54 protein-coding genes, 2 tRNA genes and 1 pseudogene (2 of these 57 running past the window's edge) are annotated in these 55,033 nt (G+C 70.8%); 26 read left to right on the top strand and 31 right to left on the bottom strand.

All coding sequences use genetic code 11. The annotated features are described in order from the left end of the window. Positions 1-207 carry the end of an FAD-dependent oxidoreductase gene (locus tag AB0H64_RS10935; RefSeq protein ID WP_357622685.1) on the top strand. 975 nt of this gene lie to the left of the window's left edge, so only the last 207 of its 1,182 coding nucleotides appear in the window; the start codon falls outside the window, past its left edge; its stop codon occupies positions 205-207. Positions 208-434: 227 nt separating this feature from the next. On the opposite strand, the gene AB0H64_RS10930 is transcribed toward AB0H64_RS10935, so the two are convergent. From AB0H64_RS10930 to topA, 11 genes are all read right to left on the bottom strand, one after another. After that, positions 435-953 (bottom strand): hypothetical protein, encoded by a 519-nt coding sequence (locus AB0H64_RS10930; RefSeq protein WP_357622683.1) that lies wholly within the window; start codon positions 951-953, stop codon positions 435-437. Positions 954-1,681: 728 nt separating this feature from the next. Beyond that, positions 1,682-1,755 (bottom strand) — tRNA-Thr (locus AB0H64_RS10925). A 75-nt stretch (positions 1,756-1,830) separates the two neighbouring features. Beyond that, entirely contained in the window at positions 1,831-3,279 is a 1,449-nt protein-coding gene (locus AB0H64_RS10920; RefSeq protein ID WP_357622682.1) for an alpha/beta hydrolase, read from the bottom strand. A gap of 91 nt (positions 3,280-3,370) precedes the next feature. After that, entirely contained in the window at positions 3,371-4,216 is an 846-nt protein-coding gene (gene ricT, locus AB0H64_RS10915; protein WP_357622981.1) for a regulatory iron-sulfur-containing complex subunit RicT, read from the bottom strand. 94 nt (positions 4,217-4,310) lie between these two features. Then, positions 4,311-5,351 (bottom strand): permease-like cell division protein FtsX, encoded by a 1,041-nt coding sequence (locus AB0H64_RS10910; protein ID WP_357622680.1) that lies wholly within the window; start codon positions 5,349-5,351, stop codon positions 4,311-4,313. Next, the gene (locus AB0H64_RS10905) at positions 5,348-5,890 is read right to left on the bottom strand and encodes a SigE family RNA polymerase sigma factor (RefSeq protein ID WP_357622679.1); all 543 of its coding nucleotides are present in this window, start codon (positions 5,888-5,890) and stop codon (positions 5,348-5,350) included. Before AB0H64_RS10905 ends, AB0H64_RS10910 begins: the two co-directional genes overlap by 4 nt. A gap of 206 nt (positions 5,891-6,096) precedes the next feature. Beyond that, positions 6,097-7,284, bottom strand: a complete 1,188-nt coding sequence (locus AB0H64_RS10900) for a DNA polymerase III subunit delta' (protein WP_357622677.1) — start codon at positions 7,282-7,284, stop codon at positions 6,097-6,099. A 9-nt stretch (positions 7,285-7,293) separates the two neighbouring features. Further along, positions 7,294-9,339, bottom strand: a complete 2,046-nt coding sequence (gene tmk, locus AB0H64_RS10895; protein WP_357622675.1) for a dTMP kinase — start codon at positions 9,337-9,339, stop codon at positions 7,294-7,296. A gap of 181 nt (positions 9,340-9,520) precedes the next feature. Beyond that, on the bottom strand, positions 9,521-10,090 hold the full coding sequence (locus AB0H64_RS10890; protein WP_357622674.1) for a helix-turn-helix transcriptional regulator: 570 nt from the start codon (positions 10,088-10,090) through the stop codon (positions 9,521-9,523). A gap of 69 nt (positions 10,091-10,159) precedes the next feature. Then, on the bottom strand, positions 10,160-11,461 hold the full coding sequence (locus tag AB0H64_RS10885; protein WP_357622672.1) for a metallophosphoesterase: 1,302 nt from the start codon (positions 11,459-11,461) through the stop codon (positions 10,160-10,162). Between the two features lie 72 nt (positions 11,462-11,533). Continuing rightward, positions 11,534-14,317, bottom strand: a complete 2,784-nt coding sequence (gene topA, locus AB0H64_RS10880; protein WP_357622670.1) for a type I DNA topoisomerase — start codon at positions 14,315-14,317, stop codon at positions 11,534-11,536. 191 nt (positions 14,318-14,508) lie between these two features. Between topA and AB0H64_RS10875 the strand changes: the two genes are divergently transcribed. Further along, entirely contained in the window at positions 14,509-14,694 is a 186-nt protein-coding gene (locus AB0H64_RS10875; RefSeq protein ID WP_310707981.1) for a DUF5703 family protein, read from the top strand. Between the two features lie 411 nt (positions 14,695-15,105). On the opposite strand, the gene AB0H64_RS10870 is transcribed toward AB0H64_RS10875, so the two are convergent. After that, positions 15,106-17,148, bottom strand: coding sequence for a chaplin family protein (locus AB0H64_RS10870; protein ID WP_357622668.1), 2,043 nt, complete (start codon positions 17,146-17,148; stop codon positions 15,106-15,108). A 512-nt stretch (positions 17,149-17,660) separates the two neighbouring features. Beyond that, positions 17,661-18,374, bottom strand: coding sequence for a hypothetical protein (locus tag AB0H64_RS10865; protein ID WP_357622667.1), 714 nt, complete (start codon positions 18,372-18,374; stop codon positions 17,661-17,663). A gap of 584 nt (positions 18,375-18,958) precedes the next feature. Here AB0H64_RS10865 and AB0H64_RS10860 point away from each other — a divergent pair. Continuing rightward, positions 18,959-19,044: transfer RNA gene (locus tag AB0H64_RS10860), tRNA-Leu, on the top strand. A gap of 600 nt (positions 19,045-19,644) precedes the next feature. Here the strand turns inward: AB0H64_RS10860 and AB0H64_RS10855 are convergent. Continuing rightward, positions 19,645-19,863: a hypothetical protein gene (locus AB0H64_RS10855; RefSeq protein ID WP_357622665.1), complete on the bottom strand. Its 219-nt coding sequence runs from the start codon at positions 19,861-19,863 to the stop codon at positions 19,645-19,647. A 275-nt stretch (positions 19,864-20,138) separates the two neighbouring features. Here AB0H64_RS10855 and AB0H64_RS10850 point away from each other — a divergent pair, with 275 nt between their 5' ends. Then, positions 20,139-20,633 (top strand): hypothetical protein, encoded by a 495-nt coding sequence (locus AB0H64_RS10850; RefSeq protein ID WP_357622663.1) that lies wholly within the window; start codon positions 20,139-20,141, stop codon positions 20,631-20,633. Positions 20,634-21,316: 683 nt separating this feature from the next. Here the strand turns inward: AB0H64_RS10850 and AB0H64_RS10845 are convergent. Further along, complete coding sequence (locus AB0H64_RS10845; RefSeq protein ID WP_357622662.1) at positions 21,317-21,859, bottom strand: SMI1/KNR4 family protein; 543 nt, start codon at positions 21,857-21,859, stop codon at positions 21,317-21,319. A 777-nt stretch (positions 21,860-22,636) separates the two neighbouring features. On the opposite strand from AB0H64_RS10845, the gene AB0H64_RS10840 reads away from it, so the two are divergent. Next, on the top strand, positions 22,637-22,828 hold the full coding sequence (locus tag AB0H64_RS10840) for a chaplin (protein WP_357622979.1): 192 nt from the start codon (positions 22,637-22,639) through the stop codon (positions 22,826-22,828). Here AB0H64_RS10840 and AB0H64_RS10835 read toward each other — a convergent pair. Continuing rightward, positions 22,825-23,355, bottom strand: coding sequence for a hypothetical protein (locus tag AB0H64_RS10835; RefSeq protein WP_357622660.1), 531 nt, complete (start codon positions 23,353-23,355; stop codon positions 22,825-22,827). The two genes, AB0H64_RS10840 and AB0H64_RS10835, sit on opposite strands and share 4 nt — an antisense overlap. A 55-nt stretch (positions 23,356-23,410) precedes the next feature. Next, complete coding sequence (locus tag AB0H64_RS10830) at positions 23,411-24,034, bottom strand: TetR/AcrR family transcriptional regulator (protein ID WP_357622658.1); 624 nt, start codon at positions 24,032-24,034, stop codon at positions 23,411-23,413. A gap of 37 nt (positions 24,035-24,071) precedes the next feature. Between AB0H64_RS10830 and AB0H64_RS10825 the strand changes: the two genes are divergently transcribed. Beyond that, a complete protein-coding gene (locus AB0H64_RS10825; protein WP_357622656.1) occupies positions 24,072-24,452 on the top strand; it encodes a hypothetical protein in 381 nt (126 codons plus the stop codon). 51 nt (positions 24,453-24,503) lie between these two features. Here the strand turns inward: AB0H64_RS10825 and AB0H64_RS10820 are convergent, their stop codons facing one another. Both AB0H64_RS10820 and AB0H64_RS10815 read right to left on the bottom strand, forming a co-directional pair. After that, positions 24,504-25,265, bottom strand: coding sequence for an alpha/beta hydrolase (locus AB0H64_RS10820; RefSeq protein ID WP_357622654.1), 762 nt, complete (start codon positions 25,263-25,265; stop codon positions 24,504-24,506). Then, positions 25,262-25,846, bottom strand: a complete 585-nt coding sequence (locus AB0H64_RS10815; protein ID WP_357622653.1) for a TetR/AcrR family transcriptional regulator — start codon at positions 25,844-25,846, stop codon at positions 25,262-25,264. The genes AB0H64_RS10820 and AB0H64_RS10815 overlap by 4 nt, the downstream gene beginning before the upstream one ends. A gap of 184 nt (positions 25,847-26,030) precedes the next feature. Here AB0H64_RS10815 and AB0H64_RS10810 point away from each other — a divergent pair, with 184 nt between their 5' ends. After that, positions 26,031-26,522 (top strand): DUF6653 family protein, encoded by a 492-nt coding sequence (locus AB0H64_RS10810; protein ID WP_357622651.1) that lies wholly within the window; start codon positions 26,031-26,033, stop codon positions 26,520-26,522. A 133-nt stretch (positions 26,523-26,655) separates the two neighbouring features. Here the strand turns inward: AB0H64_RS10810 and AB0H64_RS10805 are convergent, their stop codons facing one another. Continuing rightward, positions 26,656-27,108, bottom strand: a complete 453-nt coding sequence (locus tag AB0H64_RS10805) for a VOC family protein (protein WP_357622649.1) — start codon at positions 27,106-27,108, stop codon at positions 26,656-26,658. A 186-nt stretch (positions 27,109-27,294) separates the two neighbouring features. On the opposite strand from AB0H64_RS10805, the gene AB0H64_RS10800 reads away from it, so the two are divergent. Together AB0H64_RS10800 and AB0H64_RS10795 are read left to right on the top strand one after the other, a co-directional pair. After that, positions 27,295-27,417, top strand: coding sequence for a hypothetical protein (locus tag AB0H64_RS10800; protein WP_357622647.1), 123 nt, complete (start codon positions 27,295-27,297; stop codon positions 27,415-27,417). Continuing rightward, positions 27,414-28,403: a BtrH N-terminal domain-containing protein gene (locus AB0H64_RS10795; protein ID WP_357622645.1), complete on the top strand. Its 990-nt coding sequence runs from the start codon at positions 27,414-27,416 to the stop codon at positions 28,401-28,403. The genes AB0H64_RS10800 and AB0H64_RS10795 overlap by 4 nt, the downstream gene beginning before the upstream one ends. A 10-nt stretch (positions 28,404-28,413) precedes the next feature. Here the strand turns inward: AB0H64_RS10795 and AB0H64_RS10790 are convergent, their stop codons facing one another. Further along, entirely contained in the window at positions 28,414-29,184 is a 771-nt protein-coding gene (locus tag AB0H64_RS10790) for an SDR family oxidoreductase (RefSeq protein WP_357622643.1), read from the bottom strand. A 92-nt stretch (positions 29,185-29,276) separates the two neighbouring features. Continuing rightward, entirely contained in the window at positions 29,277-30,155 is an 879-nt protein-coding gene (locus AB0H64_RS10785; protein ID WP_357622642.1) for an AraC family transcriptional regulator, read from the bottom strand. 99 nt (positions 30,156-30,254) lie between these two features. Between AB0H64_RS10785 and AB0H64_RS10780 the strand changes: the two genes are divergently transcribed. Further along, on the top strand, positions 30,255-31,046 hold the full coding sequence (locus tag AB0H64_RS10780) for a phytanoyl-CoA dioxygenase family protein (protein ID WP_357622641.1): 792 nt from the start codon (positions 30,255-30,257) through the stop codon (positions 31,044-31,046). 35 nt (positions 31,047-31,081) lie between these two features. Here the strand turns inward: AB0H64_RS10780 and AB0H64_RS10775 are convergent, their stop codons facing one another. Continuing rightward, entirely contained in the window at positions 31,082-32,908 is a 1,827-nt protein-coding gene (locus AB0H64_RS10775; RefSeq protein WP_357622639.1) for a protein-arginine deiminase family protein, read from the bottom strand. 70 nt (positions 32,909-32,978) lie between these two features. Between AB0H64_RS10775 and AB0H64_RS10770 the strand changes: the two genes are divergently transcribed. After that, entirely contained in the window at positions 32,979-33,596 is a 618-nt protein-coding gene (locus tag AB0H64_RS10770; protein ID WP_357622637.1) for a TetR family transcriptional regulator C-terminal domain-containing protein, read from the top strand. Between the two features lie 25 nt (positions 33,597-33,621). Here the strand turns inward: AB0H64_RS10770 and AB0H64_RS10765 are convergent, their stop codons facing one another. Further along, a complete protein-coding gene (locus AB0H64_RS10765; protein ID WP_357622635.1) occupies positions 33,622-36,396 on the bottom strand; it encodes a BTAD domain-containing putative transcriptional regulator in 2,775 nt (924 codons plus the stop codon). 106 nt (positions 36,397-36,502) lie between these two features. Here AB0H64_RS10765 and AB0H64_RS10760 point away from each other — a divergent pair, with 106 nt between their 5' ends. Next, positions 36,503-36,955, top strand: a complete 453-nt coding sequence (locus AB0H64_RS10760; RefSeq protein ID WP_357622633.1) for a carboxymuconolactone decarboxylase family protein — start codon at positions 36,503-36,505, stop codon at positions 36,953-36,955. A 58-nt stretch (positions 36,956-37,013) separates the two neighbouring features. Continuing rightward, positions 37,014-37,304, top strand: coding sequence for a hypothetical protein (locus AB0H64_RS10755; RefSeq protein WP_357622632.1), 291 nt, complete (start codon positions 37,014-37,016; stop codon positions 37,302-37,304). A 28-nt stretch (positions 37,305-37,332) separates the two neighbouring features. On the opposite strand, the gene AB0H64_RS10750 is transcribed toward AB0H64_RS10755, so the two are convergent. The 3 genes from AB0H64_RS10750 to AB0H64_RS10740 all read right to left on the bottom strand — a co-directional run bounded on the left by AB0H64_RS10750 (position 37,333) and on the right by AB0H64_RS10740 (position 38,949). After that, positions 37,333-37,536 carry a hypothetical protein gene (locus tag AB0H64_RS10750; protein WP_357622630.1) on the bottom strand — a complete coding sequence of 68 codons (204 nt, stop codon included), beginning with the start codon at positions 37,534-37,536 and terminating at the stop codon, positions 37,333-37,335. A 63-nt stretch (positions 37,537-37,599) separates the two neighbouring features. Further along, on the bottom strand, positions 37,600-38,199 hold the full coding sequence (locus tag AB0H64_RS10745) for a dihydrofolate reductase family protein (RefSeq protein ID WP_357622628.1): 600 nt from the start codon (positions 38,197-38,199) through the stop codon (positions 37,600-37,602). A 126-nt stretch (positions 38,200-38,325) separates the two neighbouring features. Continuing rightward, positions 38,326-38,949, bottom strand: coding sequence for a helix-turn-helix domain-containing protein (locus tag AB0H64_RS10740; RefSeq protein ID WP_357622626.1), 624 nt, complete (start codon positions 38,947-38,949; stop codon positions 38,326-38,328). A 118-nt stretch (positions 38,950-39,067) separates the two neighbouring features. On the opposite strand from AB0H64_RS10740, the gene AB0H64_RS10735 reads away from it, so the two are divergent. The 3 genes and pseudogenes from AB0H64_RS10735 to AB0H64_RS10725 form a co-directional block, all read left to right on the top strand. Further along, positions 39,068-39,265, top strand: coding sequence for a ferredoxin (locus tag AB0H64_RS10735; RefSeq protein WP_357622625.1), 198 nt, complete (start codon positions 39,068-39,070; stop codon positions 39,263-39,265). Beyond that, positions 39,262-40,461, top strand: a complete 1,200-nt coding sequence (locus AB0H64_RS10730; RefSeq protein WP_357622624.1) for an FAD-dependent oxidoreductase — start codon at positions 39,262-39,264, stop codon at positions 40,459-40,461. The genes AB0H64_RS10735 and AB0H64_RS10730 overlap by 4 nt, the downstream gene beginning before the upstream one ends. 95 nt (positions 40,462-40,556) lie before the next feature. Continuing rightward, positions 40,557-40,718, top strand: a pseudogene (locus AB0H64_RS10725) (LacI family DNA-binding transcriptional regulator); the annotation flags it as partial. 38 nt (positions 40,719-40,756) lie between these two features. On the opposite strand, the gene AB0H64_RS10720 reads toward AB0H64_RS10725, so the two are convergent. Next, positions 40,757-41,683 (bottom strand): hypothetical protein, encoded by a 927-nt coding sequence (locus tag AB0H64_RS10720; protein WP_357622622.1) that lies wholly within the window; start codon positions 41,681-41,683, stop codon positions 40,757-40,759. Positions 41,684-41,811: 128 nt separating this feature from the next. Between AB0H64_RS10720 and AB0H64_RS10715 the strand changes: the two genes are divergently transcribed. Continuing rightward, positions 41,812-42,324, top strand: coding sequence for a SigE family RNA polymerase sigma factor (locus tag AB0H64_RS10715; protein WP_357622621.1), 513 nt, complete (start codon positions 41,812-41,814; stop codon positions 42,322-42,324). Continuing rightward, positions 42,311-43,051 (top strand): hypothetical protein, encoded by a 741-nt coding sequence (locus AB0H64_RS10710; RefSeq protein WP_357622620.1) that lies wholly within the window; start codon positions 42,311-42,313, stop codon positions 43,049-43,051. Before AB0H64_RS10715 ends, AB0H64_RS10710 begins: the two co-directional genes overlap by 14 nt. An 81-nt stretch (positions 43,052-43,132) precedes the next feature. On the opposite strand, the gene AB0H64_RS10705 is transcribed toward AB0H64_RS10710, so the two are convergent. Next, complete coding sequence (locus AB0H64_RS10705; protein ID WP_357622618.1) at positions 43,133-43,912, bottom strand: IclR family transcriptional regulator; 780 nt, start codon at positions 43,910-43,912, stop codon at positions 43,133-43,135. Between the two features lie 103 nt (positions 43,913-44,015). Between AB0H64_RS10705 and AB0H64_RS10700 the strand changes: the two genes are divergently transcribed. The 6 genes from AB0H64_RS10700 to AB0H64_RS10675 are packed head-to-tail and all read left to right on the top strand — an operon-like array spanning position 44,016 to position 50,526. After that, positions 44,016-44,948, top strand: a complete 933-nt coding sequence (locus AB0H64_RS10700; RefSeq protein WP_357622616.1) for a 5-dehydro-4-deoxyglucarate dehydratase — start codon at positions 44,016-44,018, stop codon at positions 44,946-44,948. Positions 44,949-44,993: 45 nt separating this feature from the next. Next, positions 44,994-46,568, top strand: coding sequence for an ABC transporter substrate-binding protein (locus AB0H64_RS10695; RefSeq protein ID WP_357622614.1), 1,575 nt, complete (start codon positions 44,994-44,996; stop codon positions 46,566-46,568). 11 nt (positions 46,569-46,579) lie between these two features. Next, positions 46,580-47,506 carry an ABC transporter permease gene (locus AB0H64_RS10690; protein WP_355438463.1) on the top strand — a complete coding sequence of 309 codons (927 nt, stop codon included), beginning with the start codon at positions 46,580-46,582 and terminating at the stop codon, positions 47,504-47,506. 14 nt (positions 47,507-47,520) lie between these two features. Continuing rightward, complete coding sequence (locus AB0H64_RS10685; RefSeq protein ID WP_357622612.1) at positions 47,521-48,483, top strand: ABC transporter permease; 963 nt, start codon at positions 47,521-47,523, stop codon at positions 48,481-48,483. Continuing rightward, positions 48,480-49,499: an ABC transporter ATP-binding protein gene (locus AB0H64_RS10680; RefSeq protein WP_357622610.1), complete on the top strand. Its 1,020-nt coding sequence runs from the start codon at positions 48,480-48,482 to the stop codon at positions 49,497-49,499. The genes AB0H64_RS10685 and AB0H64_RS10680 overlap by 4 nt, the downstream gene beginning before the upstream one ends. Further along, positions 49,492-50,526: an oligopeptide/dipeptide ABC transporter ATP-binding protein gene (locus AB0H64_RS10675; RefSeq protein WP_357622608.1), complete on the top strand. Its 1,035-nt coding sequence runs from the start codon at positions 49,492-49,494 to the stop codon at positions 50,524-50,526. Before AB0H64_RS10680 ends, AB0H64_RS10675 begins: the two co-directional genes overlap by 8 nt. A 34-nt stretch (positions 50,527-50,560) precedes the next feature. On the opposite strand, the gene glpK (AB0H64_RS10670) is transcribed toward AB0H64_RS10675, so the two are convergent. Together glpK (AB0H64_RS10670) and AB0H64_RS10665 are read right to left on the bottom strand one after the other, a co-directional pair. Beyond that, positions 50,561-52,069 carry a glycerol kinase GlpK gene (gene glpK / locus AB0H64_RS10670; protein WP_357622606.1) on the bottom strand — a complete coding sequence of 503 codons (1,509 nt, stop codon included), beginning with the start codon at positions 52,067-52,069 and terminating at the stop codon, positions 50,561-50,563. 31 nt (positions 52,070-52,100) lie between these two features. After that, positions 52,101-52,868 (bottom strand): IclR family transcriptional regulator, encoded by a 768-nt coding sequence (locus AB0H64_RS10665; RefSeq protein ID WP_310707925.1) that lies wholly within the window; start codon positions 52,866-52,868, stop codon positions 52,101-52,103. Between the two features lie 303 nt (positions 52,869-53,171). On the opposite strand from AB0H64_RS10665, the gene AB0H64_RS10660 reads away from it, so the two are divergent. Both AB0H64_RS10660 and glpK (AB0H64_RS10655) read left to right on the top strand, forming a co-directional pair. Further along, entirely contained in the window at positions 53,172-53,999 is an 828-nt protein-coding gene (locus AB0H64_RS10660) for an MIP/aquaporin family protein (protein ID WP_357622604.1), read from the top strand. A 34-nt stretch (positions 54,000-54,033) separates the two neighbouring features. After that, a protein-coding gene (glpK, locus tag AB0H64_RS10655; protein WP_357622603.1) for a glycerol kinase GlpK crosses the window boundary here: on the top strand, positions 54,034-55,033 show its 5' portion. 518 nt of this gene lie beyond the right edge of the window; the window shows 1,000 of its 1,518 coding nt (coding positions 1-1,000); its start codon is at positions 54,034-54,036; its stop codon lies beyond the right edge, outside the window.

Below are 55,033 nucleotides of genomic sequence, written 5' to 3'. Positions count from 1 at the left end.
CGCCGCGATGGAATCATCCAGCGCGTGACCTCCGACGATCAGGTCACGTCCACCGTCTTCACGGGCCGGACCGCCGCCCGCATCAAGGAGATGATCTGCGCCGGCGCGGCCTGGAGCGTCTCCCACCCGACCATGATGATGCCGAGCCGCCGCCGTCACGTCGCGGCCACCGGCGCAGCGAAGACCCGACCCCTCGCCCGGTCATGAATTCGGGCGTCGTCGACACACCGCACGGGCGAACGCCTGCGGACTCACGTGGAGTCGCGTACCAAGCTCAAGGGAGTCAGAGGCGCGTTGTCATCTCCGGCCACCCGAGCCGGAACCGCATCCTGGATGCCGTCGGGACGTAAGACGACGGTCTCCGTAGTCTCCTGCTCGGGCACAGAGATCCGCCCGAGGCCGCACGGTTTGCGGTGAAACACGGAACTTGTCCTTCAGTCGTCCAGGCATCTGTAGCCGTTGGCATCCCAGCAGTCGTCGGCTGCCGAGGCCAGGATGACCACGTCGGTCCCGCCCTCGAGGGATACCTCGACGACCCGCTCCCCGAATCTCTTGCTCAGGTCATATGCCTCGCACGGCTCAGCGCAGTCCCGACTGTGCTCGGAGGCCGGCCTGCTGCGCCACCCCGCCTTCACGAAGGCGGCCACGACGTCCTTCGGCTTCATATCCTCAATATCGACGGATACGTACGAGCCGTACGTGGAGGAGTCGCAGTCGTTCATGTCCTGCATGTCCCCGGCCAGACCCGCCCGGGAGAGAACGGGGCTCAATGCCTCCCGGGCAAGGGCGTTCTCATAATCCGCCCGTTTGTGACACAACTGCCCACCGGCGGCCACTCCCAAGAGTCCGCATCCTGCGGAGAAGACAACGGTCAGGACGATGAGAACCAGGACCAGCCAGCGGTTTCGCACCTTCTCCCGCGCCGGATGCGACTTGATCACCGCGCCGGTCAACCACGGACCCCCATAATTGACATTTTCTCCCGCAAGTCAGGCCACAGTGGCCATCAACCAGAGAAGCACATCCTCATGGTCGGATGGCGAGCGCACTGTAGAGATTCAGTGCAGAAGCAGGCTTTGAAGAGCCAAGCGTCCACGGTGTATATCCGCTATACCTGGTCCATATGACGGCCTGCGATGCTCATGAGGAACACGCCCGAATCGCTGCCTTGCGGGAGCGCTTCGCGGCCTTGGGCGCCGGCGATCCTGACAGTTGGGCCGTCTCTGAGGTGTCCGAGAACATCCCCCAGCTTGCTCGCTTTCTCGCGCTGCGCCACATCTGACCGACACTGATCAACGGCTGGGCGGACCCCGGTGCTCTGGAGAGCATCCCTGCTGCTGACCGACTGCTCGCAGCCGGGGCCGATCACACCGATCTCGTACGGATCGCTCGATCCGTCGCCTACGCGACGGCCTTCGCCCTGCTCCACAGCATCACAGCGCACGGCTACGACCACGGAGCACCCGACACTCCCGGATGGCGCCTGATGGAAACCACTCCAGCGGGCGAACTCACCGGCAGGTCACTGCAGGCATTGCATGAGGATCTGCTCTCCATGGACCCGTCGGGCCAGGAAGGCGGGGATCTCTCCGGGTAGGGCATGGCCTCGTTGCTGTACGAAGCTACTGCGCGACCACGCAAAAGGCCCTTCCGGATCTTCCGGAAGGGCCTTCGAGCTGGGAGCCGCCTTGGGGATTCGAACCCCAGACCCCTTCATTACGAGTGAAGTGCTCTGGCCGACTGAGCTAAGGCGGCGTGCCGTGCAGCGTGAAGAAGTCTACAGGAGCGCGAGGGGTATTCGCTCCCGCCCGCCACGCGATCTTCCGACCGCTACGGGCATGTGGTGCCGTCCTTCGGGGGCGCGCCGGTGATCAGGTAGTGGTCCACGGCCGTGTCCACACACGTGTCCCCGCTGAAGTAGGCCGTGTGCCCGTCCCCTTCGTACGTGAGCAGGACCCCCGACTGCAGCTCGCCGGCCAGGGACCGGGCCCAGGCGTACGGGGTGGCCGGGTCGCGTTCGGTGCCGACGACCAGGATCGGTGGCGCGCCCTTGGCCGCGAGCGGGTGGTTCTGGAAGGTGGGGTGAGCCGGCCAGTACGCGCAGGGCAGGGAGCTCCAGGCGATGTACGGGCCGAAGCGGGGCGCCGTGCGGGCCAGGCCGGCGGCGGCCTTCGCGTAGGAGGCGACGTCCTTGGGGTACGCGCCGTCGAGGCAGTTGACGGCCATGTTGGCCTCGGTCTGGTTCGAGTAGCCGTCGGGTCCCCTGCCGAGGAGCAGGTCGGCGTTCTGGAGCAGCATCGTGCCGTCACCCTTCATCGCCTGGGTGAGCGTCTCGGTCAGCGTGGGCCAGTTGCCGCGGTTGTAGAGCGGCGTCAGCGCGCCGAGCATGGCCAGCGTCTCGGTGACCTCGCGGTCGCCTCCGGGCAGAGGCCGCCTGTCCGTACGGCGGAGCAGCGCCGTGAGCTCGTCGAGGGCGCCGCCCGCGTCGCGGCTCCGGAACGGGCAATCGCCGCGGGAGAGGCAGTCGTCCACGTACGCCCGGAACGCGATCTCGAACCCGGCCGCCTGGTCGGTGTTGAACCGGAACCTCGACAGGGCCGGGTCCACCGCTCCGTCGAGGACCAGCGCCCGCACCCGCTCCGGGAACAGGTCCGCGTACACCGCCCCCAGGAACGTGCCGTAGGACTTGCCGAGGTACGTCAGCTTCTCGTCGCCCAGCGCCTCGCGCAGCGACTCCATGTCGCGGGCCGCGTCGACCGTGCCCACATGCTGGAGCAGCTTGCCCGCCCCGGCCTGGCAGCCCTCGGCGAACTCCCGTGACCCGCGCTCCAGGGCAGCCTCCTCCGCCGCGTCGTCCGGGGTGGCGTCCAGCGCCAGGAACGCGTCGAGGCGGTCGTCGTCCAGGCACTCGATCGGCGCGGACGCCCCCACGCCGCGCGGGTCGAACCCGACGATGTCGAATCGCGCCCGTACGTCGGCACTCACCACGGACTGCGCCGCCCTGGCGTAGTCCACCCCGGATCCGCCGGGTCCGCCCGGGTTGAGCACCAGCGACCCGATACGGTCGCCGGTGGCGGGCAGCCGGATGACGCTGAGCTGGATCCGCTCCCCGCCCGGGTCGGCGTGGTCGAGCGGCACCGCGAGCTTCGCGCACTGGAACCCGTCACCGCAGCCGGACCAGGCCAGGCCGCCTCTCCCGAGACCAGACCGCTCCTCCCGGGTGCAGCCGGTGGCCAGGAGCGCGACCGCGGCGAGGACGGCCAGGGCACGGGACCACATGGGTGGCGATCTTACGCCTCCGGACCGGCCGAGCCGCCGGGTGGCGTACCGCCCCCGGGCCGGATGCTCACCGAGCGCGGCCCCGGTGCCGTCACGGCTCCTGCGGGGGCGTGCCCGGCTCAGGACCGTACATCTTGTCGTGCTGCTGGCGGGGGGAGCAGACCGAGGCGGAGGGACAGGCGCAGCGGCGGCCCCCGTCGTCGAGGCGGACCGTCACCGTGTCGGACGGGACGTTGTGTCCCACCACGCTTCCCTCGCCCTGCGGGGTGCTGACCCGGCTGCCGACCCGGGGCATCCGCTGGCGGGTCTCCATGTACAGCGGGTGCTCGTACTTCAGGCAGCACATGAGCCGGCCGCACGCCCCCGCGATGCGCAACGGGTTGACCGGGAGATCCTGGTCCTTGGCCATGCGCACCGACACCGGCTCGAAGTCCTTGAGGAACGTGGCGCAGCACAGGTCACGGCCGCAGGGGCCGATGCCGCCCTGCAGACGCGCCTCGTCGCGCGGGCCTATCTGCCGCAGCTCCACCCTGGCCCGCAGGTTGCGGGCCAGGTCGCGGACGAGCGCGCGGAAGTCGACCCGGTGCGGGGCCGAGAAGTAGACCGTGAAGACGTTGTCCTCGTCGAGGTAGTCGACGCCCACGACCTTCATCGGCAGCGCGTGCCGCTTGATCAGCCGCTTGGCCACGCTGCGTGTCTCGGCCCGGCGTCGCTTGTTGGTCTCGTCGCGGGTGAGCTGCTCCTCCCCCGCGATGCCCGCGCACACGGGCAATCCGTCGATGTCCTCGCTCACGTACTGCGGTGCCCACACGCACTCGGCCACCTCGGGACCCGCGTCGGTGGGCACCAGCACCTTGTCGCCCACCTTGGGGGTGTGCCCACCCGGATCGAGGTAGTAGAGCCTCCCGTAGCGTGTGAAGCTCACGGCCATGATCATGCCCATGGGCTGCAGCTCGCCTCCTGACGGCCTCGGGGGTCTTACGGCCTTCCGCTGCCACACTACGTGGGCGGGCCCGCTCCTGGTGAGGGTGTCAGCCGCAGATGTCCACGAACTCTCGCATGATCCCGTGGTCCGCCATGAGCACGAATTGGGCCTTCGAGCACCTCGCATCGATCACCTGAGCGACGCCCGGCAGGGTCCGCAGGGTGGCGGCCATCTTGGCGGAATCGGTGCCGGTTCTCAGGGAGACGCGGAACGATATGGGCATGTCCGTGATCTTCGTGGCGTTGACAAGGGTCTTGTTGCCGGCATAGGCGCGCTTGAAGTTCGCGTATGCCTGCGCCTGATCCTCGAAGATGGCCTTCTGGACCTCGGGCATAGCCCTGATCTCGCGCGCCAGCTTTTCCGTGTCCCCGGCGGTGATGCCCTTGGCATGCTGCGAGGTCTTACGGTTCGCCTCATATCTCTTGCAGGAGGGCTCGGAGGATGAGCCGGTGCAGAGGAACACCGAGATGTCCACCCACTCCTTGCGGCTGGGCAGGGAGATGGCTGCGTCCGTCACGGTCCGGTCGGAGACCATCGCCACGCCAGGCAACTTCTGGGCCGCGGCAGACACCGGCTGTGGCTTCGCACCCGAGTCGAGCGTGATCCGGAAGGTCTCCGGCACGTCGTCCGCCTTCACCTTGGCGACGATGTCTGGTTGGTCGGCGTACGCCTTGCGGAAGCGCTCATAGGCGCTCCTGCGGTCCTCGAAGAAGACATCCGCGACCCCGGGCAGCCTGCTCAGCAACTCGGCCAAATCCTTTGTCTGCTGCTCGGTGGCGGCGCGCCCCTGGCATGCCTTGTTGTCCCTCTCCCGCCCCGTGCACAGGAACACCGACACGTCGGCCTGGTCAGGAGCCTGCGCCCGGGCGGACGCCACGCTCGCCTCTTCCCCGGCGCCCGAGGCCGTGAACCCCACGACGGTCGCCGCCCCCGCGACCACGACCGCCGCCGCGACGGCAGCCAGCCTCATGTCCGCCCGGAACCGCCGGCGGCCCGGCACCGCCAGCGGCCTCAGCGCGCCGACGTCCAGCGTGGCCCCGGCTTCACCGAGAGCCTCGCGCAGGCGGTCTTCCACAGGGCTGTTCATGATGCCTCCTCAAGAGCTCGGCCGAGAGCCGCCAGCCCTCGCGCGATCGTGGACCTCGCCGTGCCGCCGCTGATCCCCATGGTCTCGGCGATCTCCTGGTCGGTGAGGTCGAGGTAGTAACGCAACGTCAGCGCCTCGCGCTGCCTGGGCGGCAGCGCGGTCAGGGCCACCAGCACCTGGCGGCGCTCCTCTCCGACCAGGGCGGCGCTCTCCGCCGACCAGACCGGCGGTTCGTACGGCACCGCGCGCCGGAACACCGTGGCGCGTCGCCGCAGCACCGACCGGCACCCGTTGAGCACCGCCGATCTGACGTAGACCAGCGCTTTGCCGGGGTCGCGCAGCCGGGACCGCCCGGCGTGGGTGCGGGCGAAGGCGTCCTGGACGACGTCCTCGGCGGTCGCCTGGTCACCGACCATGATCAGTGCCAGCCGTACGAGGCCGACGTGATGCTCGGCGAAGATCGCCGCGACATCGACGCGGTCCCGGGTCCGGGCCTCCCGATGGGAGAGCAGTTCGACTTCCACATCACAGAGACGCACGGGAAGCTCGTCTGCTGCTCGGGCCGCCGAGATCTCTTGTGTCACGAGGCGCCGGCGAAGCGAACCGGTAAGGCAGGCCGAAGAAGACGGCCGGCTGTGCGCTCGTCACGGCGCCCGGCCCGTGAGCCTTCACGACCGGCCATGACAGACGGCAACCCACGACGGCGGGTGAGGGCAACTCGGCCTTGCCGTAACAGATCGTGATCTTATGGTGCGCGCAGGGACAGCATCATCGCCTCGATGGCGATCTGGGGGTTGACGCTGGCCTCCAGCCGCTCCCGGCAGCGCATGATCGCGTCGATGCGCCGCAGCGTCTCCTCCGGCGTCGACTCCCGCGCCATGCGGTCCAGGTCGAAGCGGATGTCGTCGTTGGCCAGCTCCACCGCCGCCCCCAACTGCATGGCCAGCACGTCCCGGTAGAACGACACCAGCTCCAGCAGCGCGGCGTCCAACGAGTCGCGTTTGATGCGCGTGGCCCGCGACTTCTGCCGGTCCTCCAGCTCCTTCAGCGCGCCCGCGCCGCCCCGCACCAGGCCCCGGTTGAGCCCCTTGCCCGTGGAACCCTCGCCGTACAGGCGCCGCAGGTCGGTCGTCTCCGCCTCGTTGAGCGTCGCCGTGGCCGCCGCGGCCTCCTCCTCAGCGGTCTTGACCAGGCGCTCGGCGGCCGACACGCACTCCCCCACGCCCGTGAGCGACCTGGGGATGGCCAGCACGGCCTCGCGCCGCCTGCGGACGTTCTCGTCCAGGGCGAGGGCGCGGGCCCGGCTGATGTGGCCCTGGGCGGCGCGGGCGGCGAACCGGGCCGTCTCCCACGGCACGCTGTCGCGCGTCGCCAGCACGTGTGCGACCGCCTCGGTGCCAGGAGTCGTCAGCGTGACCAGGCGGCAGCGCGACCGGATGGTGATCATCATGTCGTCGGGGGCCGGGGCGCACAGCAGCCACACCGTACGCGGCGGCGGCTCCTCGATGGCCTTGAGCAGGGCGTTCGCGGCGGACTCGGTGGCCCGGTCGGCGTCGTCGAACAGGATCACCCGCCACCTGCCCTGCGTGGGCGCGCCGGCGGCCCGCAGGATCAGCTCCCGCGTCTGCTTCACGCTGTAGGACAGCCCGGCGGGGCGCACGGACTCCAGGTCGGGGTGGGAACCGATCAGCACCTGGTGGCACTGGTCGCAGTGGCCGCAGCCACCGTCGGGGCAGAGCAGCGCCGCCGCGAACGCGCGCGCCGCGTCCTCCCTGCCCGCGCCGGGCGGGCCGGTGAACAGCCACGCGTGCGTCATGCCCGCGCCCCGGCCGCCGCCGACCACCTCGCCCGCCGCCGCGGCGGCCCGCGAGAGCACGGCCACGGCCTGGTCCTGCCCGACGAGGTCGGCGAAGACGCCGGTGGAAACTGTCACGGACAAAGGCTAGTCGCGGATGGCCGGCATCGTGCCCGTCACGTCCTCGGCCTCATGGGGCACCGGGTCGGGCAGGATCTCGTGGACCCGATCCTGGATGGCGCGGGTGATCTGCTCGGGGGGAAGCGTGCCGTCCACCACGAAGTAGCGCCCGGGGTCGGCGGCGGCCAGCGCCCGGAACTCCTTGCGGACCCGCTCGTGGAAGTCCAGCGGCTCCGACTCGATGCGGTCGGCCGCGCCGCCCAGCCGGGTCAGCCCGACCGAGGGCGGCGTGTCGATGAGCACGGTCAGGTGCGGCACCAGCGCGCCGGTGGCCCAGGCGTTGACCTTGGCCACGTCCTGCGGGTCGAGCGAGCGGCCGCCGCCCTGGTAGGCCAGCGACGAGTCGACGTAGCGGTCGCAGACCACGATCGCGCCCCGCTGCAGGGCCGGCCGGATGACCTTCTCGACGTGCTCGGCCCGGTCCGCCGCGTACAGCAGCGCCTCGGCGCGCGGCGACAGGCCACGCTCGGCCGCGTCGAGCAGGATCGCCCGCAGCCGCATGCCGACCTTGGTGGAGCCCGGCTCGCGCGTCTGCACGACGTCGTAGCCCTGGTCGCGCAGCCAGATCGCGATCATGCGCGACTGGGTGGTCTTGCCCGAGCCCTCGCCGCCCTCGAACGCGACGAACAGCCCGGGCCCGGCCTCGGCCCCCTCGGACCGGAACCGCTCGCCCCGGACCGCCGCGATCAGGTCCTCCGACAGCGGCACGTCCTTGCGGTCGTCCATGTGGCGCAGCGCCAGGATGCCGACGGCCACGGCCAGCGCCCCGCCGAGCAGCAGCACCAGGTTGGACCCGTCGAACCGGTAGGACAGCTCCCCCGCGTCGAGGTGGTGCTCACCGAACAGGGCCGCCAGCGGGTTGGCCGCGGCCACCACGAGCAGCAGCGTCACCCGCGCCGTGGACTGCAGGAACGAGAACGTGCGGCCGCGCAGCGCGTCGTCTACCTCCAGGCCGATCAGCGTGTAGCCGATGATCCACGCGATGCCCGCGCACGCCCCCAGCGCCACGGTCAGCATGACCACGATCGCGAGGTTGTGGACCAGCGCGATCGCGACCAGCACCAGGCCCGCCACGGTGATGGCCAGCCCGAACAGCCGCCGCCTGGACAGCCCGCTCAGCAGCCGCAGCCCGAAGAACATGCCGAGCGCCATGCCGACGAAGACCGCCCCGAAGACGACGCCGTAGGCCGCGTCGCCGCCGTCGAGCGCCACCACGTAGATCTTCGCGACCCCCACGACCGCGCCGCCCGCCGCGAACGCGCCGAGCATGCCGATGATCAGCCCGCGCACCAGCCGGTCGCCGCCGACGAACCGCCAGCCCTCGACGACCTGCTTGAGCACCGACGGGGTGGAGATCGCGCCGTCGCGCCGCGGGATGTCACGCAGCGTGAAGATCAGGTACGCCGACACCAGGTATGCCAGGGCGTTGATGACGAGGGCCACGCTCGTCGGGTCCACGCCGGACAGGGGCGGCACGAGGCTCCGCAGCATGTCGCCCGCCACCGACAGCGCCGCGAACAGCAGGGCCGCGACGGGCGCGCTGCCGTAGGTGACCAGGAGGTTGAGCCGGTTGGCCGCCTCCAGCTGGTCCTTGGGCACCAGGTTGGGGACCGTGGCCTCCTTGGCCGGCACCCAGAACAGGTTGACGCACTCCACGAGCAGGGTCGCGACGATGATCCACTGGTAGCCGCCGATCAGCGGGATCGACAGCACCACGGCGAAGCGCGCCAGGTCGGAGACGAACATCGTCAGCCGCCGGTCGAACCGGTCGGCGAAGGCCCCGGCGAGCGGGCCGAGCAGGACGGCCGGCAGCATCTTGGCGATGAACACGCCGCCGATGGCCAGCGACTGGACGCGGTAGTCGTCGTCGCGGGTGAGATTGCCGGCCAGGGCGGTGAGGGCCAGGATGTTGAGCCAGTCGCCCAGGCTGCACACCGACATGGCCGTCCACAGCCGGCGGAACGGTGCGTTTGCCAGCACGTTGGCGGGTCGGCGTCGGCCAGGGGCGGTCATGATGTCAGCGTATCCAGGTGCTCGCCGGGACGGGGAAGGCGTGAGACGGGCCGGGTAGGCCCGGTGGCCCGCCGCTGAGAGTATTACGTCGGCGGGCCGGCGCGCAGGTTTCGGACCGCGAACGGGCCCCCGAAACAGCCATTGTGGCCCCCCGTCCCGCTGCTCTTCGATGGTGTACGGCCTACGACCCTGGCCCCGGCTCGCCCCGGGCCTCTCGTACGAGCGGCAGCCAGGCCGAGCGCACGGCGTCGGGCAGGGGCAGCTCGTCCCAGAGCTCGACGAGCAGCACCCCGTCGACGTGCGCCAGCAGGTCCTCCGGACCGCCTGCCCCGAGCAGCGCGGCGTACGCCTCCCGGCGCTGCCCGCGGTCGGCGAGATCGTACGCGCGCCCCAGCACGGTCACCCTGGCCAGCGCCCGTGACGGCGGTAACCGCGGCAACCGGCTCGGCACGTGGAACGGCCTGCCGTCGGCGGCGACGCCCCGGGTGAACTCGACCTTGGGCTCCAGCGCCAGCCGGAACCCGGCGGCGTCGAGAATCCGCCCCGCCGTCTCCAGCGTCGGCGACTTGCGGCCGTGCTCGTACGCCGACAGCGTCGTCCGTGACGTGCCGCTGGCGCTGGCCAGCGCCGCCTGCTTCATGCTCGCGGCGTGTCTGGCCTGCTTGAACAGCCAGCCGCCGCGCTGCGCCCAGAACGTGACGTCGGGGACGCCGCCCCGCTCGAACACGCTCCCGGCCGGTGTGGACGTCATCGCCACCTCCTGGGTATCCCGACGGATACTACGCCAGGTAGGCTCCGGTGACCAGGGGATCGCGGAAAGTCACGATCGCAGCTCCAGCAGCGTGATCTCCGGAGGCGCTCCCACCCGGACCGGCGGCCCCCAGAACCCGGCGCCCCGCGTCACGTACACCTGCACCCCGTCCACCGTCGCGAGCCCCGAGACGACCGGCTGCTGCAACGGCACGACCAGGTTGAACGGCGCGATCTGGCCGCCGTGCGTGTGCCCCGAGAGCTGCAGGTCCACGCCGTGCCGGGCGGCCTCGGTCACCTGGACGGGCTGGTGGGCGAGCAGGACCGTGGACCGGCTCGGGTCGCGCCCGCCGAGCGCCTTGGCGAAGTCGGGGCCGTCGTCCACGGTCGCGCCGTTGATGTCGTTGACCCCGGCGAGGTCGAGCACGCCGCCCTGGTGACGGATCTCCACCCGCTCGTTGCGCAGCGACCGCACGCCCAGGTGGTCCAGCTCCTCGATCCACTCGGCCGGGCCCTTGGAGGTGTAGTACTCGTGGTTGCCCGTCACGAAGAAGGCCCCGTACCTGGACTCCAGATCGCGCAGGGGCCTCGCCAGCGGCCCCAGCTCGGCCACCGTGCCGTCCACCAGGTCGCCGACGATCGCGACCACGTCGGGACGCAGGGAGTTGATCATCCGGACGATCCGCTCGGCGTGGCCCCGGCCCGTGAGCGGCCCCAGGTGGATGTCGCTGACCACGGCGAACCGCAGGCCGCTCAGCCGCGAGTCGAGGTGGGGCAGCGTGACCTTGACCGGCTCGATGACGGGGTCGCCCAGCGCGCTGCTCACGCCGTACCCGACCGTGCCCAGCGCGCCCCCGCCCGCGACGGCGGCGGTCGCCCGCCCGAGGAACAGCCGCCGGCTCATGTCGGTCGCCTGCGGGGACCCGACAGCCGGGGCGGTGTCAGAGCCGGACCCGACTGGGGCGGTGTCAGAGCCGGACTGGACGGCCGGGGCGGTGTCAGGAGCGGAGCCGGGAACGGACGCGCCGGCCGGGACCGTCTCCGGTACCCGCGCCCCGGCATCCGCCCGCTTCCCGCTTCGCCGCATGACCGCCCACACGACCGCCCGCGGCACCTCCAGTACGACCAGGAACACCAGCAGGTAGAACATGACCGCCAGCCACAGGTACCCCGGCCAGGCCAGCCAGTGCCCCACCCCCAGCCGCGTGCCCGCGAAGGTCACCACCACCAGGACCCCGAGCCCGGCCAGCACCCAGGTCAGCACCCGGCGCAGCCGCCCACGGCGGGTGGTGGAGCGCACCAGCCGATGCCACAGGTACACATGCACGGCGGCGACCGCCACGACCATCATGAAGACGAAGCCCAAGACCACGCCGTCATGCTACGAGCAGCTACGCCCAAGGCGGCGTCCGGCCTGAGAGCCCTCTCAGCGAGGAGCGGACTCTCAGGGCTTGGCCGCGGACTTCTTCGCCGTCGTGCTCTTGGCCGTCGAGCTCTTGGACGTGGTGCTCTTGGACGCCGTGGTCTTCGACGTGGCGCTCTTGGCCGTCGTGGTCTTCGCCGCCGCGGGCTTCTTCGCGGCGGGCTTGCGGGCTGTCGGCTTCTTCGGCGCCGGGGCCCGCTCGCGCCGCTCGGCCAGCAGCTCGGCGGCCCGCTCGATCGTGATGTCCTCGACCGTGTCGCCCTTGCGCAACGACGCGTTGGTCTCGCCGTCGGTCACGTACGGACCGAACCGGCCCTCCTTGACCACCACGGGCTTCTTGGAGTTGGGGTCGTCGCCCAGCTCCCGCAGCGGCGCCGCGGCGGCGGCCCGGCCCCTGCCGCGCTGCTTGGGCTGCGCGAACAGCTCCTTGGCCTGCTCGATCGTGACCGTCAGCAGGTCGTCCTCGGACGCCAGCGACCGCGAGTCGGTGCCCTTCTTCAGGTACGGCCCGAACTTGCCGTTGAACGCGACGACCTCCTCGCCCTCCAACTCGCCGACGACCCTGGGGATCGACAGCAGCCTGAGCGCGTCCTCCAGCGTCACCGTGTCGAGGGACATGGTCTTGAACAGGGAGCTCGTACGCGGCTTGGCCGCGTCGGCCTTCTTGGTGCGCCGCTTCGGCGCGCCCTCCTCCTCCTGCGGAGCGGGCAGGACCTCCGTGACGTACGGCCCGAACCGCCCGTCCTTGGCCACGATCAGGTGCCCGGTCACCGGGTCCTGCCCCAGCTCCCGGTCGCCCGTCGGCCGCGAGAACAGCTCCTCGGCCTTCTCGGCGGTCAGCTCGTCGGGGGTCATGTCCTCGGGCACGTTGACGCGGGCGCCGTCGCGGTCGAGGTACGGGCCGTAGCGGCCGACCCGGATGACGATGTCGGTGCCCCGGATCGGAAAGGAGCTGATCTCCTTGGCGTCGATGTCGCCGAGGTCGGTGACCATCTCCTTCAGGCCCGCGTCGCCCTCCTGGCCGTAGTAGAAGCGCCGCAGCTCCGGCACCCGTTCGGCCCGGTCGTTGGCGATGTCGTCGAGGACCTTCTCCATCTCGGCGGTGAAGTCGTAGTCCACGAGGTTGCCGAAATGCTGCTCCAGCAGGTTGACCACGGCGAACGCCAGGAACGACGGCACCAGCGCCGTCCCCTTCTTGAACACGTAGCCGCGGTCGAGGATCGTGCCGATGATCGAGGCGTACGTGGACGGCCGCCCGATCTCGCGGTCCTCCAGCTCCTTGACCAGCGACGCCTCGGTGTAACGGGCCGGCGGCTTGGTGGAGTGGCCGGCGACGTCCAGCCGCGACAGGCCCAGCGCGTCGCCCTCGGCCAGGTTGGGCAGCCGCTTCTCGGAGTCGTCGCGGTCGGTCGACGGGTCGTCGGCCCCCTCCACGTACGCCTTCAGGAAGCCGTAGAACGTGATCGTCCGGCCGGAGGCGCTGAACTCGACGTTCTCGCCCGACGACGAACGGCCGCCGACCTTCACCGAGATCGACTCGCCCACCGCGTCCTTCATCTGGGACGACACGGTGCGCTGCCAGATCAGCTCGTACAGCCGGAACATGTCGCCCGACAGCCCGGTCTCGCCCGGCGTGCGGAACTCCTCGCCCGAGGGCCGGATCGCCTCGTGCGCCTCCTGCGCGCTCTTGACCTTGCTGGTGTAGACGCGCGGCTTGTCGGGCACGTACGCCGAGCCGTACAGCTTGATCGCCTGCGAGCGCGCCGCGGCGATCGCCGTCTCCGACAGCGTGATGCTGTCGGTACGCATGTACGTGATGAAGCCCTGCTCGTACAGCCGCTGGGCGACCTGCATCGTGTACTTCGCGGAGAAGCCCAGCTTCCGGCTGGCCTCCTGCTGCAGAGTGGTCGTCCGGAACGGCGCGTACGGCTTGCGGGTGTACGGCCGGCGCTCGACGGAACGGACCGCGAACGAGGCGCCCTGGAGCCGGGCGGCCAGCTCACCGGCGGCGGCCTCCGACAGGTGCAGCACGTCGGACGACTTGAGGGTGCCCGTGCTGGCGAAGTCGCGGCCCTGCGCCACGCGCCTGCCGTCGACCCCCGTCAGCGTCGCGGTGAAGTCACGCGGACGCTCCTCGGGCTTGTTGCTGTCGAACAGCGCCTGCAGGTCCCAGTAGTGGGCGGGTGTGAACGCCAGCCGCTCCCGCTCGCGCTCCACGACCAGCCGCGTCGCGACCGACTGCACGCGCCCGGCCGATAGGCGGGGCTTGACCTTCTTCCACAGGACCGGGCTGACCTCGTAGCCGTAGAGGCGGTCGAGGATGCGCCGGGTCTCCTGGGCGTCGACGAGGCGCAGGTTGAGGTCGCGGGGGTTGGAGACCGCGTCGCGGATCGCCTGCGGGGTGATCTCGTGGAACACCATGCGGTGGACCGGCACCTGTGGCTTGAGGACCTCACGCAGGTGCCAGGCGATGGCCTCGCCCTCGCGGTCCTCGTCAGTGGCGAGGAACAGCTCGTCGGCGTCACGCAGCAGCTGCTTCAGCTTGTTGACCTGCGCCCGCTTGTCGGGGTTGACGACGTACAGCGGCTCGAACCCATGATCGACGTTCACACCCAGGCGTGCCCACGGCTCCCCCTTCAACTTCTCGGGGATGTCGACGGCCTTCTCCGGCAGGTCGCGGATGTGGCCGATGCTGGACTCGACGATGTAGCCGCGCCCGAGGTACCCGGCGATCGTCTTCGCCTTGGCGGGCGACTCGACGATGACCAGGCGTGTTCCGCCGGCGCTGCCGTTGTTGGCTGGCACGCTGCTTCCTACCTCGCTGTTCGCTTGCAATTCCCCCTGCCGGGAGCCGGCACAGATCTGAAAGGTAACCCGACTCGCGGAATTTTCCTTCCCCCGGGGCTACCCACTAGCTTTCGGGTCCACCCACAAGCACGCAGAATAAGGCCCAACGAGCGGCACCGCGCCCTGACTCACCCTGGAGACTAATCGTTGTGCTCGACTACTCCTACATGGATATCTTCATTCCGCGCGATCTCTCCCGCGAAGCCGCACGTCAGCTGCTGACCGAGCACGCGGAGTACGGCCAGTGGGAGCTCTCGCGGGTGCGCCTGCACCCCGACGGGAGCCGGCAGGTGCGGCTGCGCCGCAAGGTCATGCGCGTCCGCCGCACCCTGTGACTTTCCTCAACGTACGCCACCTCCTGGTACGCGCCCGTCCCGACGCGCACATGGCTTTGCCCGTCCCGGGCCGCGCCCCCGAGACGGGCAAAGCGTCTGTGGACCCGCCCGCCTCCTGGTGCGGAGACGGGCGGGGTTTTCGGTCCGGCCGCCCATGGCGTGGGGGCCTGACCGTACCTCTTCTTCTTATGTGCTTGCGGCTGCCGTTCCGGGTGCTCTTACCGTGGAGTGAGAGCCCCGGGACGTGAGGTGAGATCGGCCACGTACCCCGGATCGAGGCCCACGCGGGGGACCGCCCACCTCCGGCACTTCACGCCGGGCGCTCACTTCCCGCCGAAGGGGAGCGGCGGGCCGCTCGTTCCCGGCCGAAGCGGGTGCTTACCTCCGGCCGAGGCGGAAGCGGCGGGGTGCCTACTTCCCGCCGAGACGGAAGCGGCGGGTGGCCGCGAACAGCGTCGCCGAGGCGGCGCACATCGCGCCCATCAGCAGCGCGACCAGGGCGCCGAAGCTCATCCCCGTGACCCCGGCGGGCCGCGCGGCGCTCATCAGGCCGATGTCGCCGACCGGAAGGGAGCGCGCGGCCGAGGTGGCGGCGCCACCGACCGGCGTGGCCGCGACCAGCGAGGTCGCCGGGGCGACCGCGGACAGTGGGCCGGACGTGTTGGACGCGACCTCCTTGGCGTGCTTGGCGCGCTTGACCGGCTTGGCGGGCTTGGCGGGCTTGGCGGGCTTGACCGGCTGCACGGCGGGCCGGGCAGGACGGTCGGGCAGGCCCGGCAGCGACGGCAGGACCGGCAGGCCCAGCGAGTCGGACATGTCGCCCACGACCGGGAGGTTACCGGCGCCCTGCATCTGACGCGCCACGTTCCCGGCGCCCTGGAGGCCGCCGACGGCCGGGACCGCCGGGAGGGCCGGCAGCATCCCGCCGCCCTGTGCGCCGGGAGCCGCGTACGGGTGACGGATCGGGCCGCCGTGGCCGGGGTGGCCGCCGTGGCCGTCGTCGGCCGGCTTGCCGACGTGCGCCCCGCCGAGGCATCCGGCGGCCGCGTCGCCCAGGACGGCGACCGCGTTGCCGCACACGTTGATCGGAGCGGTGATCGGCGCGACCACCTGGTTGCCGGCCAGCACACCCGAACGCCCGGAGGTGGTGTTGCCACCCGCGCCGGAGCCCTGCTGCGGCGAGACGCCGGCGCCGCCCTTGCAGTGCGCCTCGGCCAGGCCGAGGGCCGCGACGGCGTTGCCGCAGGCGTTGATGGGAGCGGTGATCGGCGCGACCACCTGGTTGCCGCTCAGCACGCCCGAACGCCCGGAGGTCCGGTTGCCGCCCGCGCCCCGGCCGCCGTCGTTCTTCACCGACGCGCCGCCCTTGCACCCGGCGAAGGCCCCGCCGAGCACGGCGACCGCGTTGCCGCACACGTTGATCGGAGCCGTGATCGGCGCGACGACCTGGTTGCCGCTCAGCACGCCCGAACGCCCGGACGTGGTGTTGCCACCCGCGCCCGTCCCGCGGCCGGTGTTCTCCACGGACGAGCCGCCCTTGCACCCGGCGGCCGCGTTGCCCACGGCGTTGCCACAGGCGGTGATGGGCAGGCTGATCGGGGCGATGACCTGGTTGCCGCTGCCGGCGCCGAACCGCCCGTCGGTGTCGTTGCCGGACGAGCCCGATCCGCCGTGCCCGCCGTGGCCGTGGCCGTAACCGCCGCCGGGGTGCCCGCCCGGGCGCCCGGTCGTGACGGACGAGCCGCCCTTGCAGCCCGCGAACGCCTCGCCCACCACCGCGACGGCGTTGCCGCAGACGTTGATCGGGGCGCTGATGGGCGCCACGACCTGGTTGCCGCCGAGCACGGAGTTACGGCCCGAGGTGGTGTTGCGGCCGGTGCCGGTACCGCGGCCGGTGTTCTTGACCGACGCGCCGCCCTTGCATCCGGCGGTCGCCTCGCCGAAGACGGCCACCGCGTTGCCGCAGGCGTTGATCGGCGCGGTGATGGGCGCCGTCACCTGGTTGCCGCCGAGGACGCTGTGCTCACCGGAGGTACGGTTGCCGCCGGGGCCGCCGCGCCCGTTGTTCTTGACCGTGGCGCCGCCCTTGCAGCCGGCGTCGGACCTGCCGAACAGGGAGACGGCGTTGCCGCAGGCGTTGATCGGGGCGGTGATGGGTGCGTTGACCTGGTTGCCGCCGAGGATGCTGGAGTCGCCGGACGTCTTGCCGGGGATGCTGGAGCGGCCGGTGTTCTCCACCGACGCGCCGCCCTGGGAGACGGCGTGGGACTCGCCGACCGCGGCGACGGAGTTGCCGCTGATGTCGATCGGCAGGGTGACGGGCAGGTTGACCTGGTTGCCGCCGCCGATGGAGTGGTCGCCGGAGGTGTCGGCCAGGGCGGTGCCGCTGCCGAACGACATGACCGCGACCGCGAGCAGAGCCGCGGGTGTGGAAGCCTTCGCCCACGTACGCATGATGAATGCTCCTATGACTTCTGGGGGGAATGAATTGCGCCTGACGGTTCGCGGCGGCGAGGCCGTACGGGAGCGTGACGCGTCGCCGTACAGCGGGACCTCGCGACCGCGAACCAGTGATGACTGACGTGTCGCCCGCCGGCGGAGGGGCTCATGCCCCGCCGATTCGGTGGAGCTGTGCCCTGCCGATTCGGAGAGGCTCGTGCCCCGCCGATTCGTGAGAGCGGGCTTACTGCGCCGCCGGCCTGTCGCCGGCGAGCCCGGCCCGTCGCGGACGGAAACCGTGGCTCCCGTCCCTCGCCGACCCGTCGCGCACGCGAACCACGACTCCCGCCTCTCGCCGGGCCCGTCGCGTGAGCGGCCGTCCGGCCTCTTCGGCCGGCCTCGCGCCTTCGTGACGGGTGCGGGCCGTGCCGGCCCGGTGGCGAGTGAGGCCGTGTCGGCCCCCGGCGGGTGCGGGCCATGGCCGCGCTCCGCCGCCGGCCCGTGAGGACCGGCATCAACGGCGTGGATCAGTCAGGTGAGAAAGAAGGGTCGTCCGCCGCTGTGCGGACGACGGGGGGAAGCACGCGCGCCACGACGGCGCGTCCAGCCTCGGGCCGCGGGTCGATGAATGACCTCGCGACGTCCCCCATACCTGGCCCGAACGGGCCGCCACCGCCGCCCGGCACCAGTCCATCGGTGCCCAGGATCTTGCTCGCGGTGGAGGAAGGCGGCAGGCCGGGGTCGGACTGGCTGGTCAGCCCGTCGACCGTGCGCCCTGCCATCGCCTCGGCGTTGTCCGCCGCCGAGACGGCACCGTCGCCCGTGGGGAAACCGTCCGCGAAGGACCCGGTGACGGCGTCGGGGGTGACGGAGTGGGAGCCGCTGACTCCCGTGGCTGCTTCTGGCACCGCCTCTGTCATTGCCACTGTTGTCATTGGCACTGTCGCGGCCGTCGCGGTCGCGCCGGTGGCGGTGGAGCCCGCCGTCCCGGTGCTCGCGGCGGCCGGAGCGGCGGAGAGAAGCGTCCCGAACAGGACGGCGAGCAACCAGCCGGCGGCGATCACGCCGCCTACCACTGCTGCCCGCGCGACCACCCGGCGGGCACCGGCCGCGAACCGCGCCATCCGGTGCGCCCGCTCGGTGATCGCCTCGCCTGCCGGAACGGCTACGGGCACGGGCACGGGCACGCGGAGCACGACTCGGGCCATCGCCCTCAGTCGTCGCACCGGCGTGCGTGTCACGTGACCTCCCCGTATCCGGAACCGACCTCACGTCATGAGGCCGGTCCCTGGACTCACCCCTCAACGATGCGTAACCGTACCAGCACCCAAGGTGATCGCAAGCGGTTTTCAGCGGAGACCCATGAATCAGTCAAGCTTCGGACCCTCGAACCACCGCGCTCCCCCGATTCACCCGCAGTTCCCTCCCATGGCGCGGCGACCGGCGCGGAGCCGGAGCCTGGGCGGAGGCGGGCCGAAATGGGGTGGAGGCGGCCGGCCGGGGCTGAGGCCGACAGCCTGGGCAGCTCCGGCAGCTCCGGCAGGAAGACGCGTCGACAGCGAGACGGCTCGAAGGGGAGACCGGGGCCCTGGCGACGCCTCTGGGCGGCGGGCGGCCTGCACGTGCACGCGACCACGGCTGCTCGTGTACGCGACCAAGGAAAAGGCCGCCGCGACAGACTGCCTGGAACGGCGCCACCCGGGCCCGCGCAGGCCGTCGGACGCCGCGCCACCCGCTCTCCGGGATTCGCGGTATCACGCACCCCTCAGAGTTTGCTAACCTTACTGAGCCGACGCGGGATGACGGTCCCACGTGCAGGCACCAAGTCCGGGTGGCGGAATAGGCAGACGCGCTAGCTTGAGGTGCTAGTGCCCTTTGCGGGGCATGGGGGTTCAAGTCCCCCCTCGGACACAGACCCGTACCCCATATGGTCCTGGTCGCTGGAGACGGCGACCAGGACTTTGTGTTGTGAGGGGTGGTAGACCAGCTCCGGGCCGAGACTGGCGTAGATCTTGGCTTTCCGGGTTTGGTCCGCCTAGCATCGCGCGAGCGTTGCCGAATTACTCTCTTAAGGATCAAGCGGCGGCGCGCCGCGCCGCCGTACTCCTGGCCCTTCGCCCGCCCGCCGTCCGGGCGTGCGGGCTGGGCCGGTCCCAGACGGCGGCGGAACACCGGGCCGGGCACGGCGCGCCGGCCCCGCCGTACCGACCGAACGCATCGACCGGGGTTGCCGCACCGCCGCACAGATGCAGCCCTACGATCGCCACGGCATGGCTGTCCGCCGTATGTGCCTGGGGGCGATCGAAGGTCCGGGGCATCGTGCTTCAGCCCCGGCCCACCGGATTACGGGTATCTCTGCGTGGCCCGAGTCCGAGGCGGATCGCTGGTAGATGATCAGGCATGCGCGGGCATCGTCACCTGCTCCAGCGAAGAAAGGCCAGACCTGGGAACGCTTCCCCGCCTGGCCTGATCTTTCCGGGCTTCTAGTCGATTTTCCGTGTCCGTTACGGGTTACAGTTCGCGGCTGGCGAAGAGTTCCAAGTGGGAGCACTGCGAGCAGCGATAGGCGTCCACCAGCCATTTGGGGCGGCCCATCAGCTTGGCTCCGCCGAATACGCCCCGTTCCAGTTCCCCTTCCACCCAGACGCCGAAGCCGGGCTGTTGACGGTCGGCCAGGAAACCCGGCTCCAGGCCCTGGTGGCCGCAGTAGGTGCACTTTCCATCAGACATTGGGCGATCATACGGACAAGCGGGTTTCTCGGCCATGGGCGATCGAGGAGGGGATGACTCTGCGGAACGACATGCACCATCGAGGTCATGCGGGGCCGTGGTGGCTGCTTCCTAGTTGCAGTTCTAGTTGCAATCCAGCGCCGACCAAAGCCGTCCCGGACGGGGCAGGCCGCGCATGTTGGTCCAGGTGGAACTGATCGGGACGAGTGAGATCCGAGCTGTTAATGCGGTTCGGCTAGCATCCGTACTTGCTGAACAGACCCAGGGGAGACAGCGTGGTGATCGTGCAGCGGATCGTGATCCGGTGGACAAAGCAAGCGCGTGGCGCCGCTGAGGCCAAGCGTCGACGCGAGATTCCCTTGGCGTTCGAGCTGCCGCCGATGCCCGACGAACCCCTCGTCGTCCACGATCTCCTTGCCGAGGAACGGACCAGATACGCGCCAACTGCTGTCATTGGCAGCCACCCTCTTCCAGCACAGCTCAATGGGCTGCTGTTTCAGTTGTCCGAAGCAGCCGTTGAAGCGGTGCGGACACCAGTGTGGTCGGCGTACCCGACCAACCGTTTCCCCGGCCGTGTGTTCTTGCTTGAACCAGGAGAGTGTGCCCGTTACCAGGCCAATTTCCGCTTCAGCGGCTACAGCACGGACTGGTACTACGAGCAATGGGTCATCAACATCGCCCATAAGCCGTGGCGACGCGACTTGTTCCTCACAGGGAAGATCGACCATGACAAGGACGAGCGAGTGTCTTTGTACGGCAGCCATCGCTAACTCGACTGTCCTCCGCGCAGGTCGAAGCCGTTGTCCTCGATGATCGGGCCGTTTTGAAAGCAGGATGTCAGCAGTTCAATCTCTTGGGCTCCACCAGCCGAAACACCCCGACACTGATCTGAGGTGGGACCCTACAGGGTGGGACGACGGCGACGGGACGATCAGGCTTGTGTGACCGGTGTGGGAAGTGCCGCTGCCCTAATCTTGTTCCGTCTTGATCGCTCAGGGGGACTATGTGCGCAAGCTCGTTTGGGTCATCGCCGCCATCTCGCTCTTAGCTGGTTGCGCAGTTTCGGGTCCTGGGCAAGGCGATCAGGGTGGCTTGGTCGACCCACCCGCAACCATGCGCCCCCTCGCTGATCTTGCGCGAGGCGTCAAAGGCAAGGTGTTGCTTCACCACGTCGATGACAAGGGCAAGAACTCTGGCTGGAGCACAAAACTCAAGATGAGGGCGTCGTTCCGCCTCGCCTTGGACTGCGTTGGAGCAAGCGGGACGATGATTGTTCATGTAGATCGGTCACAACTGCCTCGCCAATGCTCCATCGGGCCTGGCAACGTTCGGATCAGCATGATCCCTGACGAGCCAGCTGTACGTCGCGTCACGGTAGAGGTGCCCACAGGCGCCAAGTGGGCCATTCTCATTTCGAGGCCACCGCAAAGCTAGATCACCCTATCCACTCGCGCTAGGGCCGGCCTTGCGGGTGCTGCAGAGCGTAGAAGCCAGCACGCAGGTCATCCATCAACTCGGCGAAGGAACCGTGCCGCTCCGGTCCCTTATCGGACCAGGAGAACAGCTCGTAGGCAGCCCATTCTCCGTGCTCGTCCGCGTCTCCCGGGTCGAGGAACAGCACGCCGTCATCCGCCCCTTCCGAGAGCAGCAGCGCCCGCTGCATCAAGGCCGTCCCCTCATCGCTGTCGAAAGCCTCGACCCACCACGGCTCCAGGTCACGCAGCCACCCGAGTTCACCGGTACCGCGCACCTCGCCCCCAAAGCAGCCCGCCCTCTGCCAGCCGTCGCTTGTTAGGAGAAACTCACGAAGCGACGGCGGCAGCGCGCACCCCAGTCGCTTTTCCGCTGCGTCCACCTGCTCGATGGGGGCCGGCGGGAACCCGAACCAGCTGTCGATGACCGGCTTGTCCAGCACCGATTGCGGCCTCATGTCAGGGACGGTAAACAGGTCTTCGTTCCAGCGCTCCAGGAACGATTTCCAGGCGGTACGGTTCATGCGGGACTGCCTCAGCCAGTTGATCTACAGGGTTCAGCGTCTCACGGTGACGTCGGGGGAACCGTGCAATATATGTGCAAGATCTTGCTGGTGGAGACGGCCGGACAGGATGGCGCCGCAGGTCAGAAGCATCGAGCAGTAGGAACGGTCACGCGCTGTAAAACCGTCGGCTCTGCCTAGTCGAGCTCAAGCCATCGTTCTCCCTGCTCAAGAAGATGGGCGAACGGTTCAACACGCCCCTCGGACACGTACTCAACACACATGTGGAGGCCGGGTTGAACCCGAGCCTCCACTGGTTGTTTCTGCGGGTAGTACGTCAGACGTAGGCCCATCTGCGCGTCCAAGCCGCGCGCGGTGATCATGGCACGGCCGTCCGCCGCCATGGGCGCGGGCGGCGCTCGCCGCGCAGGCACGCCAGCCGCAGCATCACTTCGTCATGGCGTGCTGGGTTCTCGGCCCTCCGCTCGGGTCGCCGTCACCAGGGGCAAGGTAGCTGTGCGTGATGGGCGCATGTTCGAGGTCTGCCCGGCGAATGAGCGTCTGCCCGGCGAGTGAGCGTGTGCCCGCAGGGCCTCATCGACGCCTTGGCCTGCTCCGACTCGCTACACGCGAAGCAAACCGCTAAGGAACTCTCTGGCGTCAGTTGATTACTGTTGGCAATATTGGGTGGGCGTCGTCCCATCACCACGCCATCGCTGATGGCGGCCCCGGGGAAGGAATCCCATGTACCGATCCGCCGTGACCGCAGCGCTCCCGTTCCTGGCCGCAGCCGGGGTGATGCTCACCGCAGCGGCCCCGGCCAGTGCCGACTCCCGCGCTCAGGGGGTGGCCGCCGGCAGCCCGGGAGTCATCAGCGGCAACGTCATCCAGGTGCCCATCCAGGTTCCGATCAACCTGTGCGGCAACACCATCGACATTGTCGGGCTGCTGAATCCGACCTTCGGCAACACCTGCGTCAACGCCGACTAGAGGGCCCGGAGCCCCTGTGGGCTGCGGCGAGCCGCCACGTAGGTCACAGGATGCCGGTGAGGCAGCGCCGGTCGGGCGGTGAGGGCGTAGCGGCGGTAGGGCGGCACCGTGGCCAGGTCCGTGCCGATCTCGTCGGCGAAGACGGCCAGGACGTCCGGGGCCTCGGCCTCCGGCAGATACGCCGGTGTGATCTCCAGGCACATCCGTCCGATCTCGGCGGCCATCACGTACAGCTGCTCCACCAGGGCCCTGCCCACGCGGATACGAGGATCGCCGGCCGGTGGCCGGGTCGGGGCGCTGACCTGGGCGATCGCGCGGCGCAGCAGCTCTGCGGCGCCGGCCTCGATCAGCTCGCGGTCGGCGCCTCGTGCCTGTGCGGCCAGGCGGGCCGGCACCGCGGCGACCTGCTCGACCTGGCCGCGGACGTCGAGCAGAGCGCGGCCGGACAGGGCGAGGCTGTCTCCCACGGGAGACAGCCCGGTCGCGGCGGCGGCGCTCGACAGCAGCCGGTCGGCGGTGATGGCCATGTCGATCAGCCGGTAGGCGTGGGCGCGGCGATCCCTGGTGCTCTGAGGTAAGCGGTCACACGGCGCGGCAGAGGGCGTGTTCGGCGGCGCGGGCCATCAGGGCGGCGACGGTGTCGGCGGACAGTGATCGTCCGGTGAACAGCAGGTCGAAGGCGTCGAAACTACTGTGGAGCCATAGCAGGTGACCGGCCTGGTCGATGCTGACGTCGTCGCGGAGGGCGCCTTGATCGTGGAGGCGCTGGGCCAGGTCGTTCATGCCCTGGGCGCGGCCGTCCTCAAGCCGGCGGACGGTGCCGCCGACGGCGTCGGCGTCGAGTTGCGCCATGGAGAACAGGGCGCGCAGTACGTCTCGGTGCGCGGCGTACATGTGCACGTTGCCGGTGATCCCGTCGCGGAGCCCGCGCCGGGCGTCGGGTTGCAGGACGGCGGTGACCATGTCGGTGAACCCGCCGCGGTGGAGCAGGTCCATACCGAGCGCGTCGAACAGGCCGGCGCGTGATCCGAAAGCGGTGTAGATCGTCGAGCGGGACACCTCGGCGAGCTTGGCGACCTTGTCCATGCTGACCTGCTCGAAGGGGGCCTCGACGAGGCGCTGGTAGACGGCGTCCAAGATGCGGCGCCGAGTCTGGTCGGCGGCCTTGGCCCGCAGCCGCTGGTCGTACTTGCGGGGAGGGGGCATGCCCTTGAGCCTACCGCTTCGCTTGACAGCAAGTCCGATGAAAGACAACATGTCCGACGAAAGACAGGCTGTCCGACGAAAACAGCCTGCGCCGTTGTCGCGCCATCAGGAGTCAGCATTGCGTGTGATGATCCGCTACGCCGTCAAGCCGGAACTGGTCGACCACAGCCTCGAGTTGCTGCGACAGGTCTACGCGGACCTGGAGAGCAGCCGACCGCCGCGACTGCGCTACGAGACCTTCCGCCTTGAGGGCACCGGCCAGTTCATGGCCATCATCGAATCCGACGGCGGCCCGGCCGAAGCCGCCCACCACCGCCTGTCGTCCTTCCAGCGCTACCGGACCGCGCTGAACGAGATCTGCATCCAGCCGCCGACCGTGACCCACCTGGAATCGGCCGGTGCCTACCAGTCCCGGTGAAACCCACCCTGCCACTCACCCAAGGAGCCCCCTGGCGATCCCGCACGTTGATCAACTGTCTGTCAGGAAGGCGAGTGCGTCGGGGGCGAAGCGCTTGTCGGTGAATGTGCCGCTGTGGTTTCGGCCCGGGTAGACGACGAGCTGGGCGTCGGGGATGCCCTCGATCGTCTGCCTGGCCAGTTCCAGCGGGTAGACGAGGTCCTTGCCGCCCTGGATCAGCAGCGTGGCCGCCTTGATGTCGTGCAGCCGTCCGCGCAGGTCGAAGCCATCCTCTGCATTGAGCACCGTGACGGCGTCGGCGTAGTCCTTGTGGCTGCCGTCCGACAGCCAGAGCAGGCCTTTGAGCAGTCTCCGGCCGATCGCTGATTCGGTGACGATCTCGGCCAGCGCGGGGCTCGGCCGCTTGCCTTGGCGTGCGCGCTGGATGTAGGCGCGCTGGGCTCGTCTGCCGACCTGGCCGAGAGTGAAGGCCGTCCCCGCAAGGACGAGGCGGTCGACCAGGTCGGGGTGGTCGGCGGCGAGTTGCAGGGCGATGGATCCGCCGGTGGAGATGGCCAGCATGTGCACCGGGCCGTCGAAGGTGGTCTTGATCGCTTGCGCGAAGAGCGCGGCGAGGTCGGCCATCGTCGTGGTCGATGGCAGCCCGGGTGGACGGTTGACGACGTACACCGTGAAGTGCTTGGTGAACGGTCGCACCATGCGCATCGTGGACCAGCGCGCCAGGCCCGTCGGATTGGCCGCCTGCGGAGTGTAGAGCAGGACGACCAGGGGTGGTCCATCGCCGGCCGACAGGTACGGCAGCCCGTTCATCATGCGGTGATCCCTTCTGTGACCGCGTCGATCAGGCGGTCCATCGCGGCCGGGTAGATCTCTGCGCCCAGGTGCTCGGCATGCAACGGGGTCAGCAAGACCGCACGCAGCACGCCGAGCAGTACCTGCGGGTCGCCTTCCAGATGGGCGTCGAGGAACTGGAGCAGGTCGGCCATCGGGCCGTCCTTGGCGGCGGCCATCCGCTCCGGGGTGAGCTTCGCGGCGACCGCGGCCATCTCCTCGGGATGGGACATCAGCCGCCGGTAGAGCGGGTTGGTGTCGAGTTCGGCGACCGTGGCGCGCAGGAAGCGCCGCAGCGCGTCGCGAGTGTCGGTACCGCGGTTGAGCCCCTCGTCGATCACGCGCCGCCGCACCTGCTCGCTCTGCCGCAGCACGGCCTCGAAGTACAGGTCCTCCTTCGAGTCGAAGAAGGCATACAGCGACGATTTGGCGATGCCCGCCGGAGCGGTCAGCTCGTCCAGGGACGTCTTGCGCAGGCCCTGGGTCGAGAAGAGGCGGGTGGCGGTGTCGAGCAACTGCTCGATGATCCGTGACCGCTCTTCCTCGGAGAACGCCGCCGGCATAGTATCTCCATATGAACAGATTGGTTTTTCGTTCACAGCATAGTCGTCGGTGGGTGGGCGGACGCAAGTCGTCCGTCCGCGTCCGCAGGTCTTCGGACGATGCATTCCGGCGCTCGGCGGGTCCCGCGTTCATCGTGAACGGGGAGACGGTTGCGCGGCCGCTCTCACCTTGCTGGAGATCGGTATGAAGTCCCTGTCCGCGGTCGCCCAGGCCTTCCGCATGACCGACGAGGCATGGAAACGGCACGCCAACCCGTGGAGCGTCTACACGCGCTTCGCCGCGATCCCCGGCATGATTCTCGCCATCTGGAGCCGGACCTTGATCGGCTGGTGGTCGCTGCTCCCGGTCGCCGCCGTGATCGTCTGGCTGTGGCTCAATCCCCACGTCTTCCGCCCGTTCGAAGCGGCGGACAGCTGGGCGGCCAAGGGCATCTACGGCGAGAGACTGTGGCTGCAGGAGCGGAACCGGGTGCCCCAGGAGTACCGAACCCTCCTACGGTGGCTGATCCCGGTCGGCCTCGCCGGATTCCTCCTGCTGGCATGGGGGCTGATCGCACTGCAGGTTTGGCCCACCGCCTTCGGGGCGACGCTCATCGTGCTCGCACAGCTATGGCGGATCGATCGGCTCGGCCTGCTGTATGAGGACAACCAGTGGCGGGGCCAGGAATCGTCGTAGGTGCAGGCCGGGAAACGATCACCTGCCGCCCCGGGAAGCGATCTTCCGGACTGCATCTCGCCCCAGGTCACCCCCACTCGTGAACACCCCGGCCGCTGGTTGCTTCCTCCGGACGGAAGCGAGGGGAAGCCGTTCAACGATCCGCGAAGGCGCCGCGCCTGGAGACGAAGATGCAGAAGGGATGTCCGGCCAGGTCGGCGTACACCCGCAGGGGCTCCTCGGCGTCGTCCATGCGGTCCAGCAGGAGCCGGCCGCCGAGGCGCATGACGCGTTCATGCTGGGCCCGCAACTCCTCGACCGATGCCACGGTCAGGTCCAGGTGCAACTGCTGCGGCACCCCGTCCTGTGGCCAGGTCGCCTCCGGCAGTTTGTCGACCTGCTGGAAGGCCAGCTGTGGAGCGCCGTCCGGGGTCCTCAACACCAGCCAGTCGCGGCCCCGCTCGTCGTCGACCGTCGGTTCCGGCGGCTCGTCGCCGGGCCGGTAGACGAGGCCCAGCAGGGACCGGTAGAACTCCGCCAGCGCCCTGGCGTCGGTGCAGTCGAGCACCACCTGACACAGCCTGAGCCCGCTGTCCTGATCGGCCACTCGAACGTCGCCCCCCTGTGGTCATTCCGCATCCGCGTCATGCCCTCTGCACGCGGCGCCAGGGGTTAAACGTGGAGGGCGGCGGTCTGGACGCCGTCGGCGAGCCAGGGCACGAACGCCGTCCACCTTCTGCGCGGCGCGCGCCCATTCCTCGCGGCCGGGCCCGCACAGCAGAGTGAAGGCGTCGTGGAACAGGTCGGGGTGGACTCTCCCACCGCGGGAGGGTCCACCATGATGGCCGTGCACCCGGCCCTGACCATCGCCCTGATGGCCCGGCTGATCATCCCCGTTGAGGAGAGCATGGCATGACGAAGGTGAGAGACGTCGACACCCGCGGTACGCAGCACTGCGAGACGACGGCTCTGGGGGTGCTGCTGCGGCACCAAGGAGTCGATCTGTCCGAGCCCATGCTCTTCGGCCTCGGCTCCGGTCTGTCCTTCGTCTACTGGGACAGCAAGAGCATGGACTTCCCCTTCCTCGGCGGACGGGTCAAGCCTTTCGAGCTCACCAGGAACCTGGCCACCAGGCTCGGGCTGGAGCTCGTGGTACGGGAGACCGCCTCCCCCCGCAGGGCATGGGAGAACGTGGCGGCCCCCATCGACGCCGGCCACCCCGTCGGGTTGCAGCTCGACAGCTACCACCTGGACTATTTCGGGTCGAAGGTGCACTTCGGCGGTCATGTCGTCGCCATGTACGGCTACGACGACCATGACGCCTACCTGGTGGACACCGACCAGCAGGGCGGAGCGGTATCCACCAGCCTGACCAGCCTCGCCCGGGCCAGGGCCGCGCGCGGCCCGATGACCGCCAAGCACCGGTCCTTCACCCTCACCGCCCCGAAGGATCTGCCTTCCCTGCGGGACCTGGTCGTTCCCGCCATCACCGCCTGCGCCGGCGCCTTCCTCGACCCGCCCATCGCCAACCTGGGGCACCGTGGGATCGACAAGGCCGGCAAGCTGGTACGCACCTGGCTCCAGCGGACCGACGACCCGCGGCGGGACCTGCCGCAGGCCGCCCTCCTGATGGAGAAGGCCGGCACCGGCGGCGCCCTGTTCCGCAATCTCTACCGCGACTTCCTCGCCGAGTGCATCCAGCTCCTCGACAGCGGCCACCTGCGCACCGGCCACGAGCTGTACACAGAGGCCGCCACCCTGTGGACGGAAGCCGCGGCGCTGATCACGAAGGCCGGTGAGGCAGGCGATGCGCGGTGCCTCGTACAGGCGGGCGAGGTCCTGTGCGAACTCGCCCGCATAGAGCGCGCGGCCATGCAGGCGCTGAGCCGGATCCAGCCCTGACACCCGAGGGTCAGGCGGCGGCGATGGGGCCGAGATACGTTCCGCCGGAGACGTCGATGGTCTGGCCGGTCACCCAGCGGCCCTGCGGTCCGGCCAGGAAGGCGACGACGTCGGCGACGTCCTCCGGCTCGCCGAGCCGTCCGAGCGCGGTGATCGCCTCCAGTCCGGCGACCACCTCCGGGATGGAGGTGTAGCCCGCGGTCAGGTCGGTGCGGACCGCGCCGGGCGCGACCGTGTTCACGGTGATGCCGCGCCGGCCGAGCTCGTTGGCCAGCGAGGGGGCCATCGACTCCAGCGCGGCCTTGCTAATGGTGTAGCCGATCTGCGTGGAGACCGCGAAGCGGCTGGCGGTGGAGCCCATGTTGACGATGCGGCCGCCGTCGTTCAGCAGCGGCAGGGCCCGCTGGATCACGAAGAACGGCGTGGTGACGTTGATCGCCAGCAGCAGGTCCAGCTCCTGCGGGGTGACCTGCGCGATCGGGTTGCCGGAGCCGATGCCCGCGTTGTTGACCACGATGTCCAGGCCGCGCCCCGCCAGCCCCGCCGTCAGGCCCTCGAAGAGCCGGTCCACCTCGCCGTACTCGCCGAAGCGGGCCCGGACGGCGAACGCGCGGCCTCCCGCCTCCTCGATGCGGGCCACGGTCTGCTCAGCCGCCTCGTCGTTGCCGCCGTAGTGGACGGCGACCTCGGCGCCCTCGGCGGCCAGCCGCAGCGCCACCGCCCGGCCGATGCCCCGCGACCCACCCGTGACCAGCGCCGTCTTGCCTGCCAGGAAACCCATGTCAGCTCCTCAGTTGCGGGGCCGGTCCTCGGTGCGGACCCGGCCATGGGTCAACCGTGGCGTGGGCGGCTCACCGCACGCTCACCGGCCGCTCACCGCATGTCGCCCAGGTCGCCGCCTCGGCTGTGGCGCCGGTACTCGGAGGGTGTCAGTCCGACCAGCGTCCGGAAGCGGCGGGCGAAGTACGTCGGGTCGTCCCAGCCGACGGCGGCGCCGACCCGGGCGGCCGGCAGGGTCGAGTGCGCCAGTAACGTGGCGGCGCGCTCGGCCCGCAGCCGGGCCAGGAAGCCCAGCGGCGTCAGCCCGACGTACCGTCCGAACAGCCGGCCCAGATAGGCGGGATCCAGGTTGACCGCCCGGGCGAGATCGTCCAGCCGCCACGGCCGGGCGGGATCGGCCTCGAGGCGGGCGACGGTGGCGGCGACGGCGGGGTGAACGACGGGCTCGGACGTCTGCCGTCCGGGGTCGCGGCCGTCGGCCAGGATGCCGAGCACGGTGACCAGCCGGCCCAGCACGCGGCCCGGCCGGCTCCGCGCGCCTCCGAGGTCCCGTTCCAGCAGGCTGATCTCCGCGATGGTCTCCTCGGCGGCGGCCGGATCTACGGTCGTGACCGCCACGCCGTGCGTGCCGGACGCCACCGGATCGGTCCACAGCATCCGGCGCAGCATCGGGATGTCGTACAGCGCCGCCAGCTCGGCTCGTAGCGCCTGGGCGGACAGGCAGCAGTTGGCGACGGTCAGGTCGCTGCAGTCCCGGAAGCCGTGCCAGGCGCCGGGGCGGAGCACGATGACCTGCCCGCGCCGCAGTGCGTGCTCGCCCTGGCTGGTCACGTGCCGGCCGTGACCGCCGCCGATCACCGCGATCTCGAGGAAGTCGTGCGCGTGCGGCTCGATGTCGAGATCCACGTGGTGAACGCCTCCCAGGACCGGGCTCCCGGCGAACAGCGCGTGCTCGTGCAGTGTGGCAGGCATGTCGGGATCATACGACTGCTCGCCGGAATCGGCCTAGCCCGTGGCGGCACCCAACGGCGACGCTTGCAGCAGCCCAATGGCATGACCATGGAGGTCAGTATGGACACGACCACGATCGAGCAGCCCGGCAGCGACGTCGGCGCCGACGGCCGGGTGTCGGACGAGCTGGTGTCGGCGTACCGCGAATCCGGTTTCGTACGAGTACGAGGCGTCCTCGATCCCGGCGAGGTCGAGCGCTTCCGGGCGAGCGCCGAGGCGTTCCTGGAGACGCATCGCGCGGAGAGTCTGGAGAAGCGGGGCGTCTTCAGCCAGCTGGTCAACGTCTGGCAACACGACCGGACCCTGCGGGAGCTCACGTTCCACCCGCGGCTCGGCCGGATCGCCGAGCAGCTCGCCGGGTTCTCGCTGCGGCTCTGGCACGACCAGATGCTCGTCAAGGAGCCGCACAACAACGCCGCGACCGAGTTCCACCAGGATCGTCCGTACTGGCCGCACGCGGGTGACCGGCTCCCGCTGTCGGCGTGGATAGCGCTGGTCGACGTTCCGCCGGAGCGGGGCTGCATGACCTTTCTGCCCGGCACCCAGGATCGCACCGGCCTGCGCCCGCAGGACCTCCACCATGAGGAGGACCTGTTCACGATGGACCCGTCGCTGCGCTGGATCCCCCGCGTCACCGTGCCGCTCCGCGCCGGCGACTGCACCTTCCACAGCGGCTACACCGGCCACATGGCGCTGCCCAACCGCACCGACCAGGCCCGGCTCGCGCACGTCACCATCTACATGGACGAGGCGACCCGCTACAGCGGGGGCGGGCACGTCGTGACCGACCCTCTCGGGCTCGCCGCGGGCGAACGGTTGGACGGCGACGCCTTCCCCCGCCCCTGGGCCTGAGCGGGACCGGCGGCCCGGGGGGGAGCAGGGGGGCGTCAGCGCGTCCACCAGCGGGCGGTCGAGCCGGTGTCGCGCAGGGCGTTGGTGGCGCAGTGGACCTCGCCGCCGAGCAGGTGCGCCCACGACAGGTCCGCCACCCAGCGCACGCGCACGCCCTGGGCCGCCAGCGCGCGCCGCGCGGTCTGCCGGAACAGGTCGTGCCCGCCGACGACCGGGCCGTGCGGGTCGGGCGCGGCGAAGTCGCGGGCCGTCAGCGACAGCCCGTTGGGGATGCCGGGCGTGTACGCCCTCAGCAGCGACGGATCGGCCTGGCTCGCGCCGAACAGCACGGGCACCCGCACGATCTCCGAGCGCCGCAGGCCCGTCGCGGCCAGCATGGTGTCGAGCTGCGCGTCGATGTGCCCCGCGGCCCGGTCGTTGGCGGTCATGAGCGCCCGGTCGCCCAGCAGCCCCTCGACCGTGGAGGAGCCGGGGAACAGCCGGGTGCCGCCGGCGCCGGCGGCCCGGGCCCGGCGCAACAGCCGCGCGGCCATGCGGGGGTCGGCGACCATGAGGGTCCATCCGCGCGCGTTGCCTGCGCGGACGACGTGCATGGTCTCGTCCACGTGGCCGACCATCAGCCAGCCGGTGTCGAGCACCACGGGCGGCTGGAGTCCCTGCCCCATGCCGGTCAGCAGGCGGACGAAGGCGGGGTCGGGGCGCCGGGTCCGGCCGGTGCCGTACACGAGCCGTCCCTGCGGGTGGCCGGCGTACGGCGGGAGCGATTCGACGTTGCCCGTGGAGTTGCGCAGGTCGGTCAGGTGGTCGCGGCGGGTGAGGGTGAGCTGCTGCACCACGGCGACCCCCGGCCCGCGCAGGTCGCGGAAGAGCAGCCGGGCCATGGGCCGGGGCGTGGGCGCGCTCGCGTCGCCCAGGTCCAGCACGTTGCCCGACCTGACCAGCACGCGCATCGTCCTGACGTCGCCGGGCACGGGCATGGAGGCGGTGGTCGGCTCGAAGACGTCCTGCCACCAGGTGTCCTTCCACCACTGGGACGTGCCCGCGACGAACCTGGGCGAGCGCACGCCGGCCGCGCGCGTGGCGCCTCGCAGATCGCGGGCGAACTCCCGCCACCCGCCAGGCAGGCCGTCGGGGAAGGGCAGCGCGGGCGGTGCGCCCGGGCCCGTACCGGGCTTGCCCGCCAGCACCTCGACGGCCGGCTGCAGGTCGTTCTGGAGCAGCAGGGGCGCCTCGCGCATGCGGACGCGGACGGTGGAGCGCCGGCCGCGGTCGGCCACGGTGAGCGTGATCGTCACCCGGCCGTCCCATCGGGTCCTGTCGCGGACGATGTCGCGTCCTTCGACGCCGAGCTCCAGGCCGGCGCGCAGCTCCGCGGCGGTGAGCAGGCCGCCGCCCTCGGGCAGCGCGGGCCGGAAGCCGCCGGCCGGGCGGTCGCCGTCGCGCCGGGCGAAGATCCGCACCTTGTCCGGGGCGTCGACGCTCAGCCGTCCGGTGGCGGCGTCGCCGAGGCCGGGCATGGCGGGCAGCCGGAGCCGCGCCAGGTCGGCCGCGTCGCGCTCGCCGTTCACGCGGGCGTCGGCGGCGTCGTGGCAGGCGGCCAGCCGGGCGTCGGCCGCGCAGCCGGGAGCGTCCAGGTCGGCGTCGTCCACCCGGCAGCGGCGCTCGCTGTCGTCGAGGTTGGGCAGGAAGATCGCCTCCCCGGCCGCGGGCGCGGCGTCGACCTCGCCGTCGTGGTCGGCGTCAGCGAGCAGCACCGGTGTGGGGAAGCCGGTGACAGGGACGGCAGGGGTGGCGAGCGGCCAGGCTCCGGTGAGCGTGGCCACTGCCGCGCAGGCGGCGGTCGTCGTTCTCGCGGGCATCATCACGGCCTCCCAGAGGATTTATCACAAGCGAGATAAAAACAAACTATCACAAGCGTGATATAAAAGTGCGATGCCGAAAGTGGTCGATCCCGTCGAACGCCGTCGCGAGGTGGTGGACGCCCTGTTCAGGGTCGTCGTACGCGACGGGCTGCAACGCGCGTCCTTGCGCACCGTCGCCGCCGAGGCGCGGCTCAACATCGGCTCCCTGCGCCACTACTTCGCCACGCAGGAGGAGCTGATGCGCTTCGCGATGACCTCGATGATCGAGCGGGTGAGCGAGCGGTTGCTGGCGGCGGTCGAGGAGGCGGGCGACCTGGCGGCGCTGTCAGCGGAGGAACGGCTGGAGCTGGCCGTCCGGCTGCTGGGCGAGCTGCTGCCCCTCGACGGGCGGCGTCGCGCCGAGGTCACGGTGTTCCTCGACTTCGCCACCGCCTCCAGAACCGACCCCGCGCTGCGGGACCTGGCCGGGCGGGTCGCGGTGGGCACGCGCGCGTTCGTCGGCCGCGTGCTCGAACGCCTGGAGGCGGGGGGCGCCCTGCGCCGGGGGCTGCGGCTCGACGTGGAGACCGAGCGGCTGTCGGCGCTCGTCGACGGCCTCGGCATGAACGCCGTCCTGCATCCCGAGCTGGTGAGCGGTCAGGACTGCCTGGACGTCGTGCGCGCCCATCTCGGCGCGCTGGCCGCGTAGGGTCGCACCGCCGCCGACGGCTCAGTCACGCGGTGAGGAAGGCCTGGTCCAGGAAGGCGCGAACCTCCTCGGCCTCCGGAACGCCGAGCTCCCCGTAGAGGACGAGAGCCAGCCGACCGTGCTCGCAGGCCTGCTCCGCGTGCCCGAGCGCGAGGTGGGCGCGCGCCAGCCCGTCGTGAGCACGCGCCTGCTCCGGCCGGTTGCGGGTCCGGTCGGCGAGCGCGAGCGCGGCCGTGTGCTCCTCGACCGCCCGAGCCGGGTCGCCCGCCGCCTCGGCCAGCCCGTTGATCGCGGCCGCCTCGTCGGCGGTGTCGCCGAGCTTGCGGTAGAGGGCCGCGGCCTGCTCGTGCCGGGTGCGTGCCTGGACGAGCTCGCCCTGATGCCGGAGGACGACGCCGAGGTGGTCGAGGGTCGCCGCCGCTCCGGCCGGGTTGCCGACCTTGCGGTGGAGCGCCAGCGCCAGGTCGAGATGGCGCCGGGCCTCCTCCGGACGGCCGGCCCGCTCCAGCACGAGGGCCAGGATGCCGAGCACGTGGGCCTCGCCCCAGGTGTCGGCGCCGATCCGGGTGAGGTCGAGCGCCTGCTTGAGGAACTGCTTCGCCTGCGTGTCCTGCCGCCGGCGCAGGGCCACGTTGCCCAGCGTGAGCAGGGCCCGAGCCCGTTCGTACGCCTCCTCGCAGGCGTCGAGCGCCTGGCGGGCGTGCTCCTCGGCGCGCTCGTACTCGCCGAGCCGCCAGTACGTCCAGGCCAGGTCGGTGAGCGCGCGCGCCTCGAACTCGCGGCGGCCCAGCTTGCGGCTGCGCTGGAGCGACAGGGTGTGGAGGGTGATCGCGTCGTCGTGGTGCGCCTGCCGGTCGAGATAGGGGCGCATCGCCAGGGCGAGCATGCCCAGGCAGATCTCGGGTCCGTGGACGGCGGTCGCGATGATGTTGGAGCGCTCGGCGTCCAGCCAGGCGATCGCCTCCGCGGCGTCGCGGATGGGGGCGATCGGGGCGTCCGGCTGGGGGATGCCCTCCCGCTGGCTGAGGCTGTCCGGGAACAGCCGGTCCACCGCCGCGCGGGAGCGGTGCAGGTAGTAGGTGAGCAGCCGCAGGACGGCGCCGTCGTCCTCGGCGATCGAGCGCGCGTGCTCGCGGAGCAGGTCGTGGAAGGTGTACCGGCCCGGTTCGAGCTGCAGGAGCATGTGGGCGTCGAGGAGGGCTTCCAGCAGCTCCTCCGCCTCCTCCTCCGGGATCCCGGCCAGCGCGGCCGCGCCGTACGCGTCGATGTCGCGCCCCGGCACCAGCCCGAGCAGGCGGAACATGTGCTGCTCGGCCTCGTGGAGCTGCTCGTACGAGAGGGTGAAGGCCGCCGACACCCCGTCCAGGAGCCGGCGATGGTCCCGCAGCCGGCCCGCCAGGTACGACACGGTCCAGCGCGGGCGGTGCTGGAGGCGGGCGGCCGAGATGCGGATGGCGAGCGGGAGGTGCCCGCACAGCCGCAGCACCTCGCGTACGGCCTCCGGCTCCTGGCGAGCGCGTTCGCCCACGATGCGCTCGAACAGCTCGGCGGCGTCCGCCTCGTCCAGCACGTCGACCGACAGGGCGTGGGCGCCGTCCAGGTCGACGAGCCGCCGCCTGCTGGTGACCAGGACGAGGGTGTCGGAGTGTCCCGGCAGCAGGGGACGTACGTGCTCGGCGTCGAAGGCGTTGTCCAGGACGACGAGCACGCGGCGATCGGCCAGCTCGGCGCGCCAGAGGGCGCTTCGCTCGGCCGGCGTGACCGGGATGCGGTCGGCGGGCACCCCGAGCTGGCGGAGGAGGGCCTCCAGCGCGGCGGCGGCGTCGACCGGCTCCCGGCCCGCGGTGTGGGCTCGCAGGTCGATGAAGAGCCGGCCGTCCGGATAGCGGGCGGCCAGCCGGTGGGCCACGTGGACGGCGAGCGTGGTCTTGCCGATCCCGGCCATGCCGTCGATCGTGACGACCGCCGGCCCGCGGTAGTCGTCCACGAGCCGCTCCAGCTCGGCGGACCTTCCGGAGAAATCGGGAATGTCGTAGGGCAGGAACGTGGAGCGACGCGGCGGCCCGGAGACGACCGGCGGCGCGTCGGCCGGCCGCAGGGACGGATCGTCCGCCAGGACCGCCCGCTCAAGCTCGATGAAGGCGCGCCCCGGGTCCAGCCCCTGCTCGTCCGCGAGAGCCGCCCGGTAGGCACGCGCCGCGGCCAGGGCGTCAGCCTGCCGCCCCGCCCGGTGCAGGGCCAGGACGAGGTGGCCGTTGAGCTTCTCGCGGAGCGGATCGGCGGTCACCTGGGCGGCGAGCTCGTCGAGCAGGTCGTCGTGCCGCCCGGCCGCCAGCTCGTCCTCCACCAGGCGCTCGTACGCCGACAGCCGCCGGTCGTTCCAGAGCTCGCGGACGCCGGCGACGTAATGCGCGTGCACGTCCTCCAGCGCCTCACCGCTCCACAGGTCCAGGGCCGCGCGCAGCTCGCCGGCGGCCACCAGCTCGGTGAACTCCTGCGCGTCCACCTGCCCGGACTCCGGTTGTGCGACGTAGCCGCCGGCCCGCGTCTCCAGGAGACGTACGGCTCCCGCGGCACGCAGCACCTTGCGGATCGCGGTGATCGAGGCGTGGATCTGCGATCGGGCGGTGTCGGGCCGGTCGTAGCCCCACATCGCGTCGATCAGCCGCTCGATGCTGATCACCCGGCCGGCGTTGAGCAGGAGGTAGGCCAGCACCGCCCGGTGACGTGGGGCGATGCCGGTCAGCGGCGCGCCCTCGACGATCATCTGAACGGGGCCGAGAAGGGTGAAGCGCAGCATCGTCCCCTCCATCACCATCGCATCGTGCGCGCATAGCGAATGTATCAATCCGGGCGGCCACTCTGATCTCAGACGAACCGAGCACGACCCGAGACGGAGAAACACGATGGAAGCCCGGATGAAGAACCCCGCCACGGTCATCCCCACCGCGATGAAGCCGATCATGGAGTTGATGAAGGCCGCCCAGTCGCAGGGTCTGCCCCAGGAGCTCATGGAGCTGATCCACCTGCGGGTCAGCCAGATCAACAGCTGCAGCTTCTGCGTGGACGCCGGACTGAAGAACCTGCGCAAGCTCGGCGAGAGCGACGAGCGCATCGGGCTGGTCGCCGCCTGGCGCGAGGCTCCGTACTTCACCGACGCGGAGCGGGCCGCGCTGGAGCTGGCCGAGGCCTCGACCCGACTGGCGGACCGCACCGACGGCGTCTCCGACGAGGTCTGGAACAACGCCGCCGACCACTTCGACGAGCAGCAGCTGGCCTCGATCCTGCTGATGACCGCCGTCACCAACCTCTTCAACCGCCTGAACGCCCCGGTCCGGCAGGTCGCCGGCAGCTGGTGATACCCACCCCCTACCTGGAGAGAAATCCCCACCCCTACCTGGAGAAGGAGACACCGACATGTCCGTCGTCCGCTCGCACCGCTACTCCGTCGCCGAGGCCGACCTGGAGGAGTTCCTGGCCCGCCGCAGCTCGCTGATCGCGACCGTCCGGGAGGGCCACCCCGGGCTCACCCACGCCGTGCTGATCCGGCTCGAGGACGGCAGCTACGCCGACACCTGGCACTGGGAGACCGGCCGGCAGATGGGCGCCGCGCTCGCCGCCATCCCCACCTTCCCGGAGGCGCCGCTGACCATGGCGCTCACCAAGGACGCCACCGTCCTGAACGGCCAGGTCCTCGACGAGCGCTGAGACCCGATGCGCGGCGAACCGGGCGCGGTCACCAGGTGGGGACGAAGCCGCCGTCGATGACGAGGTCTGTGCCGGTGATGTTGGCGGAACGGTCGCCGGCCAGGAACAGGAGGTGCTCCGCGATCCTTGAGCCACGGGTTAATGGGACGTTGCCGAATCCGTCACTGATGCGGGATCGGGCGGTCCGCACAGTCGAGGTGCCCGAGTATCGGCACACCTTGAAGGACGTCACACATGCGGAAGATCCTCAACACCGCCCACACCTACATGATCGTCGGCCTGGTCAGCGGCACCGCTACCGGACCACCCGGTACGTCAGGTGGGTGACGAGGCCGGTGCCCGAGGGGGCGCCGAGGGGTTCGAGGGTGATCTCGCCGACGTCGCGGAGCAGCCGCTCGCCTCCGCCGAGGATCACGGGCGCGACGTGCAGGCGCAGCTCGTCGATGAGCCCCGCCGCCAGGTACTGGTTCACCGTCGCGGCGCCGCCCGCGACGGCGACGTCACGGTCGCCGGCGGCCTCACGCGCCTGGGCCAGCGCCGCCTCGATCCCGCCGGTGACGAAGTTGAACGTCGTGCCGCCCTTCATCGTCACCCGCTCGCGCGGGTGGTGGGTGAGCACGAAGACCGGCGCGTGGTACGGCGGCTCGTCGCCCCACCAGCCGTTCCAGTCCAGGTCCCAGGCGCCGCGGCCGGGGCCGAACATGTTGCGGCCCATGATGAAGGCTCCGGCCGCGGTGATGCCCGCGAGCTCCGCGGCGTGCCGCTCGGGCTCCTCGAACATCCACCGGTGCAGGCACTCTTCCGCGCCCTCGCCCAGCGGGTTCTCCAGGCTCTGGTGCGGTCCGGCCACGAAGCCGTCGAGGGACATCGCCATGTCGCACGTGACCTTGGTCATCTCACTGCCTCCCGCGTCCGCGGCGCCCCTCCGGCGCCGCCGTCACGGGAAGGTCGGAGCCGTCCGCCCGTTCTTCACATCCGGCCGGAATCTTTTCGGAGACTCGCCGGCCTCAGGCCCGCCGCGTCAGATCCACCTGCCTGACCCGCCCGGCACGACGGGGACCGCGGGTGGCAGAGGGGTGGCCGCCGCGGGAGACAGGGCGTCGAGCACCAGGGTCAGGTAGCGCCGCCAGCCGTCGCTCTGGGGGTCCATCGTCGGCAGCACGCCGACGAGCATGGCGATGGCCCTGAGCAGGTCCTCGGGGACCAGGTCGGCGCGGATGACGCCGGCCTGCTGGCCCCGGCGGGTGAGCAGGGTCAGCGACTCGAAGAACCGGGCCCCGGCCTTCGCGGTGAGGGCGCCGACGTTGGTGGCGGTGGCCAGGACGTTGCGCTCGCGGATCGCCAGGGACAGGGCGGCCTCCAGAACGGTGGCCAGGCTGCGCCGGGGGTCGTCGTCGGCCAGCGCCTCCTCGATGACGGGCGCGATGTGCTCGGCGAAGGTCTGGTCGAGGATCGCCCGGATCAGGGCCGCCTTGTCCGGGAAATGGCGATAGAGCGTGGCGTTGCCGACTCCGGCGCGCCGGGCGATCTCTTCGAGCTGGGCGTCGGGGCCACGTTCGGCGTAGACCGCTCGCGCCGCTCGCACGATCTTGTCGTAGTTGCGTGCAGCGTCGGCGCGTTGGGGTCTGGGGACATCGTTGGCCACTCCGTCAGCATAACAACCGAGATACAGCTCTCATTTGGTCTGCTAGTGTCCTTTTGGGAGTTGACTCTCATTACCGGAGTCCTCCCCACCGCGATGCTCTTGAACGGAGGAGGACCCGATGAAGGTGACGGTCGACGCCCCGAAATGCGTGGCCGCGGGGCAGTGCGTGATGATCGCGCCCGAGGTGTTCGACCAGCGTGAGGAGGACGGCGTCGTCGTGCTGCTGGAGGACGCGCCCGCGCCCGAGCTGCACGACGCCGTCCGCGAGTCGGCCATGGTCTGCCCGGCCGCGGCCATCCACGTGGTCGAGTCGTGAACCGGATCGTCATCGTCGGAGCGTCCGCGGGCGGGCTGGCCGGCGCCGAGGCGCTGCGCCGGGCGGGCTACCAGGGCGTCCTCACGCTCGTCGGCGAGGAGCCGCACCTGCCCTACGACCGCCCGCCGCTGTCGAAGCAGATCCTGACCGGCGTGTGGGAGCCCGGCCGGCTGCCGCTGCGGCCCGAGGCCGACATCCACGGCCTCGACCTGGACCTGCGCCTGGGCGTGGCCGCGAGCGGGCTGGACCTGGCCGGGCGGGCGGTGGCACTCGCCGACGGGACGCGCGTGCCGTACGAAGGGCTGGTGGTGGCGACCGGTGTCCGCCCGCGTCGCCTGCCGGGGAGCGAGGGCGTGGCGGGGGTCCACACGCTGCGCACGCTGGAGGACGCCCTGGCGCTGAAGGCGCGGCTGCTTCCGGGGCGGCGGCTGGTGATCGTCGGCGCCGGGTTCATCGGCGCCGAGGTGGCCGCCGTCGCCCGTGGCCTGGGCGTGGAGGTGACGATGCTGGAAGCGGGCCCGCTCCCGCTGGCGCAGGCGATCGGCGAGCAGGCCGGCCGCTTCCTGGCCGACACGCACCGCGAGCACGGCGTCGATCTGCGCACGAACGCCGCCGTTCGCGAGATCACCGGCTCCGGAGGCTCGGTCACCGGCGTACGGCTGGCCGACGACACGGTCCTGCCCGCCGACGACGTGCTGGTGGCCGTCGGCTCGGCGCCCAACACCGAATGGCTGCACAGCAGCGGCCTGACCGTGGCCGACGGTCTGGTGTGCGACGAGTTCAGCGCCGCCGCACCCGGCGTCTACGGGGTCGGGGACGTGGCGCGCTGGCACAACCCGCTGTTCGGTACGACCATGCGCGTCGAGCACCGGACCAACGCCGCCGAGCAGGGCATGGCCGTGGCCCGCAACCTGCTCGACCCGGACTCCAGGCGGCCGTTCGCCCCGGTCCCGTACTTCTGGTCCGACCAGTACGGGATGAAGATCCAGGCGTACGGGCACCTGCGCGGTCACGACGAGGCGGTGGTCGTGGACGGCGACCTCGCGCAGCGGCGCTTCCTGATCGCCTACCGCAGGCACGACCGGCTGACCGCGGCGCTCGCCGTCGGCATGTCGCCCAGGACCCTGCGCACCTGGCGGGGCCTGATCGCGGCCGCCGCCACATGGACGGCCGCGCTAGGCACGGCCACCGTCTGACCCGCTCACCTCACCGTCCGATCCCGGAGCCGCGCGTGATCGACCGCTCGCCGCGGCCCGCGGACGGCGCCGGTCCGAGGTTGGAAACGAAGGACATGAACCAGGCACCAGGCATGGTGGACGTGGCACGCGAGGCAGGCGTGTCACACGTCACCGTATCCCGCGTCCTCAACGACCACCCCTCCGTCCGGCCGGAGACCCGCGCCCGGGTCGAGGCCGCCATCGAGAAGCTCGGCTACCGCCGCAACAGCGTCGCCGGGCTCAAGGGGCAGGCCCTCCGCTTCTCCCCGGCGGGTTACGGCAGGGTGGGCACGGCCGGCCCCGCGTCGGTCCAGCCCGCCTCGAGCACGGTCTCGGTGCTGGTCTTGTCCAGGAACGGCTTGTCGTCGAGCAGAGTCGTCTGGCCCTTCGACAGCATCAGCATCGTGCCGGTGTCGACGATCAGGTCGACTCTGAGCCCCATGGCCTTGCCCTTCTCGCCGGTGGCCGGGTAGGCGATCGAGAGGGCCGCGCCGGCTCTGCCCACGCCGTCCGTCGCCTTGCCCCCGGATTTGACGCTGGGCATCGTCAACAGGGCCTGATAGGCCGCGGCGCGGACCTCCTTGGGCGCAGGAAGCAGATAGAGCAGCTCGGGCAGCGCCTCGGTGACGGACATGTCCACGTTCATCTCCCGTGAGACTCGTGCGGCACCGGCGAGCCAGGACTTCAACCTGTCCGGGTTCGCGGGCAGTCGCTGGACCTCGTCGTACGTCAGCTTCTGCCCGGCCAGGGAGAAGGTGTTGTCTCCCCGTACAGGGCTGACGTGGCCCTTGTCCGGTTGGGTGGACAGCGACACGGTCTGGCCGTCGGCCGCGCGGGTCCACCTGGCCGGCGAGCCGTCGCGGCGCCACGCCTTCCGGTCCGCCGCGCCCTTCGGGTACGTCCCCGGATTCCTGGATCCCAGCCAGGATCTGCCGTCGGGCGTGCTCCATTCTTCGGCGAGCAGCTGCTCCACCACCCAATAGCGGTTCTTTCCGCTGCCCAGTTGGCGGGGATGGGTCTCCTTCCACAGCACCTTCGTGTGCCAGTAAGTCCCTCCGGGGGGAGCCGAGGTGGCGGCCGTGAAGCGCATCTCCGGTGCCTTTGCGAGGCTCGGCAGGCCCAGCAGAGCGGCGGCGCCCACCGCGGCCAGGCCGGCCCCGAGAGCGATCAGCGGCCGGACCGGTGCGCTCGCGAACTTCATGTGTTCCTCCAGAGGTCAGAAGTGACGACCATCAATACGCCTGGGCCCTCTCGGAGGTTGCCCGCGGCACCGGGCAACGGTCGGGGCCACCGAGGCGTATAAGGAGGCGTGAAACCGGACAGACAGCCGTGAGCGGCGCGGAGCACAGTTTCGGCGACTTCGTGGCAGCGAGGGCCACGAGCCTGCTGCGGGTCGCCTATCTCGCCTGCGGGAACGAGGCGGAAGCAGAGGACCTGCTGCAGACGGCGCTGGAGCGCACCTACAGGAACTGGGAGCGAATACAGAAGGACAGCCCCGAGCCCTATGTACGCCGCGTCATCGTCAACACCGCCATCAGCCGGGCCCGCCGCCGGAAGATCCTGAACATCATCCCGACGCGCGTCCTGCCGGAGGCGCCGGCGCGCTCGACCGACGTCGACCTGCGCCACGTGCTCATGGACGCGCTGCGCGACCTGCCTCCCCGGCAGCGCGCGGTGGTCGTCCTGCGCTACTGGGAGGACCTCAGCGAGGCGCAGACCGCGGAGGTGCTCGGCTGCTCGGTCGGCACGGTCAAGAGTCAGGCGTCGAAGGCGATGGCCAAGCTCCGTACGGCGCTCGGCGAGGAATCCATGGAAGGAGTGATCCGCAATGCCCACGCTTGAGGACCAGCTTCGCCAGATCATGGCGGCCGAGACCGCGAGACTGCACGCCGCGCCGGACCTGGCCTGGCGGGTCATGCGGTCCTCCCGGCGAAGAAGGGGACGGGGCAGGATCGCGGCCGTGGCCACGTCGCTGGCCGTCGCCGCGGCGGCGCCCCTCTACCTGACGGTGGCCCCGGGCGCCACGCAGGCGCCCGCCGTCGTCGAAACGACCGCGGTCTCGGAGGCACCGGCCGAGCCCGCCATCGACGAGACCCCGCCCATGCCGTCCGATCCCCCGAGCCTCGGTGACCTGGGCGACGGGAAGGCGTTCGGGCGGGTCAAGGTGGGGTACCTGCCCGACGGCCTGCGGTGGTCGCACTGGTCCGCCGACTTCGGCGACGCGTACACGACCTCGTGGAACTACGACGGCGACAAGCGCGGCTTCTACTGCGTCAAGATCTACGTGTACGAGAACCAGGCCGTCCAGGAGGTCGACGACAGCGTGCAGGCGCACCGTGACGAGGGTGAGGGCGAGGAGGTCACCGTCGGCGACCGGACGGGCTACGCGGTCGTCGAGGGGGTCGGCGAGGACGGCATGAAGGGCACCCCCACGCTCTTCCTGAACATGGGCGAGCGGCTGCGGGCCAGGATCGCGTTCAGTCCCGTGTACGTCAAGAAGTTCGACGGCCCCGAGGCCGTCAACCGCGAGCTGAAGAAGATCGCCGAAGGACTCACCGCGGTCGACTAGGTCCGCATCGCCTCCGGGACCGGCTGGATCCGCCCCCACCGGCCCGGAGGCGCCGCTCAGCGGATGCGCCGCCGGCGACGATCAGCGGGTGATGCGCGTCCGGGCGCGGAGCAGGGAGGCCACGATCACTTCCTCCCGCTCCGGGCTGAGGCGGACGAGGGGGATGGAGCAGCTCAGGGCCTCGTTCGGGACGGCGGAGCCGAAGTGCAGCGCGACGGCGAAGCAGCGCAGCCCGATGGTGGACTCCTGCTCGTCCACGGCGTGGCCACGGCGCCGGATCTCCTCCAGCTCGCCGCACAGCACCGCCCGGTCGGTGATCGTGTGAGTGGTGCGCGGCTCCAGGGTCTCCGGCAGGAGCTCGTCCACCTCCTCCCAGGGACGCTCGGCGAGGATGGCCTTGCCGAGGCCGGTCGCCCATGACGGCAGCCGCCGGCCGGGCCGCGAGACGACGGCCAGGGAGTGCCGGGAGATGTTGGTGGCCAGGTAGACGACCTCGGATCCGTCGAGGCGTGCCAGGTGCACGGTCTCGTCGAGCTCGGCGTTCAGCTCGTTCATCACCGGCTGCGCCCGCTGGACGACGTCGTCCCGCTCGACGTACGCCGCCCCGGCGCGCAGCGCGCGGATGCCGATCTGGTAACGGCCGACGCCGTCGGTCTCCACCCATCCCGTGTTGACCAAAGTGGCGAGGAGCGCGTAACCGCTGGCCCGGGGCATGTCCAGGGCGGTGGACACGTCGCGCAGCGAGCACGCCTCCTTGGCGGAGCTGAGGTATTCGAGCACGGCGATGGTCCGCTCGGCCGATTTGACGCTGCGGACGCCTCCGCTGGTCTCGGTGGGGCCGGTCGATGCATTGGGGGACATGATCCCCATCTACACCCCTCTTGACGTTTGTGGAAACACCAACTTAATGTCTCGGCTACAAATATAGATGCTGTCTCCATATGTAGACAAGAGGTAGCCGTTGATGTCCCCCTCCGTCCCGCGAGTCGCCGCCACGCTGACCGGTCTGCTCGCCTTCCCCGTCACTCCGTTCACGGAGTCGGGGGACGTGGACCTGTCCCGTTTCCGATCCCACCTCACCGACGTGCTCGCCGCGAAGCCGGGTGCGGTCTTCGTCGCCTGCGGGACCGGTGAGCTGGCGTCCCTGACCGCCACCGAGCACCAGGCGGTGGTCAGCGCGGCCGTCGAGCATGTCGCCGGCGCCACCCCCGTGCTCGCCGGCGTCGGCGGCGGCACCCGGACGGCCGCGGAGTTCGCCCGTGCCGCGCAGGACGCCGGGGCCGACGGCGTGCTCGCGCTTCCGCCGTACCTCCAGGTCGGGCCGCCGGCCGGGCTCGTGTCGCACTACCGCGAGGTGGCCGCCGCCACGGACCTGGACGTGATCCTCTACCAGCGCGGCACCGCGATCTTCTCGCCCGAGGCGGTGGCCGAGCTCGCCGAGGTGGACAACATCGTCGCGCTGAAAGACGGGCACGGCGACATGGAGCTGCTCCAGCTCATCCAGGTCGCCACCGGCGGACGGCTCCCCCTGCTCAACGGCATGCCGACCGCCGAGGTCTTCGCCCGCTCCTACGTCGGTCTCGGCGCCCGCGCCTACTCCTCGGCGGTGCTGGCGTTCCTCCCGGAGGTAGCCGTCGCCTTCTTCCAGGCGTTCGAGAACGGCGACGAGGCGACCCAGGACCTCCTGCTGCGCGAGTTCTACGCCCCGCTCGCCGAGCTGCGCCAGACCACTCCCGGCTACGCCGTCTCCCTGGTCAAGGCCGGGCTGGAGATCCGCGGCCGCTCCGCGGGACCCGTCCGCGCGCCGCTGGCCCAGGTCTCCCCGCAGCACCGCGAGCAGCTCGCCCGCATCATCGACCGCGGCCTCGCCGCCCTCAGCGCGACGCCCGTCGCATAGCACGTCGCCTGCCCGGTACCGGCAGCAGGCGTTTTCGGAGGAACCATGACCACAACACCGCGCGTGTTCAACACCCCTCACCGCCGTCAGGCGGCCTCAGCCCTCCTGGCCCTGGGCACGATCCTGTCGGCCGGCGCCTGCTCGGTCGCGAACAGCGGCCCGGAGCCCTCGTCCGGAGCGGCGGCGGCCACCGTCCGCATCGTGCTGCCCGAGGAGCCACCGACGCTGGAGCCGTGTGACGCCTCCCTCACCGCGACCGGGCGCGTCACCCGGGCCAACATCACCGAGGCGCTCACCGAGCGCGACCCCGGCACCGGGGCGCTCCAGCCGGCGCTGGCCACGGAGTGGAAGCAGGACTCGCCGACCGAGTGGACCTTCACCCTGCGCAAGGGCGTGAAGTTCCACGACGGCACCGCGTTCGACGCCAAGGCGGCGGCCTTCTCCATCGACCGCACCCTCGGCTCCAAGATCGACTGCAACGTGAACGGCTACGTCTTCGGCGGCATCAAGCTCACGGCCACGGCCGTGGACGACGCGACCCTCAAGGTGAAGACGGCCAAGCCCGACCCGATCCTGCCGCTGCGGCTGTCGTTCGTCGAGGTCGTGCCGACCACCACGAGCACCACCGGCAAGGTTCGCGAGCCCGTCGGCACCGGCCCGTTCAAGCTCGCGAAGTGGGACACCGGCCGCAGCCTCCGCCTGGAGCGGTTCGCCGGCTACTGGGGCAAGGCGCCCGAGTTCGCCGCCGCGGAGTACGTCTGGCGTACCGAGGGCAGCATCCGCGCGGCCATGGTCAAGAGCGACGAGGCGGACGTGGCCATCGGCCTCGCCCCGGAGGACGGCGCCGGCGACTCGGCCGTGCAGTTCCCCAACAACGAGACCTCCTACCTGCGCATCGACGCCACCAGGCCGCCGCTGAACGACATCCGCGTGCGCCAGGCGATCAACTACGCCATCGACAAGAGCGGCCTCGTCGCCTCGGTCTTCGCCGGGCTGGGCAAGCCGGCGGGGCAGCTCGTCCCCGAAGGGGTGACCGGTCACAGCACGGCCATCCAGCCGTGGCCGTACGACATGGCGCAGGCCAAGAAGCTGATCGCGGAGGCCAAGGCGGCCGGCGTCCCCACGGACACCCCCATCAAGATCATTGGCCGGAACGGGATCTACCCCAAGGCCGCCGAGGCGATGGAGGTCGTGCAGAACTCGCTGATCGAGGCCGGGCTCTCGGTGAAGATCGAGATGCTCGACGTGAACGCCTGGCTGGAGTACCTGCTGCGCCCGTTCCCCAAGGACCCCGGTCCCACCCTGCTCCAGGCGCAGCACGGCAACCAGGCCGGTGACGCGGCCTTCACGATGGGCCAGATCTACGGCAGCAAGGGCGCCCAGAGCAGCTACGGCACCGCCGAGCTGGACGACCTGATCAACGCCGCCGAGCAGGCCTCCGGGGAGGAGCGCCAGGCGGCGTTCGCCAAGGCGCTGGAGTACCAGAACAAGGACGTCGTGCGGGACGCGGTCATGGCGCACATGACCGGCATCCTCGCCCTGTCGCCCAAGGTCTCCTACAAGCCCAACGCGGCCACGAACGACGAGATGCGCCTCGCCGACATGCACCCGGCCGGCTGAGAGGAACGCGTGTGCTGACCTTCCTGCGGCGTCGCATCGTCTCCAGCGCGATCCCGCTGGTCATCGTGGTCCTCGGGGTGTTCTGCCTGGCACGTCTCACCGGTGACCCGGCGAACCTCTACCTGCCGCTCAGCGCCACCCCGGAGATGCGGGCCGAGTTCTCCGCCCGGCACGGGTTCGACCAGCCGCTGCTCGTCCAGTTCGGCGAGTACCTGGGCCAGGTCGTACGGCTGGACTTCGGCGAGTCGCTGCGGACCGCGCAGCCGGCTGCCGAGGCCGTGCTACGGGCGTTCCCGGCGACGCTGCAGCTCGCGGGGGCGACCATGATCCTGGCGATCCTGGGCGCCGTCGTCGTCGGGAGCTGGGCGGCCTACCGTCCCAACTCCGTCGCGGACCGGGTCGCCAGCTTCACCTCGACCACCGCGGCGAGCATGCCGGACTTCTGGTTCGCCATCATGGGCGTCCTGGTCTTCGCCGTGGCCCTCGGCTGGCTGCCCACCTCGGGCACGGAGGGCGCGGCGGCGTGGGTGCTGCCCGTGCTCACCCTGCTGATCCGGCCGTTCGGCGTGCTCGTGCAGGTGGTGCGGGGGGCGATGGTCACCGCGCTGTCCGCGCCGTACATCAAGGTGGCGCGGAGCAAGGGCGCGGGCGAGATCCGGGTGGTGTTCGGCCACGCGCTGCGCAACGCCGCCCCTCCGGCGCTGACCGTGGCCGGAGACCTCACGGTCGGGCTGGTCAACGGGGCCGTGGTCGTCGAGACGATCTTCGGCTGGCCGGGCATCGGCAAGCTGATGATCACCTCGATCCTGCAGCGTGACTTCGCGGTGCTGCAGGCCGCGGTCCTGGTGACCGCGCTCACGATCTTCGCGCTCAACATCGTCATCGACGCCTGCTACGCGATCCTGGACTCCCGTGTCCGCCAGGGCGTGACGACATGACCAACGGAGACCTCATGTCCACGACTCAGGCCGGGCCGGAGCGGCCCGCCGAGACCCCCGCCGCGGGGCCCGCCGCCGTCCGGCGGGTCACCTGGTGGCGGCTGCTGCTGCGGGACCGGTTCGCCTGCCTGGCGGTGGTGATCCTGCTGGTCGTCGCCGCCTGCGCCATCATCGGGCCGATCCTGCTCGGCGACCTGGCCACCCGGCAGAACCTGCGGGCGGTCAACCGGCCGCCCTTCAGCCTCGACGACGGCTGGGCGCTCCTGCTCGGCAGCGACTCGCTCGGGCGCAGCGTACTGGCCCGGCTCATCGTGGCCAGCCGCACGACGCTCTCCGTCTCGGTCCCGGCCGTGCTGATCTCGCTGGTCATCGGGTCGGTCTGGGGCATGTGGGCCGGCTACCACCGCGGCCGGCGCGAGAACGTCTCCATGCGGATCGCCGACGTCATCCTCAGCTTCCCCTCGCTGCTGCTGGCCGTGGTCGTGCTGTACGTCTTCTCGCCCAGTGCCATGAACATCGTCCTGGTCCTGGCCGTCGCCCGGATCCCGATCTACCTGCGGGCCGCGCGGGCGGAGTCGGCCGAGCTCCAGAGCAGGCTGTTCGTCGACGCGGCGCGGACCTTCGGCACCGGCAGCTGGGCCATCATCGGCCGGCACGTGGCGCCGACCGTGCTGCCGACCCTGTTCACCGTCGCGACCCTGGACTTCTGTTTCGTGATGCTGACCGAATCGTCGCTGAGCTTCCTGGGCATCGGCATCCAGCCGCCGGACATGAGCTGGGGCCTGATGGTCGCCCAGGGCCGGCAGGTCCTCCAGAGCGCCTGGTGGATCGCCGTCTTCCCGGGTCTCGCCATCGTGGTGACCACCGTCTCGGCGACCGTCCTCGCGTCGTGGGCGCGGCTGGCCATGGACCCCGGACAGCGGTGGCGGCTCACCCTGCCCCGCTCCCGGCGCAAGATCAAGGAGGTGCGGGCGTGAGCGAGTCGAACGGCACGGCGACCGCCGTCGCGGAGCCGGGACGGCCGGTGCTGGAGGTCGACGAGCTGGCTGTCGACATCAGGACCCCCGCCGGGACGGTCCGCGCCGTGCGCGAGGTCAGCTTCTCCGTCCGCTCCGGTGAGACGCTGGCGCTCCTGGGCGAGTCGGGCTGCGGCAAGAGCATGACGGCACAGGCCATCGTCGGCCTCCTCGACCCGGTGGCGCACGTCGCCGGCGGCGCCGTGCGCCTGGACGGGACCGACATCCTCACCCTGTCGCCGGCACAGCGCCGCAAGCTGGCCGGTCCCGGCCTGTCCATCGTGTTCCAGGACGCGCTGACCGCGCTGAACCCCGTGCAGACGGTCGGCGCCCAGCTCGCCGAGCCGTTCCGGATCCACCAGGGCCTGTCGCGCCGCGCGGCGCGGCAGCGGGCCGTCGAGCTGATGGAACGGGTCGGCATCCCCGAGCCGGGCGCCCGGGTGAGCGCCTATCCGCACCAGTTCTCCGGCGGCATGCGCCAGCGGCTGCTCATCGCGCTGGCGGTGGCCCTCCACCCCAAGGTGCTGCTGGCCGACGAGCCCACCACCGCCCTCGACGTCACCGTGCAGGCCCAGATCATGGAGCTGCTGCGCGAGCTGCGCACCGAGCAGCAGACGGCGCTGATCCTGATCACCCATGACCTCGCGGTGGTGGCCGAGCAGGCCGACCACGTGGCCGTCATGTACGCGGGCGCCGTCGTCGAGACCGGCCGGGTGGCGGACGTCTTCTCCCGCCCCCGCCACCCCTACACCCGCGGGCTGCTGGACTCGGTGCCGGCCGAGGTGGCGCGCGGCACCACCCTGAAGTCCATCCCGGGCAGCCCACCCGACCTGCACTCGGTGCCCTCGGGCTGCGCCTTCCGCGCGCGCTGCCCGCTGGCCGGCGACGTGTGCGCGGAGCAGCGCCCGGTCCTCGTCGAGACCGGCCCCGGCCGCCTGTCCGCGTGCCACCACTGGAGGGAGCTGACCGATGACTGAGCCCGCCACGCCCACCCTCGCGGCGAAGGAGACGGCCGTTCCCCTGCTGGAGGTGACAGGGGTCAGCAAGTCCTTCCACGTGGCCCGCGGCGCCTCCGGCCGTAACCGGCTGCGCGCGCTCGACGGGGTCGACCTGCGGCTCGGACACGGCGAGACGCTGGGCCTGGTCGGGGAGTCCGGCTGCGGCAAGTCGACCCTCGCCCGGGTGCTGCTCATGCTGGAACGCCCCGACCAGGGCACCGTCCGGTTCGAGGGAGTGGACCCGTTCGCGCTGCGCGGCAAGGAGCTGCTGAAGTGGCGGCGCCGGGTGCAGATGGTGTTCCAGGATCCGTTCGCATCGCTCAACGCCCGGCTGTGCGCCGAGGACATCGTCGGCGAGCCGTGGCGCACGCACCGTGACCTGGTGCCGGTGAAGGATCGCGGCAAGCGGGTGGCCGAGCTCCTCGACATGGTGGGGCTGCGCGCGAGCGACGCCCGCCGTTATCCGCAGGAGTTCTCCGGCGGCCAGCGTCAGCGACTCGGGATAGCCCGCGCGCTGGCGCTCGAACCGGACGTCATCGTGTGCGACGAGCCGGTGTCGGCGCTGGACCTGTCGGTCCAGGCGCAGGTGCTCAACCTCCTCACCGACCTCCAGGCCCGGCTCGGGGTGTCGTACGTCTTCATCTCCCACGACCTGTCCGTGGTGCGCCACGTCGCGGACCGCGTCACGGTCATGTACCTCGGCAAGATCGTCGAGACCGGCCCGACGGAGCAGGTCTTCGACCGGCCCCGCCATCCCTACACCGCCGCGCTGATGTCCGCGGCGCCGGTGCTCGACGTCAGCCAGGGGGCGCGGCGGGAGCGCATCCTGCTCAAGGGCGAGGTGCCCTCCCCGCTCGACCCGCCGTCGGGGTGCCGGTTCCGGACCCGCTGCTGGAAGGCGGAGGACGTCTGCGCCCAGGACGTGCCGCCGCTGGAGCCGTCCCCGGGCGAGCCGCTGCACGCGGCCGCCTGCCACTTCCCGCTCCAGGAGGCGGCCACCGGGTGACCGTTGCGGGAGACGGCCGCGGAGTGACCGGGCCTCAGTGGTGCGGGCGCATCCAGCCGAACGTCCGCTCCACGGCCCGGCGCCAGTTGTCGTACTCCTCGTCGCGGCGCTTCGGGTCCATGGCCGGCTGCCACTGGGCGGCGCGGTGCCAGTTGCGGCGCAGGCCCTCCAGGTCCGGCCAGTAGCCGACGGCCAGTCCGGCGGCGTACGCGGCCCCGAGTGAGACGGTCTCGGCCACCATGGGGCGGACGACCGGGACGTCCAACACGTCGGCGATGCACTGCATGAGCAGGTTGTCGGCGGTCATGCCGCCATCGACCTTGAGAACGCGCAGGTCGAGCCCGGAGTCGGCGTTCATGGCGTCGACGACCTCGCGGGTCTGCCAGGCGGTGGCCTCCAGGACCGCCCGCGCGAGGTGGCCCTTGGTGATGTAGGACGTGAGGCCGACGATGACGCCGCGGGCCTCGCTCCGCCAGTGCGGGGCGAACAGCCCGGCGAACGCGGGCACGATGTAGCACCCGCCGTTGTCGTCCACCGTCTTGGCCAGCGTCTCGATCTCCGGAGCGCTGTTGATCAGGCCGAGGCCGTCGCGGAACCACTGCACCAGCGCACCGGTGACGGCGATCGGCGCCTCCAGGGCGTACACCGCCGGCTCGGCCCCGACCTGGTAGCCGACGGTCGTGAGCAGGCCGTGGGTGGAGCGGACCGGCTCGTCACCGGTGTTGAGCAGCAGGAAGCCGCCGGTGCCGTAGGTGCACTTCGCCTCGCCGGGCGCGAAGCAGGTCTGGCCGAACAGCGCCGCCTGCTGGTCGCCCAGCGCGGCGCCGATGCGGACGCCGGGCAGGACGCGGCTGGCCACCCCGTACGTCTCGGTCGAGGGCCGGATCTGCGGCAGCATGGCGCGCGGGATACCGAAGAAGTCGAGCAGGTCGTCGTCCCACTCCAGCGTGGTCAGGTCCATCAGCAGGGTGCGGCTGGCGTTGGTGACGTCGGTGAGGTGCAGGCCGCCGTCGGAACCGCCGGTGAGGTTCCAGATGAGCCAGGTCTCCATGGTGCCGAACAGCACCTCGCCCCGCTCGGCGCGCTCCCTCAGCCCGGGGGTCTCGTCGAGCAGCCAGCGCACGCGCGGGGCGGAGAAGTAGGTGGCGAGCGGCAGGCCGCAGCGCTTCTGCACCATCGAGGAGTCGGGACGGGCGGCCAGGTCGTCGACCAGCGCGTTGGTCCGGGTGTCCTGCCACACGATCGCCCGCTGGACGGGCAGGCCGGTGCGCCGGTCCCACAGGAGGGTGGTCTCCCGCTGGTTCGCGATGCCGACGGCCGCGAGCTGGTCCAGGCCGACCCCCGCCTGCCGGAGCGCCGCCGGGGCGATGCGCTCCAGGTTGCGCCAGATCTCGACGGCGTCGTGCTCGACCCATCCGGGGTGCGGGAAGTGCTGGCGATGCTCGCGCTGCGTCACCGACACCAGGCGTCCCTGCTGGTCGAAGATGATGCACCGGGTCGACGTCGTACCTTGGTCGATGGACATCACGTAACGCGCGGCCATGGCGTTCACCTCGGTATGTATGAGTTACGTGTCACCAGCGCGAGGCACCGAGGTCCCGGGAGACCGCGCGTGCGGCGTCGCGCACGAACGTCACCAGGACGGTGTTGGGCTGGCCTTTGGCGTCGCATATCCGTTCGACGGCGCCCGAGATCCCGATGGCTCCGACGACGAGCCCGCCGTGACCGCGGATGGGGGCGGCGATGGCGGCCTCGCCGACGGCCATCTCCTCCACCTGGGAGGCCCACCCGACCTCCCGGATGCCCGCGAGGCTGCGGGCCAGATCCCGGGGGGCGACGATGGTCCGGCGGGTGTACGCCTCCAGCGGTCCGTTGCCGAGGGCGGCGCTCGCGCCGGAGTCGAAGGCCAGCAGCACCTTTCCCAGGGCGGTGGCGTGCATCGGCATCAGGGAGCCGACGTCGAGGGTCTGCAGGGTGTCGTCGGGACGGAAGACGTGGTGCACCACGAGGACCTGGCCGTCGAGGACGGTGCCGATCTTGACGGATTCGCAGCTCCGCGCCGCGAGCGCGTCCGCCCAGTTGATCGCGCGTGAGCGGAGCTCGTTGACGTCCAGGTAGCTCGTGCCGAGGTGGAGCAGGGCCGCTCCGAGCTGGTACTTGCCCGTCGCCCCGTCCTGCTCCACGAAGCCGACCAGTTGCAGGGTGCGGAGCAGGCCGTGGGCGGTGCCGCGGGGCAGCCCGAGCGATGTGGCGATCTCGCCCACGCCGAGTCTTCCCGAGCTGCGCGCGAGGAGGCGGAGGATCGCGGCTCCTCGCTGGATGGACTGCACTGGACCAGGCACGGCATCGAGCCTAGTCCTCTGCGGCCGGCGTTCGACAATGTCGGCAGTGGTCAAGAAAAGATTTACACATATCACCTCATACAGGGCGCGATGTGCGCTGCCCCACGCAACAGACCTTAATCCGGCATGTCATAGCTGACTAGTGTTCGACATTGTCGGCACCATGTCGTTGACGCTGTGGTTTTCCTCACTTAACTTCCAGTCATCCGTGAGGTGGCGGTCGCCTCACCGGACTTCATGCCTTCGGCGGCATCTGTTCCTGCCCGAGGACGGCGATGCGGCCAGGCACTTCGAGGAGGAGACATGGCGGAACGGTTGAAGGCCCGTAGCATGCTCGGCGAGCTGGCCGCCGAGTTCGCGGGCACCCTGATCCTCATTCTGTTCGGCGTCGGCGTGGTGGCCCAGGTGGTCGCGGGCGGTTTCGGTGACCACGACAGCATCGCGTGGGCCTGGGGGCTCGGCGTGACCCTGGGCGTCTACGTCGCGGCGCGGATCAGCGGCGCGCACCTCAACCCGGCCGTCACCATCGCCATGGCCGTGTTCAAGGGCTTCGAATGGCGGAAGGTGGCGCCGTTCTCGCTGGCACAGATCGCGGGGGCGTTCGTGGCAGCACTCATCGTCCGCTTCAACTACACCGAGGTGCTGGCCAAGGTCGATCCCGGCCACACCGTCAAGACGCAGGGCGTCTTCTCCACCCTGCCCGGCAACGGCGTGCTTCCGGTCGGGACCTGGGGCGCCTTCCGCGACCAGGTGATCGGCACCGCGATCCTGCTGTTCCTGATCCTGGCCATCACCGACGTCCACAGCACCCCGCCGCTCGCCAACCTCGCGCCTCTCATCATCGGCCTGGTCGTCGTCGCCATCGGCATGGCCTGGGGCACCAACGCCGGGTACGCCATCAACCCGGCCCGTGACCTCGGGCCACGTCTGGCGTCGTTCATCACCGGGTATCACACGGCCTGGCGAGACCAGTACGGACAGCTCTACTTCTGGGTGCCCATCGTGGGTCCCATCGTCGGCGGTCTGCTCGGCGCCGGCCTCTACCAGGTCCTGGTGGGACGGTTCCTGCCGATCGCGGAGGGCCCCGAGCCCGGCCGGGTCCCGGGGAAGGACTCGCTCGAGAACGCCTGACCACCACCCCATCCCGTTGAGGAGGCACGATTCCATGCCGGACTTCGTCGGAGCCGTCGACCAGGGAACGACGAGCACCCGCTTCATGATCTTCGATCACAGCGGCAACGAGATCGCCCTTCACCAGCTAGAACACGAGCAGATCCTGCCGCGCGCCGGCTGGGTCGAGCACAATCCCACGGAGATCTGGGAGCGCACCCGGGCGGTGATCGAGACCACGCTCACCAAGGCGAACCTCGTGGCCTCCGACCTGGCCGCGCTCGGCATCACCAACCAGCGCGAGACCTCCGTGGTGTGGAACCGCGCCACCGGCCGGCCGTACTACAACGCCATCGTCTGGCAGGACACGCGCACGGACAGGATCGCCTCGGCGCTGGACCGCGACGGCAGGGGCGACGTCATCCGGACCAAGGCGGGCCTGCCGCCCGCGACGTACTTCTCCGGCGGCAAGATCCAGTGGATCCTGGAGAACGTCGAAGGGGTGCGCGAGGCCGCCGAGGCGGGGGAGGCGATCTTCGGCAACACCGACACGTGGCTGCTGTGGAACCTGACCGGCGGCATCGACGGCGGCCGGCACGTCACCGACGTGACCAACGCCAGCCGCACCATGCTCATGAACCTCGAGACCCTGGACTGGGACGACGAGCTGCTGTCGTTCTTCGGCATCCCGCGGCAGATGCTGCCGAAGATCGTGCCCTCCTCCCACGCCGAGGGGTTCGGGCACACCCGCGCCGACGGCCCGCTGCGCGCGGAGGTCACGCTCGGCGGCGTCCTCGGCGACCAGCAGGCCGCCACCGTGGGCCAGGTCTGCTTCGGGGTCGGCGAGGCCAAGAACACCTACGGCACCGGCAACTTCCTGCTGCTCAACACCGGCACCACCCCGGTCCGCTCCAAGCACGGGCTGCTCACCACGGTGTGCTACCAGTTCGGGCAGGAGGCTCCGGTGTACGCGCTGGAGGGCTCCATCGCGGTGACCGGCTCGGCCGTGCAGTGGCTGCGCGACCAGCTCGGCATCATCTCGGGCGCCGCGCAGA

This window comes from Nonomuraea sp. NPDC050733, assembly GCF_040654215.1.
GTDB lineage: Bacteria > Actinomycetota > Actinomycetes > Streptosporangiales > Streptosporangiaceae > Nonomuraea.
The sequence above is the reverse complement of the archived record's forward strand: the minus strand, read 5'-3'. Positions and strand labels throughout refer to the sequence as shown.

Bases quoted from the DNA above. Each gene is read 5' to 3' on its own strand.
- AB0H64_RS10920 (WP_357622682.1), bottom strand. From the start codon at position 3,279: ATGTGGTCCCGTGCCCTGGCCGTCCTCGCCGCGGTCGCGCTCCTGGCC.
- ricT (WP_357622981.1), bottom strand. From the start codon at position 4,216: ATGATCATGGCCGTGAGCTTCACACGCTACGGGAGGCTCTACTACCTC.
- AB0H64_RS10910 (WP_357622680.1), bottom strand. From the start codon at position 5,351: ATGAACAGCCCTGTGGAAGACCGCCTGCGCGAGGCTCTCGGTGAAGCC.
- tmk (WP_357622675.1), bottom strand. From the start codon at position 9,339: ATGACCGCCCCTGGCCGACGCCGACCCGCCAACGTGCTGGCAAACGCA.
- AB0H64_RS10890 (WP_357622674.1), bottom strand. From the start codon at position 10,090: ATGACGTCCACACCGGCCGGGAGCGTGTTCGAGCGGGGCGGCGTCCCC.
- AB0H64_RS10870 (WP_357622668.1), bottom strand. From the start codon at position 17,148: ATGCGTACGTGGGCGAAGGCTTCCACACCCGCGGCTCTGCTCGCGGTC.
- AB0H64_RS10855 (WP_357622665.1), bottom strand. From the start codon at position 19,863: ATGTCTGATGGAAAGTGCACCTACTGCGGCCACCAGGGCCTGGAGCCG.
- AB0H64_RS10845 (WP_357622662.1), bottom strand. From the start codon at position 21,859: ATGAACCGTACCGCCTGGAAATCGTTCCTGGAGCGCTGGAACGAAGAC.
- AB0H64_RS10840 (WP_357622979.1), top strand. From the start codon at position 22,637: ATGCTCACCGCAGCGGCCCCGGCCAGTGCCGACTCCCGCGCTCAGGGG.
- AB0H64_RS10835 (WP_357622660.1), bottom strand. From the start codon at position 23,355: ATGGCCATCACCGCCGACCGGCTGCTGTCGAGCGCCGCCGCCGCGACC.
- AB0H64_RS10830 (WP_357622658.1), bottom strand. From the start codon at position 24,034: ATGCCCCCTCCCCGCAAGTACGACCAGCGGCTGCGGGCCAAGGCCGCC.
- AB0H64_RS10825 (WP_357622656.1), top strand. From the start codon at position 24,072: ATGAAAGACAACATGTCCGACGAAAGACAGGCTGTCCGACGAAAACAG.
- AB0H64_RS10820 (WP_357622654.1), bottom strand. From the start codon at position 25,265: ATGATGAACGGGCTGCCGTACCTGTCGGCCGGCGATGGACCACCCCTG.
- AB0H64_RS10815 (WP_357622653.1), bottom strand. From the start codon at position 25,846: ATGCCGGCGGCGTTCTCCGAGGAAGAGCGGTCACGGATCATCGAGCAG.
- AB0H64_RS10810 (WP_357622651.1), top strand. From the start codon at position 26,031: ATGAAGTCCCTGTCCGCGGTCGCCCAGGCCTTCCGCATGACCGACGAG.
- AB0H64_RS10795 (WP_357622645.1), top strand. From the start codon at position 27,414: ATGACGAAGGTGAGAGACGTCGACACCCGCGGTACGCAGCACTGCGAG.
- AB0H64_RS10790 (WP_357622643.1), bottom strand. From the start codon at position 29,184: ATGGGTTTCCTGGCAGGCAAGACGGCGCTGGTCACGGGTGGGTCGCGG.
- AB0H64_RS10785 (WP_357622642.1), bottom strand. From the start codon at position 30,155: ATGCCTGCCACACTGCACGAGCACGCGCTGTTCGCCGGGAGCCCGGTC.
- AB0H64_RS10780 (WP_357622641.1), top strand. From the start codon at position 30,255: ATGGACACGACCACGATCGAGCAGCCCGGCAGCGACGTCGGCGCCGAC.
- AB0H64_RS10775 (WP_357622639.1), bottom strand. From the start codon at position 32,908: ATGATGCCCGCGAGAACGACGACCGCCGCCTGCGCGGCAGTGGCCACG.
- AB0H64_RS10770 (WP_357622637.1), top strand. From the start codon at position 32,979: ATGCCGAAAGTGGTCGATCCCGTCGAACGCCGTCGCGAGGTGGTGGAC.
- AB0H64_RS10765 (WP_357622635.1), bottom strand. From the start codon at position 36,396: ATGCTGCGCTTCACCCTTCTCGGCCCCGTTCAGATGATCGTCGAGGGC.
- AB0H64_RS10760 (WP_357622633.1), top strand. From the start codon at position 36,503: ATGGAAGCCCGGATGAAGAACCCCGCCACGGTCATCCCCACCGCGATG.
- AB0H64_RS10755 (WP_357622632.1), top strand. From the start codon at position 37,014: ATGTCCGTCGTCCGCTCGCACCGCTACTCCGTCGCCGAGGCCGACCTG.
- AB0H64_RS10745 (WP_357622628.1), bottom strand. From the start codon at position 38,199: ATGACCAAGGTCACGTGCGACATGGCGATGTCCCTCGACGGCTTCGTG.
- AB0H64_RS10735 (WP_357622625.1), top strand. From the start codon at position 39,068: ATGAAGGTGACGGTCGACGCCCCGAAATGCGTGGCCGCGGGGCAGTGC.
- AB0H64_RS10720 (WP_357622622.1), bottom strand. From the start codon at position 41,683: ATGAAGTTCGCGAGCGCACCGGTCCGGCCGCTGATCGCTCTCGGGGCC.
- AB0H64_RS10710 (WP_357622620.1), top strand. From the start codon at position 42,311: ATGCCCACGCTTGAGGACCAGCTTCGCCAGATCATGGCGGCCGAGACC.
- AB0H64_RS10705 (WP_357622618.1), bottom strand. From the start codon at position 43,912: ATGTCCCCCAATGCATCGACCGGCCCCACCGAGACCAGCGGAGGCGTC.
- AB0H64_RS10700 (WP_357622616.1), top strand. From the start codon at position 44,016: ATGTCCCCCTCCGTCCCGCGAGTCGCCGCCACGCTGACCGGTCTGCTC.
- AB0H64_RS10695 (WP_357622614.1), top strand. From the start codon at position 44,994: ATGACCACAACACCGCGCGTGTTCAACACCCCTCACCGCCGTCAGGCG.
- AB0H64_RS10685 (WP_357622612.1), top strand. From the start codon at position 47,521: ATGTCCACGACTCAGGCCGGGCCGGAGCGGCCCGCCGAGACCCCCGCC.
- AB0H64_RS10675 (WP_357622608.1), top strand. From the start codon at position 49,492: ATGACTGAGCCCGCCACGCCCACCCTCGCGGCGAAGGAGACGGCCGTT.
- glpK (WP_357622606.1), bottom strand. From the start codon at position 52,069: ATGGCCGCGCGTTACGTGATGTCCATCGACCAAGGTACGACGTCGACC.
- AB0H64_RS10660 (WP_357622604.1), top strand. From the start codon at position 53,172: ATGGCGGAACGGTTGAAGGCCCGTAGCATGCTCGGCGAGCTGGCCGCC.